Annotated in this window: 45 protein-coding genes and 1 riboswitch (2 of these 46 cut by a window edge); of the genes, 16 read left to right on the plus strand and 29 right to left on the minus strand. The window is 64.0% G+C overall.

Annotation, left to right across the window (positions count from 1 at the left end):
- The 10 genes from AB4Z38_RS09670 to AB4Z38_RS09715 form a co-directional block, all read right to left on the minus strand.
- A protein-coding gene (locus AB4Z38_RS09670) for a DUF5107 domain-containing protein (RefSeq protein ID WP_441429504.1) crosses the window boundary here: on the minus strand, positions 1 to 498 show its 5' portion. The gene continues 1434 nt to the left of window position 1, outside the view; 498 of the gene's 1932 nt are visible here — the first part of the coding sequence; it begins with the start codon at positions 496 to 498; its stop codon lies off the left edge, out of view.
- 150 nt (positions 499 to 648) lie between these two features.
- Positions 649 to 1389, minus strand: a complete 741-nt coding sequence (locus AB4Z38_RS09675) for a copper homeostasis protein CutC (RefSeq protein ID WP_441429505.1) — start codon at positions 1387 to 1389, stop codon at positions 649 to 651.
- Positions 1390 to 1440: 51 nt separating this feature from the next.
- On the minus strand, positions 1441 to 1857 hold the full coding sequence (locus AB4Z38_RS09680) for an acyl-CoA thioesterase (protein ID WP_441429564.1): 417 nt from the start codon (positions 1855 to 1857) through the stop codon (positions 1441 to 1443).
- Positions 1858 to 1946: 89 nt separating this feature from the next.
- On the minus strand, positions 1947 to 4043 hold the full coding sequence (locus tag AB4Z38_RS09685) for an ABC transporter ATP-binding protein (protein ID WP_441429506.1): 2097 nt from the start codon (positions 4041 to 4043) through the stop codon (positions 1947 to 1949).
- Positions 4040 to 5773: an ABC transporter ATP-binding protein gene (locus AB4Z38_RS09690; protein WP_441429507.1), complete on the minus strand. Its 1734-nt coding sequence runs from the start codon at positions 5771 to 5773 to the stop codon at positions 4040 to 4042. The genes AB4Z38_RS09685 and AB4Z38_RS09690 overlap by 4 nt, the downstream gene beginning before the upstream one ends.
- Positions 5774 to 5922: 149 nt before the next feature.
- Entirely contained in the window at positions 5923 to 7977 is a 2055-nt protein-coding gene (locus tag AB4Z38_RS09695; protein WP_441429508.1) for an MDR family MFS transporter, read from the minus strand.
- Positions 7978 to 7988: 11 nt separating this feature from the next.
- Positions 7989 to 8471, minus strand: coding sequence for a MarR family winged helix-turn-helix transcriptional regulator (locus AB4Z38_RS09700; RefSeq protein WP_234753240.1), 483 nt, complete (start codon positions 8469 to 8471; stop codon positions 7989 to 7991).
- Positions 8472 to 8650: 179 nt separating this feature from the next.
- On the minus strand, positions 8651 to 10327 hold the full coding sequence (locus AB4Z38_RS09705) for a thiamine pyrophosphate-binding protein (protein ID WP_441429509.1): 1677 nt from the start codon (positions 10325 to 10327) through the stop codon (positions 8651 to 8653).
- Entirely contained in the window at positions 10324 to 11388 is a 1065-nt protein-coding gene (gene speB / locus AB4Z38_RS09710; protein WP_441429565.1) for an agmatinase, read from the minus strand. Before speB ends, AB4Z38_RS09705 begins: the two co-directional genes overlap by 4 nt.
- Before the next feature lie 185 nt (positions 11389 to 11573).
- The gene (locus tag AB4Z38_RS09715) at positions 11574 to 14234 is read right to left on the minus strand and encodes an exo-alpha-sialidase (RefSeq protein WP_441429510.1); all 2661 of its coding nucleotides are present in this window, start codon (positions 14232 to 14234) and stop codon (positions 11574 to 11576) included.
- Positions 14235 to 14515: 281 nt separating this feature from the next.
- Here AB4Z38_RS09715 and AB4Z38_RS09720 point away from each other — a divergent pair, with 281 nt between their 5' ends.
- Positions 14516 to 16504: an amino acid transporter gene (locus tag AB4Z38_RS09720; protein ID WP_441429511.1), complete on the plus strand. Its 1989-nt coding sequence runs from the start codon at positions 14516 to 14518 to the stop codon at positions 16502 to 16504.
- A gap of 52 nt (positions 16505 to 16556) precedes the next feature.
- Here AB4Z38_RS09720 and AB4Z38_RS09725 read toward each other — a convergent pair whose 3' ends face one another.
- From AB4Z38_RS09725 to AB4Z38_RS09735, 3 genes are all read right to left on the minus strand, one after another.
- Positions 16557 to 16898 carry a P-II family nitrogen regulator gene (locus AB4Z38_RS09725; RefSeq protein WP_441429512.1) on the minus strand — a complete coding sequence of 114 codons (342 nt, stop codon included), beginning with the start codon at positions 16896 to 16898 and terminating at the stop codon, positions 16557 to 16559.
- Positions 16895 to 18310: an ammonium transporter gene (locus AB4Z38_RS09730; RefSeq protein WP_441429513.1), complete on the minus strand. Its 1416-nt coding sequence runs from the start codon at positions 18308 to 18310 to the stop codon at positions 16895 to 16897. The genes AB4Z38_RS09725 and AB4Z38_RS09730 overlap by 4 nt, the downstream gene beginning before the upstream one ends.
- Positions 18311 to 18578: 268 nt before the next feature.
- Complete coding sequence (locus AB4Z38_RS09735) at positions 18579 to 19154, minus strand: helix-turn-helix domain-containing protein (protein ID WP_059388136.1); 576 nt, start codon at positions 19152 to 19154, stop codon at positions 18579 to 18581.
- Between the two features lie 303 nt (positions 19155 to 19457).
- Between AB4Z38_RS09735 and AB4Z38_RS09740 the strand changes: the two genes are divergently transcribed.
- Both AB4Z38_RS09740 and AB4Z38_RS09745 read left to right on the plus strand, forming a co-directional pair.
- Positions 19458 to 20990, plus strand: a complete 1533-nt coding sequence (locus AB4Z38_RS09740; RefSeq protein ID WP_441429514.1) for a sodium:solute symporter — start codon at positions 19458 to 19460, stop codon at positions 20988 to 20990.
- A 77-nt stretch (positions 20991 to 21067) separates the two neighbouring features.
- Positions 21068 to 21187: riboswitch (SAM riboswitch) on the plus strand.
- A 14-nt stretch (positions 21188 to 21201) separates the two neighbouring features.
- Positions 21202 to 21522 (plus strand): hypothetical protein, encoded by a 321-nt coding sequence (locus tag AB4Z38_RS09745; RefSeq protein WP_441429515.1) that lies wholly within the window; start codon positions 21202 to 21204, stop codon positions 21520 to 21522.
- A 38-nt stretch (positions 21523 to 21560) separates the two neighbouring features.
- Here the strand turns inward: AB4Z38_RS09745 and AB4Z38_RS09750 are convergent, their stop codons facing one another.
- On the minus strand, positions 21561 to 21749 hold the full coding sequence (locus AB4Z38_RS09750) for a hypothetical protein (RefSeq protein WP_441429516.1): 189 nt from the start codon (positions 21747 to 21749) through the stop codon (positions 21561 to 21563).
- A 266-nt stretch (positions 21750 to 22015) separates the two neighbouring features.
- On the opposite strand from AB4Z38_RS09750, the gene AB4Z38_RS09755 reads away from it, so the two are divergent.
- On the plus strand, positions 22016 to 23179 hold the full coding sequence (locus AB4Z38_RS09755; protein WP_441429517.1) for a VIT1/CCC1 transporter family protein: 1164 nt from the start codon (positions 22016 to 22018) through the stop codon (positions 23177 to 23179).
- Between the two features lie 46 nt (positions 23180 to 23225).
- The gene (locus AB4Z38_RS09760) at positions 23226 to 24146 is read left to right on the plus strand and encodes a matrixin family metalloprotease (RefSeq protein WP_441429518.1); all 921 of its coding nucleotides are present in this window, start codon (positions 23226 to 23228) and stop codon (positions 24144 to 24146) included.
- 108 nt (positions 24147 to 24254) lie between these two features.
- Here AB4Z38_RS09760 and AB4Z38_RS09765 read toward each other — a convergent pair whose 3' ends face one another.
- Positions 24255 to 25217: a polysaccharide deacetylase family protein gene (locus AB4Z38_RS09765; RefSeq protein ID WP_441429519.1), complete on the minus strand. Its 963-nt coding sequence runs from the start codon at positions 25215 to 25217 to the stop codon at positions 24255 to 24257.
- A gap of 11 nt (positions 25218 to 25228) precedes the next feature.
- Positions 25229 to 26776: a purine-cytosine permease family protein gene (locus AB4Z38_RS09770; RefSeq protein WP_441429520.1), complete on the minus strand. Its 1548-nt coding sequence runs from the start codon at positions 26774 to 26776 to the stop codon at positions 25229 to 25231.
- A gap of 108 nt (positions 26777 to 26884) precedes the next feature.
- Between AB4Z38_RS09770 and AB4Z38_RS09775 the strand changes: the two genes are divergently transcribed.
- Together AB4Z38_RS09775 and AB4Z38_RS09780 are read left to right on the plus strand one after the other, a co-directional pair.
- A complete protein-coding gene (locus AB4Z38_RS09775; RefSeq protein ID WP_441429521.1) occupies positions 26885 to 28366 on the plus strand; it encodes a PucR family transcriptional regulator in 1482 nt (493 codons plus the stop codon).
- A 103-nt stretch (positions 28367 to 28469) separates the two neighbouring features.
- Positions 28470 to 29036 (plus strand): dihydrofolate reductase family protein, encoded by a 567-nt coding sequence (locus tag AB4Z38_RS09780; protein ID WP_441429522.1) that lies wholly within the window; start codon positions 28470 to 28472, stop codon positions 29034 to 29036.
- A gap of 51 nt (positions 29037 to 29087) precedes the next feature.
- Here AB4Z38_RS09780 and purU read toward each other — a convergent pair whose 3' ends face one another.
- The 7 genes from purU to glyA are packed head-to-tail and all read right to left on the minus strand — an operon-like array spanning position 29088 to position 37888.
- Complete coding sequence (purU, locus tag AB4Z38_RS09785; RefSeq protein WP_441429523.1) at positions 29088 to 29987, minus strand: formyltetrahydrofolate deformylase; 900 nt, start codon at positions 29985 to 29987, stop codon at positions 29088 to 29090.
- A gap of 2 nt (positions 29988 to 29989) precedes the next feature.
- On the minus strand, positions 29990 to 31381 hold the full coding sequence (locus tag AB4Z38_RS09790; protein WP_441429524.1) for an L-serine ammonia-lyase: 1392 nt from the start codon (positions 31379 to 31381) through the stop codon (positions 29990 to 29992).
- Complete coding sequence (locus AB4Z38_RS09795) at positions 31381 to 32016, minus strand: sarcosine oxidase subunit gamma (RefSeq protein WP_441429525.1); 636 nt, start codon at positions 32014 to 32016, stop codon at positions 31381 to 31383. Before AB4Z38_RS09795 ends, AB4Z38_RS09790 begins: the two co-directional genes overlap by 1 nt.
- Positions 32009 to 34966, minus strand: coding sequence for an FAD-dependent oxidoreductase (locus AB4Z38_RS09800; RefSeq protein ID WP_441429526.1), 2958 nt, complete (start codon positions 34964 to 34966; stop codon positions 32009 to 32011). The genes AB4Z38_RS09795 and AB4Z38_RS09800 overlap by 8 nt, the downstream gene beginning before the upstream one ends.
- On the minus strand, positions 34963 to 35292 hold the full coding sequence (locus AB4Z38_RS09805; RefSeq protein WP_441429527.1) for a sarcosine oxidase subunit delta: 330 nt from the start codon (positions 35290 to 35292) through the stop codon (positions 34963 to 34965). Before AB4Z38_RS09805 ends, AB4Z38_RS09800 begins: the two co-directional genes overlap by 4 nt.
- A 23-nt stretch (positions 35293 to 35315) precedes the next feature.
- Positions 35316 to 36536 (minus strand): sarcosine oxidase subunit beta family protein, encoded by a 1221-nt coding sequence (locus tag AB4Z38_RS09810; protein WP_078106196.1) that lies wholly within the window; start codon positions 36534 to 36536, stop codon positions 35316 to 35318.
- On the minus strand, positions 36533 to 37888 hold the full coding sequence (gene glyA, locus AB4Z38_RS09815; protein WP_441429528.1) for a serine hydroxymethyltransferase: 1356 nt from the start codon (positions 37886 to 37888) through the stop codon (positions 36533 to 36535). Before glyA ends, AB4Z38_RS09810 begins: the two co-directional genes overlap by 4 nt.
- Before the next feature lie 153 nt (positions 37889 to 38041).
- Here glyA and AB4Z38_RS09820 point away from each other — a divergent pair, with 153 nt between their 5' ends.
- The gene (locus AB4Z38_RS09820; RefSeq protein WP_441429529.1) at positions 38042 to 38713 is read left to right on the plus strand and encodes a GntR family transcriptional regulator; all 672 of its coding nucleotides are present in this window, start codon (positions 38042 to 38044) and stop codon (positions 38711 to 38713) included.
- A gap of 1892 nt (positions 38714 to 40605) precedes the next feature.
- Here AB4Z38_RS09820 and AB4Z38_RS09825 read toward each other — a convergent pair.
- Positions 40606 to 41343: a VOC family protein gene (locus AB4Z38_RS09825; protein WP_441429530.1), complete on the minus strand. Its 738-nt coding sequence runs from the start codon at positions 41341 to 41343 to the stop codon at positions 40606 to 40608.
- 131 nt (positions 41344 to 41474) lie between these two features.
- Between AB4Z38_RS09825 and AB4Z38_RS09830 the strand changes: the two genes are divergently transcribed.
- Positions 41475 to 42299 (plus strand): IclR family transcriptional regulator, encoded by an 825-nt coding sequence (locus tag AB4Z38_RS09830; RefSeq protein ID WP_441429531.1) that lies wholly within the window; start codon positions 41475 to 41477, stop codon positions 42297 to 42299.
- A gap of 6 nt (positions 42300 to 42305) precedes the next feature.
- Here the strand turns inward: AB4Z38_RS09830 and AB4Z38_RS09835 are convergent, their stop codons facing one another.
- The 5 genes from AB4Z38_RS09835 to AB4Z38_RS09855 are packed head-to-tail and all read right to left on the minus strand — an operon-like array spanning position 42306 to position 48027.
- Positions 42306 to 42938 (minus strand): MBL fold metallo-hydrolase, encoded by a 633-nt coding sequence (locus AB4Z38_RS09835; RefSeq protein ID WP_441429532.1) that lies wholly within the window; start codon positions 42936 to 42938, stop codon positions 42306 to 42308.
- Positions 42935 to 44023 (minus strand): S-(hydroxymethyl)mycothiol dehydrogenase, encoded by a 1089-nt coding sequence (locus AB4Z38_RS09840; RefSeq protein ID WP_441429533.1) that lies wholly within the window; start codon positions 44021 to 44023, stop codon positions 42935 to 42937. Before AB4Z38_RS09840 ends, AB4Z38_RS09835 begins: the two co-directional genes overlap by 4 nt.
- 53 nt (positions 44024 to 44076) lie before the next feature.
- On the minus strand, positions 44077 to 45483 hold the full coding sequence (locus tag AB4Z38_RS09845) for a ferredoxin reductase (protein WP_441429534.1): 1407 nt from the start codon (positions 45481 to 45483) through the stop codon (positions 44077 to 44079).
- Entirely contained in the window at positions 45480 to 46784 is a 1305-nt protein-coding gene (locus AB4Z38_RS09850) for an aromatic ring-hydroxylating oxygenase subunit alpha (protein WP_441429535.1), read from the minus strand. The genes AB4Z38_RS09845 and AB4Z38_RS09850 overlap by 4 nt, the downstream gene beginning before the upstream one ends.
- Positions 46785 to 46830: 46 nt before the next feature.
- Positions 46831 to 48027, minus strand: a complete 1197-nt coding sequence (locus tag AB4Z38_RS09855) for an NAD(P)/FAD-dependent oxidoreductase (protein WP_441429536.1) — start codon at positions 48025 to 48027, stop codon at positions 46831 to 46833.
- A gap of 236 nt (positions 48028 to 48263) precedes the next feature.
- On the opposite strand from AB4Z38_RS09855, the gene AB4Z38_RS09860 reads away from it, so the two are divergent.
- The 7 genes in view from AB4Z38_RS09860 to AB4Z38_RS09890 are tightly spaced (at most 55 nt apart) and all read left to right on the plus strand, a layout consistent with a single transcriptional unit that may run on beyond the window.
- Positions 48264 to 48614 (plus strand): bifunctional 3-phenylpropionate/cinnamic acid dioxygenase ferredoxin subunit, encoded by a 351-nt coding sequence (locus tag AB4Z38_RS09860; RefSeq protein WP_441429537.1) that lies wholly within the window; start codon positions 48264 to 48266, stop codon positions 48612 to 48614.
- Between the two features lie 50 nt (positions 48615 to 48664).
- Positions 48665 to 51172, plus strand: a complete 2508-nt coding sequence (locus tag AB4Z38_RS09865; RefSeq protein ID WP_441429538.1) for a GcvT family protein — start codon at positions 48665 to 48667, stop codon at positions 51170 to 51172.
- A 55-nt stretch (positions 51173 to 51227) separates the two neighbouring features.
- Positions 51228 to 53000 (plus strand): choline dehydrogenase, encoded by a 1773-nt coding sequence (gene betA, locus AB4Z38_RS09870; protein ID WP_441429539.1) that lies wholly within the window; start codon positions 51228 to 51230, stop codon positions 52998 to 53000.
- Entirely contained in the window at positions 52997 to 54517 is a 1521-nt protein-coding gene (locus AB4Z38_RS09875) for an aldehyde dehydrogenase family protein (protein WP_441429540.1), read from the plus strand. The genes betA and AB4Z38_RS09875 overlap by 4 nt, the downstream gene beginning before the upstream one ends.
- Positions 54514 to 55548 (plus strand): quaternary amine ABC transporter ATP-binding protein, encoded by a 1035-nt coding sequence (locus AB4Z38_RS09880; RefSeq protein WP_441429541.1) that lies wholly within the window; start codon positions 54514 to 54516, stop codon positions 55546 to 55548. Before AB4Z38_RS09875 ends, AB4Z38_RS09880 begins: the two co-directional genes overlap by 4 nt.
- Positions 55548 to 57581 carry an ABC transporter permease gene (locus tag AB4Z38_RS09885; RefSeq protein WP_441429542.1) on the plus strand — a complete coding sequence of 678 codons (2034 nt, stop codon included), beginning with the start codon at positions 55548 to 55550 and terminating at the stop codon, positions 57579 to 57581. Before AB4Z38_RS09880 ends, AB4Z38_RS09885 begins: the two co-directional genes overlap by 1 nt.
- Positions 57582 to 57622: 41 nt before the next feature.
- A protein-coding gene (locus tag AB4Z38_RS09890; RefSeq protein ID WP_441429543.1) for an ABC transporter substrate-binding protein crosses the window boundary here: on the plus strand, positions 57623 to 57671 show its 5' portion. Its footprint extends 926 nt past the window's final position; 49 of the gene's 975 nt are visible here — the first part of the coding sequence; the start codon lies at positions 57623 to 57625; its stop codon lies off the right edge, out of view.

The raw sequence follows: 57671 nt of genomic DNA on the forward strand, positions 1-57671 counted from the left end.
GAACTCCCACAGCCGCAGCACGTCGTGGCCCTCGGGAGTCTCGACGATGGCAGTGTGCACCGGATCGCAGGTGGTGGGCGAGTGCCCGCGGGTGCCGATGTTCCATTCCAGACCTCCGGCGAACCACGCCTTGCGCAGCGCGATGTTGGCGAACTGCAGGGTCCCGTGGGTGTGGAGGAGTTGCTTTCCCGACGCCTTGTCGAAGAGCTCCCAGAGCCGGCCGCCCAAGGTGGGGAGGACTACGGCACGCAGTTTGCTGTTTTCAAGCACGACGGCGGGCACGTCGTGGGCGGTCCGTTCGCGGGAGTAACCGTCCTGCATCAAGTACGGGAACATGTTCGGCACTTGACCGTAGCGTGCCGCGGCCTGCAGTTCCTCCGGGACGCCGTCGCCGATTCTGTATGGCTGGTCCAGTTCAGCCATGACCACCGGCAGTGGGCTATTGGGGCCCAACTCCGCCATGTTCAGGGTGATAGTGGAGAAGCTCAGGTTTTGCATCTTTATGACTCCTGGAGGCTGTTTTCGATCGCAATGCTTCACCCATCTTTGACCCAAGTCAACGCCGTGTAAAGGGAGCCACCCAACTGGCTCGCACTTAATGTCGTTATGAACGCCCATAACGACGTTAACTGTCAGTTAGTTGGGATGTCACCCCGCGGCGGCGCGTGCGGCCCTCACCACGTCCCGGTTGGTGACCATGTACGCCGTCGGGTCTGAAGGATCCGGCGAATCGAAGGCGGCGGCCCGGTCCTTCCACGTGGAAACCGTGGTCTTGGCTGACAAATGGACCGCGCTCAGTCCTGCCGTGTGCAGGACAGCGATATCGTCCAGGGCGAGTCCGCCGCCCGCCATGACCTCAAGCCGCCCCGCTGCCCGGTGGACCATGCGCTCGAGGGTCGCGATCCCCTCCCCCACCGTGGCGGCGCCCCCGGAGCTGAGCACCCGCGTGAATCCAAGTTCCACGAGCTGCTCGACGGCGGCTGCGGGATCCGGGGTTTGATCGATAGCCCGGTGGAATGTCAGTTGGGCGTCGGGGTGGGTCTCCAAGGCCGTGTCTGCGAGCTTTCGAGTTGCCCGGACGTCGATATCACCGGCGGCCGTGAGGACTCCGATCACCACTCCATGAGCTCCTTGGGAGAGGAGGAACCGGATCTCGCGGTCCATCGTGTCCAAATCGGCGCCGGAGTAAAGGAAATCTCCCGGCCGGCTACGGATCAGCGGGTGGATCTCCAGCCGTCCGTCGGCTGCCTCCTGCGCGGCTTCCATCAGCCCTTGGCTCGGGGTCAGTCCCCCGAGCTCCAAGGCGCTGCAAAGTTCAATCCGGTCCGCGCCTTCTTCGGCGGCAACGGCAGCGCCCTGGGCACCGACGGCGACGATCTCGAGTTTCATGGGAAAACTCTACGGCCACCGGGGGTGCCGAGGGCGTGCTGCCATGCTTCGCTAGGCCCGATAGGGCGCCAGCTGCTGCTTCTGCTCGGGAGTGAGCCTGCGGACACGGCCCGTGGACTCGTCGACGAACGCCAGATGGGTGCTGGCGTTGACGCAGTCCTGGCCGGTCACGGGATCCTTGATGACGTAATGGAGGTCAAAGCTGGCACCCTTCACGGCGCCGACCCAGATCTCAACCACTGCCGGAATGTTCCGATATTCCAAGGTCCGGACGTACCGGACCTTGTGCTCCACCACAAGGGTCATGACCCCGTCTTCAACAGAGTCGAAAACGGAGACCGGCGGTTCCACTCCGGGGAGTCCGGGACCGCGCGGCGGACCGAAGGCCGCGATGCGGGCCTCTTCGAGCATGCGCACGATCTGGACGTTGTTGATGTGCCCGTACGCGTCCATGTCTCCCCAACGCATCGGCACAAGCACCTTGATGCGCTGGCCAGGGGCGGTCTCCGGCGTTTCCGTAGCATTCGCCGCCGCTGCCACTATTCCGGTATCCGCGCTCAGCTGTGCACCGCCGTCGAGTCATCCACAACGGCTTCTTCGGCGTCCTCACCAGCAAACTGCGACATGTACAGGCGGTAGTACGCGCCCTGCAATGCAAGCAGTTGGTTGTGGTTGCCCTGCTCCACAATGCTGCCGTTTTCCATCACCAGGATGGTGTCGGCGTCGCGGATGGTGGACAAACGGTGGGCGATGACAAAGCTGGTGCGATCCGTGCGGAGGGCAGCCATGGCCTTCTGCAACAGCAGCTCGGTACGGGTGTCGACGGAGCTCGTAGCCTCGTCCAGGATCAACAGCGAGGGATCGGAAACGAAGGCCCGCGCAATGGTGATGAGCTGCTTCTCGCCAGCGCTGACGTTGTTGCCTTCCTCGTCGATGATGGTCTGGTAGCCATCCGGCAGGGCACGAACGAAGCGGTCCACGTAGGTCGCCTTGGCCGCCTCCATGATCTGTTCCTCGGTGGCGTCGAGGTTGCCGTACTTGATGTTGTCATAAATGGTCCCGCCGAACAGCCACGCGTCCTGGAGCACCATTCCCACCTTGGAGCGAAGCTCGGAACGGCTCAGCTCCTTGATGTCCACCCCGTCCAGGGTGATACGCCCCGAATTGAGCTCGTAGAACCGCATGACGAGGTTGACCAGGGTGGTCTTGCCCGCACCAGTGGGTCCGACAATCGCCACGGTGTGTCCGGGCTCCGCGCTGAGGGAAAGGTTCTCGATGAGCGGTTTGTCGGCAACGTAGCTGAAGGACACGTTCTCGAACTCGACGTGGCCGTCCGTGCGCGGGGGCAAATGACGGGCCGCGTTCTCCGGCATTTCCTCATCGGCATCCAGGAACTCGAAAACGCGCTCAGCGGAAGCCACACCGGACTGGAGCATGTTGGCCATGCCGGCGATCTGGCCGAGGGGCTGGGTGAATTCACGCGAGTACTGAATGAAGGCCGTGGCGTCGCCAAGGCTCATGGAACCCGAGGCCACACGCAAACCACCGACGACGGCGATCCCCACGTAGCTGAGGTACGAGACGAAGTTCATGGCCGGGAAAATGATGCCGGAAACAAACTGTGCCCCGAACGAGGCCTTGTACAGGGCTTCGTTGCGTTCGTCGAAACGCTCCAGCATGTCCGCGTCGCGCCCGAAGACCTTGACGAGCTCGTGGCCCGAGAACGATTCCTCGATCTGGCCGTTGAGCGAGCCGGTGTTCTTCCACTGGGCGGCGAAGAGCTTCTGGCTGCGCGAGCCGATCACGCCGGCAAGGACCCCGGAGAGTGGCAGGGCAACCAGCGCGATCAGGGCGAGCTGCCAGGAAACGATGAACATCATGATGGTGATGCCGAAGACCGTCAGCACCGAGCTGACCAGCTGAGCGAACGCCTGCTGCAGTCCTTGCTGGACGTTGTCGACGTCGTTGGTCACGCGGGAGAGGATGTCGCCGCGCTGGCGGGTGTCGAAGTAGTTCAGCGGCAAGCGGTTGAGCTTGGCCTGGACGTCGTTGCGGAGCCGGTTGATGACCTTCATGACGATCTTGTTCAGGATGTAGCCCTGGGCCCACAGGAAGATGTTGGCCACGAAGTACATCAAGAGCACGATCGAGATCAGGAACGTGAGCTTGGAGAAGTTGATCCCGTTGGTGAGCTCCATCTTGGAGACCATGTCCGCGAAGTTGTTCTGGCCCGCTTGGCGGAGTCCTTCGGCGAAGGCCGCTTGGCTCACTCCGGGAGGCAATTGCTTGCCCATGACGCCGCCGAAGATGACGTCCATGGCGCTGCCGAGGATCTTCGGGGCGATGACGTTCAGGACGACGGAGACCACCACGAGGCCGATAACGAAGACCACCCCGGCAGCCTCCGGCTTGAGCAGCCCGAGAAGCCGCTTGGCCGACGGTCCGAAAGCCTTGGCTTTCTTGGCCGGCAGGTTGCCGAACATGCCGCCGTCGGCTTCGCCCGGGGTGTATTCGGTTTCTTCGATGTCGTCATCTTCCACGGCTGTTACGGCACCGGCTGCGTCGTCACTCTTCGCTTCCGCAGCATCGCGGGCAGCCTTCGCTGCTTCGGCCTTCGCGGCCCAGCCGCGCTTTTGCTGATTCTGCTCGCTCATGCCACTTCCTCCGCGCTCAGCTGGGATTCAACGATCTCCTGGTACGTGGGTGACGTTTCCAAGAGTTCTTCATGGGTGCCGCGGTCAACGATTCTGCCGTTGTCCAGGACCAGGATCTGGTCCGCATCCGCAATGGTCGACACGCGTTGGGCCACGATGATGACCGTGGCATCCTGCGTCTTTTCCTTCAGCGCCCGGCGAAGGCGGGCGTCCGTGGCCACATCCAAGGCCGAGAAGGAGTCGTCAAAGAGGTAGACCTTGGGCTGCGTCACCAATGCCCGGGCGATGCAGAGGCGCTGCCTCTGGCCGCCGGAAACGTTGGTGCCGCCCTGTGCCACCCGACGGTTGAGGCCGGAGGACTTTTCCATCACGAAGTCCTTGGCCTGCGCTGTTTCCAGGGCATCCCAGAGTTCCTGGTCCGTGGCGTCGGTCTTGCCGAAGCGCAGGTTGTGCTCGATAGTTCCGGAGAACAAGTACGGCTTCTGCGGCACGGTGGCCACCCGACTGGTGATTTCATCGCGGTCCAGGCTGGTGACCGGGACGCCGTCGAGCAATACATCGCCGGACGCGACGTCGTATAGGCGCGGCAACAGCGACACCAAGGTGGTTTTTCCCGCGCCGGTGGAGCCGATAATGGCGAGGGTCTGGCCCGGCTCCGCGGTGAAGGAAATGTTGCTCAACACGGGAGCTTCAGCGCCGGGGTATTTGAAAGTGACGTCGCGGAATTCGACGCGGCCCTTCTTTTCGGCGGGCGCTACTGGCGCCTTCGGGTCGTGGATGGAGGGTTCGACGTCGAGGACCTCCCCGATGCGGTCCGCGCACACGGAGGCCCGCGGGATCATCATGGCCATGAAGGTACCCATCATGACGGCCATGAGGATCTGAAGGAGGTACTGCAGGAAGGCAGTCAGGGAACCCACCTGCATGTTGCCCGCATCAACCCTTTGGCCGCCGAACCACAGCACTGCCGCCGTGGAAAGGTGCAGGATCATTCCAATGGCCGGGAACATCAAGACAAAAAGGTTGCCGATCTTGACCGAAACCAGGGTGAGGTCCTTGTTGGCGTCGCCGAAGCGCTTGGCCTCGTACGGTTCACGAACGAACGCCCGGACCACGCGGATGCCGATGATCTGTTCGCGCAGGACGCCGTTGATGGCGTCGATCTTCTTCTGCATGGAGCGGAAGAGCGGCATGAGCCTGACCACGAGGTAACCAACCACGGCCACGAGGAAAGGCACCGAGACCCACACGAGCCACGAGAGGCTGAGGTCCTCGCGCAAGGCCATGATGATGCCGCCAACACACATGATGGGCGTGGAAACCATGAAGTTCAGGCCCATCAGCATGAGCATCTGGACTTGCTGGACGTCATTGGTGCCGCGGGTGATCAACGTGGGTGCGCCGAAGCTGTTGACGTCCTTGGCCGAGAAGCTGCTGACCTTGCGGAAGACGTCCCTGCGCAAGTCGCGGCCCATGGCCATGGCCACGCGGGATCCGAAATAGACCCCCGCGATGGCCGCGATGACCTGGCCGAGCGCGACCGCGAGCATCAGTGCTCCGGTCTGCCAGATGTAGTTGGTATCCCCCCGGGATACCCCTTCATCGATGATTTTTGCGTTGAGGCTTGGAAGGTAAAGGGTGGCAATGGTAGACGCCAACTGGAAGATGATGACGGCCAGTATCTGCGGCAAATACGGCTTGGAGTAGCGCCGTATCAGGGTGACAAGCATGCCCACGGATCCTTAATGAGAGTGCGCGAATGAGTTAATACATTGATAGCAGCAGGCGCTGACAGTATTAGTCCCTCAACTCTACGAAATCCGTTGCCTCAGCGAAATATCGATAGCCGAATATCATCCTTGCGGCGTAGCTGCGCCGCTTAGCCCGCGTGCCGCCCGGTTTCCCCTGCCCTCGAGGTGTCGCCGGCGAGGAGCAGCAAGGCAGCCCTTTCCTGGCGGCGGCGTTCACGCTTGAGTTCCTTGCGCAGCGCGGCCAACTCCTCAGCGACCCGCGATTGTTCGACGGCGGTGGCTTGCTGTTCGTGGACGCGCACCTGGAGCTCGCGCTGGGCCCTGCTCAGCTGAAGCTGTTGCTCGGCCAGCAGCCGTTGGGTGCGGGCCAGCTGGTCCTGGACCTCGCGCAGGCCAGCGGCAGGGTCCGGCCGTTCCTGGGTCAGGATCCGGGCAAACTCAAGGTCCAGCTCATCGTGCTCTTTCTCGGCCGCCGCACGGGAGCGGCTGGCACCCAAGGGGGTGCCGCCGTCGTCGGCTGCTTGGGCAAGCCCTGCTTCGGGAAGCTCTGCGGATTCGATAACCGGCAGCGCGGAGGTGTCCAGTGTCATGCCGGCCTCGCCCGAAGCGTTCGCCAACAGTTCCTTCTCCGGCGAAGCGTCCACGGTCTTCCGCAGCGGAACTTCCTTGATGAACAGCACCGCGATGAACGCGACCAGGGCAATGACAGCGGAGATCAGGAAGATCTGGGCGGTCGCATCGCCATAGGCGGCACGCATGATGTCGCGGATCGGGGCGGGCAAGTCCGTCAGGTCCATGCTCGCATCGCTCGAGCCGCCGCTGACCGGGATGTGGGCCGCCGCGAGGCCCTGGGTCGCAAGGTCCTTGACGTGCGTTGCCATGATGGCGCCAAGCACCGAAACACCGATCGCACCGCCCACGGAGCGGAAGAATGCGACAGACGCGCTGGCCGTGCCGATGTCCTGGGCGCGGACCGTGTTCTGGACCGCGAGGACCAGGTTCTGCATCAACAGACCAAGGCCCAGGCCGAAGATGGCGGTGTAGCAGCAGGTAATCCACAGCTCAGTGGTGTGGTCGATAGTGCCGGTGAAGGCAAGGCCGCCGGCCAGCAGCACAGTACCCGCCAGGAGGAAGCGCTTCCACTTGCCGAATCGGCTGATGAGCTGGCCGGAAGCCACCGAGCCCAAGAGGTTGCCGGCAATCATGGGCAGCGTGAGAAGGCCTGCCTCCGTGGGCGTGGCGCCGCGGGCTACCTGGAAATACTGGCCCAGGAAGGTCGAGGAGCTGAACATCGCGATACCGACGGCCACGGAGGCCAGGATCGCCAAAGCGGTGGTGCGCTGGGAGATGATCTTCAGCGGGATGATGGGCTGGGCCACTTTGGATTCGACCAGTACCAGCAGGGCCAGCAGAAGCACGCCGCCGCCTACCATGAGGGCGGACTGCCAGGAGATCCAGTCGTAGTAGTCGGGGTTGCCGGCGAAGGAAACCCAGATCAGGAGCAGGCTCACGCCCGAGGTCAGCAGGATGGAGCCGAGCCAGTCGATCTTGGCCGGGCGCTTGATGTGCTGGATCTTGAGGGTGACCTGGAGCAGGATGAGTGCGACGACGGCGAGCGGCACGCAGACAAAGAACGTCCAGCGCCAGCCGAGCAGGCTGTCAACGATGAAGCCGCCGAGGAGCGGGCCGCCTGCGGTACCCGCGGCCATGACGGCTCCCATGTAGCCCGAGTACTTGCCGCGGTCCCGCGGCGGAATCATGGTGCCGATGATGGCCTGGGCCAAGGCCGTGAGGCCGCCCATCGCGATGCCCTGGATGACGCGGGCGGTCAGCAGGAAGGGAATGCTCTGGGAGAAGCCTGCCATGACCGAGCCGGCCACGAAGATCACGATGCTCAGCTGGACCAGGAGCTTCTTGTCGAAGAGGTCGGCGAGCTTGCCCCAAATGGGCGTGGTGGCGGCGTTGGCCAGCAGCGCCGCCGTGATGACCCACGCGAAGTCCGTTTGCGTGCCGTGGAGATCGGACATGATGGTCGGCAGGGCGTTGGCCACAATGGTGCTGCTCAGGATAGCGGTGAAGAATGCCGCGAGGAGGCCGGTCAACGCCTCCATGATCTGGCGGTGCGTCATGGGCGCGGATGACGCCGGCACCGCCGTCGAACGTTCTTGTATTCGGGTTGCCATTGCTGCTGCTCCTAAGCTGTGTGGTTCGAGTGGTGGGAGCCGGCCGCCGTCGCCCGGACTGAGTGGTTCAGTGATGTGGTCAATTTCTCCAGGACCTGCCCCGCCTCCAGGGCGTCTTCCTCGCTCCACTCCGCGAGGTAGGCGCGTAAATTGAGGCTGCGCTGTTCTTCGAAGTCCCGGACCTTTTCAATGCCGGTTTCGGACAGGGCCACCAGCTGGGCCCGACCATCCGCGGGATCCGGTCGCCGGACCACCAATCCGAGTTCCTCCAGTTCGGCGATGTGCCTGCTGAGGACCGGGGGGCTGACGCCGAGGCGGGAGGCGAGCTTCGTAGCCCGGGACTCCCCCTCGCCGATGAAGCGCATAACGCCTTGCAGGGCGAACCCGACGTCGGCATCCTTCGCGATGTTCGCGGTCACGATGCAGCGCAGGACCCGCTGGAGATCGAAGATCTGATGGACGAGTTCGGTTGCTGTGCTGGATGCGACAGCCATGGAAGACACCTCACTTTTGTTTGCCTAAAGCAACTATACGCCAAAATGATTGCTTTGGGAAACTAATGATGTGTGAGGTGCGTTAAACACCAAGCGCGAGCTGGCAGCTAATGCCCTTATCTTTCGAAAAAGGGGTCATTATCTGCCAGCTCGCGCTGGGGTGTGAAGCGTCCGGGGTGTCAGTCGCCCAAGTGCGTGGGGCCGAACATCTTCAGGAGGGTTTCAACCACGACGACGTTGGGGCCGTCCGCGGCGAAGCTTTCCTTGAGTGCATCACCGACGTCGCCCGGGGCCACTCTGCGGGCCGGGACGCCGAAGGCCTCGGCGAGCTTGACAAAGTCCGGGCGGGCGAGCTCGGTGGCCGTGGCCTTGCCGAAGGCACCCACCATGTATTCGCGCAGGATGCCGTAGCCGCCGTCGTCCACGATCAGCCACGTGACGGGGACGTTGTGCTGCTTGGCGGTGGCCAGCTCGGAGATCGAGTACATGGAGGAGCCATCGCCCGAAACTGCCAGCACGCGGCCCGGTTTGCCCACGGTTTCCAGCCCCACGGCACCGCCGATGGCCGCCGGGAAGCCGTAACCGAGGCCGCCGGCACCCTGGGCCGAGTGGAACTGGCCTTCCCGGGCGTCCCAACAGCTCCAGCCCCAGTACGCGGAGATCGTCATGTCCCAGAAGGTCTGCATGTCCGCCGGAACGGCTTCGCGGATGTCGGCCATGAACTTCAGTTCCTTGCCGAGGTCCTGCGCTTCAAGGCGAGCCTTGACCTTGGCCAGGGACTCCTTGACGAGGTCCTCGGGAGTGGTGCCGTGCCAGTCCGGTGCCGCTCCGCCAGCGTCACCCACTGCAGACAGTGCCTCATCCAAGGCGGAATCGAGGGCGGCAAGGGCCTGTCCGGCGTCGGCGCGGATGCCCAGGCCGGGCCGGTTGGACTCGAGGACCCGGGGTTCGGCGTCGATCTGGATGATGCGACCGCGCGGCTCGAAAGTGAAGTAGTTGGACGTCACCTCGCCCAGGGAGGAACCGATGACGATCAGCACGTCGGCATCCTCAAGGACATCGGTCATGTGGCGATCTTCGATCCAGGACTGCAGGGACAGCTCGTGGGTCCAGGGGAACGCCCCGTTGCCACCAGGCGTGCAGATCACCGGGGCGCGGAGCTTCTCGGCGATCGACAAAAGCGATTTCTCGGCCCGGCCGCGGCGCGTGCCGCCGCCTGCGATGATCGCCGGACGCTCCGCCGTCGAGAGCCATTTGACGGCTTCGCGGATCAGCTCCACGCGCGGCGGGTTGTCGGCCACCTCGGCGAGGGCGTCCTCCACCGGCGGGACCATGATGGGGTCCAGGAGCACGTTCTGCGGAATTTCGATCCACACCGGACCCTGGGGTGAGGAAATTGCCTCGGTCCAGGCATCCTGGATGGCCGAGGGAATCCCGGACGCGTGCTGGATGAGGCGCTGGCTCTTCGTGACGTTCGCAGCCGAGGCCTTCTGGTCATCGAGCTGGTGCAGCATGCCCTTCCGGCGCGCCCCCAAACCCTCCAAGGGGATCTGGCTCGCCACGACCACCATTGGCACGCCCGTTGCATACGCTTCCTGCAGGCCGGCCAGGGACGTCAAAGCGCCCGGACCGGTGGACAGGAACAGGACCCCGACCTCGCCCGTGGCACGGGAATACCCGTCCGCGGCGAAAGCCGAGTTGTTCTCCACGCGGGAGGACACGAAGTGCAGATTGCCGCGGCCCATGGCGTCGAACAGGCCCAGGGCATGCTGGCCCGGGATCCCGAAGACCGTCTTCGCGCCAAGCGCCTCAAGGGTCTCGACGACGAGGTCCCCGCCGTTGCGCTGATCCGTCACTTCGTGACCACCGCGGCGAAACCGGCCGGGCGCCGGGATTCCTGGCCAAGGGCCTGCGCAGCGTAGCCGTTCGGGGCGCCATGGCGGTTGCCTTCGACGGCGTTGTCCGCCATGAGGGTGACGAGCTCGTAGGCAACGTGGCTTGCAGCGACGCCCGTGATCTCAGCGTGGTCATACGCCGGGGCGACCTCGACAATGTCTGCGCCCAGGAGGTTCATGCCTCGGAAACCGCGGATGATTTCGAGGAGCTCGCGGCTGGTGATGCCGCCGGCTTCAGGCGTGCCGGTACCCGGAGCGTGGGCCGGATCGAGGACGTCGATGTCCACGGAAATGTACAGCGGGCGGTTGCCGATGCGGTCCCGGATCTTGGCCACGGTTTCCAGGACGCCCTGGTAGTAGACGTCGGCCGAGGTGACGATGCCGAAACCGAAGCGGTGGTCGTCGTCGAGGTCCTTCTTGCCGTAAAGAGGGCCGCGGGTACCGACGTGGCTGATGGCCTCGGTGTCCAGGATGCCTTCTTCGACGGCGCGGCGGAAAGGGGTGCCGTGCGTGTATTCGGCGCCGAAGTAGGTGTCCCAGGTGTCCAAGTGGGCGTCGAAGTGCAGCATGGCAACCGGCTCGCCTGCGCGTTCTGCGGCGGCGCGGAGCAGCGGCAGCGCGATGGTGTGGTCGCCACCAAGCGTCACGAGCTTGCTTCCGTTGGCCGTCAGATCCAGCGCGTTCTGCTGGATGGTCTCGATCGCCTCGTTGATGTTGAACGGGTTCACGGCCATGTCGCCGGCATCGGCAACCTGGATGTTCTCAAAGGGGCTGACGTCCCAGGCCGGGTTGTACGGGCGCAGCAAACGGCTGGCTTCACGCACGTGGTTGGCACCGAAACGGGCGCCGGGGCGGTAGGAAACTCCGGAGTCGAAGGGGACACCGACCACCGTGACATCGGCCTTGGACACCTGGTCCAGGCGGGGCAAGCGGGCATACGTGGCAGCACCGGCATAGCGCGGGATTCGGGCCGAATCAATAGGACCAAGGTTGCCGTTGGCCTCAATACGAAGCTCTTCCAAAATGCGCCACTCCTTCAGTGAGTAGGTGGGATCGGACAGTGAATGTGACACCAATCATACACTCAAAGTTGCCTTATATGCATCACTTGTTTACGCCAACAAAAAGCGTGAGAGTCCGCCAAAACAAGACCGGGCCGGGCTCCCCAGCGCCCGGCCCAGCTTGTCACTTCATGTCCCCTCCCGGGCTAGTTGCTCCCGAAGGGCGTCACCTGGAAGTCTCCAAATGACACTTGATGGCCTTCCGCATCCAACACAACGAGGCTGTCCATTCCGTTTTTCACGTCGCTGGGCAGCAGGAAGGAAAGCGTGTTTTGCTGGGTCGGGAAGAACCAACCCAGACGGTAGCTGCGCTTGTTCAGGTAGACGTAGTACCACTGGCCGTACTCCACGTTGTGGACGGTCACGGTCTGTCCGGTGCGGTATTTATCCGTCCCGAGCCCCAAGTCCAGCGGCGGATTCGTGCCGATCAGCTCCTGGGAAGCCAAGGCGGGATCCCAGCTTGGCTTTGCAGGCTTGACCTTCAGCGCAACCGCCTGCCTGGCCAACTGAAGGGACGCAATCTTTGCGCCGTTGTTCGCGGTGACTGGGATGGTCGTCGCCGGGAGCTGCTTGGCCGCGATGTCCCCGTCGCTCAGCGTGTACGTGGCCGTGAGGTCGACCGACTCGCCCACGGCCAGGGTCGGCTTGGACAATCCAATGGCCGCAGCCGAAAGATCGGTCAACGCCACATTCCCGGTGTTGGTCACCGTGTAGGCGAAGGTCACCGTATCGCCGGGTCCGGCAAACGCATCCCCGTCAACGTCATTGAAGCTCGACACCACCGATCCTTCCACCTGGGGATTGCGGACCAGCAGGTCCACCTCGTCACCCGTAACGGTGTAGTTCTGGGTGGCAGCCCCGCTACCGGTTACCTGCCAGACGGTGCGGGGGACGAAAAATCCCTGCGCCGCTTCGTCCGCCGTCACCGTGTGCTGCGGCGTGCCGCAGAGGTAATTGCCCCACACGCCAAGGGCGCTGAACCGGCAGTTGCCCGAGCCCGGCGGCAGGAACGGCTGGAAGTTGCCGGACTGCGGGACAACGGATTCCGTGATGTTGCCCGTGCTGTACACCCGGAACTTGTAGGGCACCGTGCTGGCAGCGGAGTACGGCTTGGTTGCCAGGTCCCTTCCGGCGTCATTGCGGGCACCGAAAATGTAGGCGCCCACCACGTTGCTGGCAGAACCACCCGCAACCGTCACCGACACGGGTGCGGTAATCGATGACGCACCGACGTTCAACCTTGCGGTCAGGGGTACCACACCTGCTTTGGCGTACGACGGCGCCGTGACGGTCAACTGGACAGTCGCCGAGGCGCCCGGATCCAGGGAGGCGAGCTGCGCCGTCGTCGACGTCCAATCCTGCAAGGCGTCGAGGCCCACGGTCGAAGCGGGAAGCGGCGAACTGTCGTTGTTGGTGACGGTCACGCTGAGCTGCGCGCTGCCTCCGTTCGTGACGGTTGCAGCGCCGGGGACAACGACGGCGGCAACCGGGCTAAGCCAGGCCGTGTCGAATTTCCCGAAGGTGATGGTGTTGTTGTCGCCTTCGTAAAGCACGCCGAAAGTACCGTCCGACAGGGCGCTCAAGGTGGAGTAGGACATGCTTCCGGGCTTGAAAACGCGCGAGGAGCCCCACGTCTTGCCGTCGTCGGCAGAGTAGCGGATGGTGCCGTCCACCCGCGCGCCGCCGGCGGTTGGGGTGGGCGAGTTGGAGAACAGCAGCTTCTTGGCATCCGCCGATCCCGCAGCCGCTTCCGGATACATCCTCGCGATGGAACCGTTGTTCCGCGGATCCGGGAGCTGCGTGTCGGCAACCGGCGTGCTGTATGTGACGCCGCCGTCGGAAGAGTACGCCACTTTGCGGTAGTGCGGATTGGCGCTGGTGCTATCCCGTGAGTTCAACATGACTCGGCCGTCGGAGAGTTCCACCGTCTTGTTCTCATCCATGCCTGTTCCGGTCGGCGTACCCATGCTCCACGTCTTGCCGTGGTCATCGGAGTAGACGCTGTAGGCCTGGATCTGGCGGCTCCCGTCGGGCTGGACAATGGTTCCGGCAAACTGCTGGATGAGCCTGCCCGCCTGCGCTCCATACTTGAGCTGAATGCCCTCGCCGGACGAAGCGAACATGCTGACCACGCCGCCAACATTGGGGACGCCGTTGATGGTGCTGCCATTTGGCTTGACGGTACTGGTGACCAGCGGACCCGCAAACCCGGCGTACGCGGAACCCGCCGGATAGCTGGACGGAACGGGCAGGGTCGGCTGATTGGCCGGATCCGTGGACCATGTGAGTCCGCGGTCGGTGGAGACGGACACTTGCGAACTGATCACATTGGCGTCGGCATCGTCATTGCCGAGCACGCTGCCCGCGAATCCTTGGTTCTTGGAGTAGACGTGGAAGTTGAACACCGTCCCGGTGACTTTGTCGACGACGTAGCTCGGGTCGCTGAACCCGTATTTCTGTACGCCCGCTGAGCCCATTTGTCCCCGAGCGATGAAGGTGGGACTGCCCCACGTCTTTCCGCCGTCGGTGCTTCGTCGCTGGACGATGGAGTTGGCAGAGGGAGAATCGCCCCCATCGGGACGGCCATCGTAGGAAGCCAGGAGGACTCCTTCGCCCAAATCCGCGAGCGCGACGATCCTGTAGTACTTGCCCAGGACCGGGTCGATGGCGTTGTCACCGTTGGACGCGAGGACCTGCTCGGCATAGTTTCCTGGCGGGCTGGAGGGAACGTTGGGACTCGGGAACGGATCCAACGCGGCATAGGCGGGCAAAACGGTTGACGTCACGAGAACTGCGGCGGCTGCCATGGAGACGGCCAGCCTTCCCTGACTCCATCGTGGCCGCCTCCTGACCCTGTCACTGAGTAGCGGGTTATTCATGCGTAGCCCTTTCGTATTTTGGTCACATCCAACATAGGACGTTCTATATACTACGTGATGCCGCTCACATGCCAAATGCCTTGAATGCGTCTTGTCAGAAGTGACCCCCCTCACAAGGGGCGTAAAGATTCCATAAAGACGGCCATCCCCTCCCCGGCCCACCCGTACGCTCCATCTGGAGCAGCTTCCAGGCTGCGCGAAAGGACAATGTGACAACGCTGACCAGGCCGCCGGCCGAACCTTCCGACCGGCGCAAACCCGCGGGCGAAATCAAACAGGGGCAATTCAAACGCTGGTTGCTCGACGGAATGCCTGAGACGTCGGGAAAGCGCCAAGGTCCACACGGCAAACCGGACGGGGACCACACACCCCAGGCCTGGTGGAAAGTCATGTGCCTTACGGGCGTCGACTACTTCTCCACCCTCGGCTATCAGCCCGCCATTGCGGCGCTCGCGGCCGGTATCGTTTCGCCGCTGGCCACGATCGTCCTGGTCGCCGTCACCTTGCTCGGTGCCCTGCCGGTCTACCGCCGGGTCGCCGCCGAAAGCGCGCGCGGCGAAGGCTCCATCGCGATGCTCGAGCGGCTCCTCCCCCGCTGGGGCGGGAAACTCTTCGTGCTCGCCTTGCTGGGATTCGCCGCCACGGACTTCATGATCACCATGACCCTCTCCGCCGCCGACGCGAGCGCCCACGCCATCGAAAACCCCTTTGCCCCGGAATGGCTCCACGGCCAGGAAATCACCATCACCCTGGCGCTTATCGCCGGGCTTGGCGTGGTATTCCTCAGGGGATTCAAGGAGGCCATCAACGTCGCCGTCGTGCTGGTGGGCGTCTATCTGGTGCTGAACGCCGTCGTCGTCGCGGTCGGCCTGGCGCACGTGGTGACCGAAGCACATGTGGTGACCGACTGGTGGGCCGCACTGAACCAGCAGCACGGAAACCCGTTGATCATGGTGGGCATCGCCTTCCTGGTCTTCCCGAAACTTGCCCTGGGCCTCTCAGGATTCGAGACCGGCGTCGCGGTCATGCCACAGATCAAGGGCAGCCCCAGCGACACGGAAGAAAATCCCGCGGGACGCATCCGCGGCACCCACAAACTGCTCACGACGGCGGCACTCATCATGAGTGCCTTCCTGGTGGCCTCGAGCTTCATCACGACATTCCTCATTCCGGCCGCTGAATTCCAGCCGGGAGGGAAAGCAGACGGACGAGCCCTCGCATTCCTTGCGCACCAATTCCTGGGCGACGGCTTCGGCACGGTCTATGACATCAGCACCATCGCCATCCTGTGGTTCGCCGGCGCCTCCGCCATGGCGGGCTTGCTGAACCTCGTGCCGCGCTATTTGCCGCGCTTCGGCATGGCCCCGGCGTGGACTAAAGCCGTCCGCCCACTGGTCCTGGTCTTCACCGCCGTTGGCTTCATCATCACGTTGGTCTTCGAGGCGAACGTGGAAGCCCAAGGCGGCGCATACGCCACCGGCGTCTTGGTCCTCATGACCTCGGCGTCGATCGCCGTGACCCTGTCCGCACGCCGGAAGAAGCAGAAGGGCAAGACCGTCGCTTTCGGTGGGGTGGCGGTCGTCTTCGCCTACACCACTGTGGCCAACGTGGTGGAACGCCCGGACGGCATCAGGATCGCGGCCCTTTTCATCCTGGGCATTGTCCTGGTGAGCTTCGCGTCGCGCGTACGCCGCTCCTTCGAACTGCGGGCTACGCACATCAAAATGGACCAGATGGCACTTGAGTTCACGGCCTCGAACGAGGAAGGCCCCATCCGGATCATCGCGCACGAGCCCAAACGGCTGAGTGCCGACCGGTACCAGTTGAAGCTGCAGCATGCCCAGCAAGCCAACCACTTGCCGGTAGAAAGCGACGCGATCTTCATCGAGATCATCGTGGATGACAGCTCCGATTTCGAGCAGGAACTCCTTGTGGAAGGCAAGGTCCGGCACGGCTTCAAGATCCTGGAGATCCACAGCAACAACGTGCCCAACACGCTCGCCGCGGTGCTCCTCCACATCCGCGACGTCACGGGGCTCATGCCGCATATCTATTTCCGCTGGACCGAGGGCAACCCCATCGCCAACTTGAGCAAGTTCCTCTTCTTCGGCGAGGGCGAGATCGCACCGGTAACGCGCGAAGTCCTCCGTGAAGCCGAACCGGACATCACGCGCAGGCCGTGGGTGCACGTGGGCTGAACATGGCAGTGTTGGTGCCGCTCCCCGCGGAGCGGCACCAACACAGTCTTTTCTAACTAATCGCGGAGGCCCCGCGCTCCCCTGTCCGGACGCGTACCGCCTGGGAAACTTCGATGGTCCAGATCTTGCCGTCCCCGAATTGGCCGGTACTGGCGCCGGAGATGATGGCGTCCACTATTCCGTCCACCAGCTCGTCCGTGGCCAGGACCTCCACCCGGATTTTGGGAAGCAGATCGGAGTTGTACTCCGCACCCCGGTACACCTCGACGTGGCCCCGTTGTTGGCCATACCCGTTCGCCTGGCTCACGGTCATCCCGTTGACTCCAAAACGTTCCAGGGCTTCCCGGACCTCGTCGATCCGCTCCGGCCTTACGATGGCCGTGACCAGTTTCACGTCGACGCCTTGCTGCGCATCCGATCTGTTTTCCCGTTAGAGCTAGCTTCTGGTTCACCGCTGGAACCCGACGGAGTCTTGCCGTTCTGTGGTTCTCCAGGATTGAAGGACCCGCCAACCATGGCCAGCTCGTAGGCGGTTTCCGCGTGCTCAGTGATGTCGATGCCCGCCAGTTCTTCGTGCTCCTTGACGCGCATACCCACTGTCTTGTGGATGGCCAGCCCGATGAGCGTGGTCATGATCGCCGTCCACGCGGTGACCACCAGGGCCGTCAATATTTGGGGCCAGAATTGGCTCAGGCCGCCGCCGTAGAAAAGTCCGCCTTCGGTCTTTGCCGAGGGTACGGCGAAGAATCCGAGGGACAGGGTTCCCCACAGGCCGCCGACAAAGTGGACGGCAACAACGTCCAAGGAGTCGTCCAGGCCGATCTTGAATTTCAGCCCGATGGCCAGTGCGCAGACGGCACCCGCGAGGACACCGATGACGATCGCGCCAATCGGATCCACGAATCCACACGCCGGGGTGACTGCCACCAAGCCCGCGACGGCGCCGGATGCGGCACCAAGGGACGTCGCGTGGCCGTCGCGGAGCCTTTCGACAAGCAGCCAGCCGAGGAGCGCTGCGCTCGTGGCCAGGAGGGTATTTGTCCAGGCAAGTGCGGCGATTCCATCAGCGGCCAGTTCCGAACCGGCGTTGAAGCCGAACCACCCGAACCACAGCAGGCCCGCCCCGAGCATCACGAAGGGGAGGTTGTGCGGCCGGATGTTGGGGTCTTTCATGAATCCGAGCCGTTTGCCGAGCACTACGGCGAGCATCAGCCCGGCCATGCCCGCGTTCATGTGGACGACGGTGCCACCGGCGAAGTCGAGGGCTGAGATCTTGCTGCCGATGATCCCGGTGGATCCGAAGAGGCCGCCACCCCAGACCCAGTGGGCAATGGGCGCGTAGACGATGGTGACCCAAAGGCCGGCAAACAGCAGCCATGGACCAAACCTGACACGTTCGGCTACCGCGCCACTGATCAGTGCGACCGTGATGATGGCGAAAGTGGCTTGGAATCCTATGAAGACCATGTCCGGCAACCCCGGGGCTTTCCCGCCGATGACGCTGGCCAGTCCGCTGAGTCCGAAGTTCGCGAAGGGGTCTCCGATGAAGCCGCCCAGGGTATCCGGGCCGAACGCGAGTCCGTAGCCCCACAGGGCCCAGACCACCGCGACCACGCCCATGGCGCCAAAGCTCATCATCATGATGTTGAGGACGGATTTCATCCTGACAAGGCCGCCGTAGAAGAACGCCAAACCTGGCGTCATAAGAAGGACGAGGGCGGAAGCTGCAAGCATCCAGGCTGTCGCGCCGGGATCAAGGGTCTGTGGGTTCACATCGAGCCCTACGCTGAAGAATACTGGGTTCATTTCGGGAGCCTTCCTGCATAAATGGCGCTCCATGGCGCCCGCACGGCGAGACCATTTTTAAAACGAACAGGTCCTGGTACCGCACGCGATACCGACCTTGACGAGTTGCCTTGACTCGAAGGTACAGCCGCGCTGTTTCAGCATTCGGCACGGATCATTTCAGGCACGTAACACCGCAGGCCCCAGCGTTAAATCCAGAAGTCAGTCATGTTTCAGGCGTGTTACGCCGCGTTTCGACCTTGCACGCCGGGCGTGCAGCGCACCAGCGTCAGCGGCTGGCTGCCGGCACCAGGATCCAGAGCACCTCAACGGGCTCGTCCGTCGGGTTGACCCAGGTGTGGGGTTCGCGTCCCGGGAAGGACAGCGTGTCTCCCTCTTCGAGCTCGTACTCCTCGTTGGTAAGGATCAATTTGATGCGGCCCTTGACGACGTGCAGGACATCGACGTCGCAATCGACGGCGTAAAGCTCGGCTTCTCCCCGGCCGCGGGGCTCGATGGAGGCCTGCAGGATCTGTAGCCGCCGTTCCGATCGGGCGGTCAGGAGCCGCTCAACGATTCCCTGGCCGCCGAGCGAAATCCGCGGCCCATCGTCGCGCCGGGTCAGATGGGTCTCCGGTGCGGCGAAAAGGTCCCCGATGGACACCGAAAGAACTTGGCAAAGCGTCACAAGGGAAGCGACCGACGGCGATGTCAGATCACGCTCCACACGGCTCAGGAACCCTTTGGTCAGGCCGGTGGCGTCGGCAACCTGCTCGATGGTGAGGCGCTGCGATTGGCGGGCGGCACGGATTCTGGAACCGATGGCAACGGGGACGTTGCTCGGTTCAACGGGGAGAGCCTTCATTCACGAACCTTTCAGGCCGTTTATGCGGCCCTGTCATTGCAGCAATAGTAGCCGGATCGCCCGCGTGGCAGCGCCTTTGGCTAGCTGGAGGGCCGCCGATGAGTCCGCTCCGCAAGACAGCGTCTTGACTGTTACTCGCATCACTACGTATCCTCATAGGCAACAAGTGTTGTTTGTGAGGCATACATCACAGACTACTCTCCCCAATCACCAGCGCAGAGACCTTCCGCAACCCCGCACGAAACCCAGCGGACCGGCGTCGGAATCCCCCAGAGCTCTGCGCATCACTTTCAGGAGCCAACCGTGGACTCTTCGTTCATCAATATTGCGATCGTGGTGGTGTATTTGCTCGCCATGCTGGCCTTCGGCTGGTGGGGCAAGTCGCGCACCAAGAACAACAGCGACTTCCTGGTGGCAGGGCGCCGCCTTGGTCCGATGCTCTACACCGGCACCATGGCCGCCGTCGTCCTCGGCGGTGCATCGACGGTTGGCGGCGTCGGCCTCGGCTACAAGTTCGGCATCTCCGGAATGTGGCTGGTAGTCGCGATCGGTTCGGGCGTCCTCCTCCTGAGCCTGCTTTTCGCCGGCACCATCCAGAGACTGAAGATCTACACGGTCTCCCAGATGCTGAGCCTGCGTTACGGCCAGCGCGCCACGCAGACCTCCGGCATCGTCATGCTCGCCTATACCCTCATGCTGTGTGCCACGTCCACCGGCGCCTACGCCACCATCTTCGTTGTCCTCTTCGGCTGGGAGCGCTGGCTCGCCATCGCCGTCGGCGGCGCCATCGTCCTGGTCTACTCCACGATCGGCGGCATGTGGTCCATCACCCTCGCCGACCAGGTGCAGTTCATCATCAAGACAGTGGGCATCTTCTTCCTCATGCTCCCGTTCGTCCTCAACGCCGCCGGCGGCTTCGACGGCATCCGTGCCCGCGTTGACGCCAGCTTCTTCCAGTTGGACGGCATCGGAGCGCAGACCATCATCACGTACTTCGTGGTCTACACCCTGGGCCTGCTGATCGGCCAGGACATTTGGCAGCGCGTCTTTACCGCCAAGACCCCCAAGGTGGCCCGTTGGGGCGGCGCCACTGCCGGCATCTACTGCGTCCTGTACGGCGTCGCCGGGGCTTTGATCGGCCTGGCCGCCCGCGTTGCCCTGCCCAACATCGACGTGAAGGCCCTTGGCAAGGACGTTGTCTACGCCGAGGTTGCCACCCACATCCTGCCGATCGGGATCGGCGGCCTTGTCATGGCCGCAGCAGTCGCGGCCATGATGTCCACCGCTTCCGGAGCCCTCATCGCCGCAGCCACCGTTGCCCGCGCCGACGTGGTCCCGTTCGTGGCCAGCTGGTTCGGCAAGACGATCAACACCGACGACACCGAAAACCCGGAGCACGACGTCAAGGCCAACCGCTACTGGGTCCTAGGACTGGGCATCGTGGCCGTGCTGATCTCCATGGCGGCGCAAGACGTCGTGGTGGCCCTGACCATCGCCTACGACATCCTGGTGGGTGGCCTGCTGGTTGCCATCCTGGGCGGCTTGGTCTGGAAGCGCGGCACCGGTATTGCCGCAGCCTGGTCGATGGCCGTCGGGTCCATACTGACCCTGGCTTTGTTGATCGCTTACGCCACGGGAATCATCCCCAGCGAAGACGGCGTCTACGCCAACGATCCCATCTACTGGGGCCTCGGAGCCTCGCTGCTGGTGTATGTTGTAGTCTCCCTGCTGACGCCGCCCACCTCGCCCGAGGTCCGGGAAGCCTGGGACCGTCGCGTTGCCGGAGCGGTCACCGAGGAACTCCCCTTGGAGGTCCACCCGGTGGCCAGCCACTGAGCTTCACCAAGTTAAGTACGACGGCGGCGCCGCACCTTCTCCTCGAGGGTGCGGCGCCGCATGTACAGTAGGAACAGCTTCAAGAGATGTGGCGCCAAGCTCCGACTTGCCACACGCCAACCCCATGTTCGCGGGTGGTTCGGATGAAGAAGCGGCCCGGCTCGGACCAGAGACAACCGAACGGGCAAGAGCAACTCCCCAGGAGAAGGCCATGCCTTTCGAAAACGGCGCCAATCCCACAGCCGACCGCACCACCCAGTCCGGCACCCTCTTGTTGCCCCGCTCCCGGCGGGTGGACGAGTTCGTCCGGGTGATTCCCGGCGTCGACCTCTCCCAAGGCTCCATCACGTTAGTGGTGGACGGAAACCTGGAACGCTATTGGCATCATGAGCCTCGGCTCATCACCGAAGCGCTCTCCAAAGCCGTCCAGCCCGCCCGCTGGTTCCCCGCGACACGGAAACTCACCCTTACGGTGGCGGCAACCGGGCACCGGGCAGGCGTGCAGAGGCACTTCATCCTGAGCGCGTTTTAACTAGGAGGGTTCGGCAAGCCGGGTTCAGCGGGCCGGGGCTATTCGATCTCTTCAGCCTCACGGTGTTCCTCGGCGTCGAGCGGAACCACCCGTTCGTCATCGTCAAGAACCTCGGGCTGGTCTTCCCAGTCTTCCTCCACCGCCAGGTCCTCGCTGTAGTCATAGGCGGGATCGGCCTCGACCGTGGGACGGTCGGGGTGGCGGGCGTGGGTCTCGGTGCTGTCCATGGTGCAACCTCCGTTCGACGTGCCGCTGAGCCCATCGCACAGGCAAATCAGGCAGCCGGTCCAACGCTACCCCGCCAATTCGTGGACCCTGTCCATCCATCCCAGCACTGCCCCCTGCTGTGGTCAAGGCCTGCCGGGAGCCTCCCGTTTTTGAGGCGCGCCGAAAACGTCCGGTGAGGATTACCGGCCGAAAAACCACGGAAATTGGCGATAAAGTGGAGCTGCAATGAGGCGATGAAGCCCGCCCCAGCAACCCAGGAGTCCCGGTGCAACCGCACACAAAACCCTCGCATTCAGACAATCCCTCGGACTCAAGCAGTCCATCGCAAGACGGAGCAGGCACCAAGACTCCCCCGTCGTCGTCGGACATCAAGCGCTGGCGGCAGTACTTGGCGGACGAGCGGGCCGAGGCCGCCGTGTACCGCCAACTGGCGCAGCGCCGCGACGGCGAGGAACGCGCAATCCTTTTGGCCCTCGCAGAGGCCGAGGGCCGCCATGAGGCACACTGGCTCAAGCTCCTCGGCGAACATGCCGGCATGCCGAAGGCGGCCTCGGTCCGGAGCCAAATGCTCGGCTTCCTGGCCCGGAACTTTGGATCTGTGTTCGTGTTGGCCCTCGCCCAACGGGCTGAAGGCCGCTCGCCTTACGCGAAGGATCCAGCAGCGACCCGCGCCATGGCGGCCGACGAACAGATCCACGAAGAAGTAGTCCGCGGCCTGGCGACGCGCGGCCGCAACAGGTTGTCCGGCACCTTCCGCGCGGCCGTATTCGGCGCCAACGATGGCCTGGTCAGCAACCTTTCCCTCGTGATGGGCATGGCTGCCACCGGCGTTCCCGCCACCGTGGTCCTGTTCAGCGGCATCGCCGGCCTGCTGGCGGGCGCCCTCTCCATGGGTGCCGGCGAGTATGTCTCGGTCCGCTCGCAGCTCGAGCTCCTCAAGGCCACGCGCCCCACCCAGGCCACGCTGACCGCAGCACCAGCCCTGGACATCGAGCACAACGAGCTGGTCCTCGTGTATTTGGCCCGGGGCATGTCCCACGAAGCCGCCGAACACCGGGCCGCGGAGCGCATGGGCCTCTACACCTGCGATTGCGATCCCAGCCTCTCGCTCCACCCCGAAGTGGAAGAAACCGTCAATGAGCACGAGGCCGTGGGCTCCGCCTGGGGAGCCGCGATCTCAAGCTTCTGCTTCTTCGCTTCGGGAGCCATCGTGCCCATCCTGCCGTTCATCTTCGGCATGACCGGCTTCGCGGCGCTTGCTGTGGCGGGTACGCTGGTGGGCATCGCGCTTCTGTCGACTGGCGCCGTCGTCGGCTTGTTGTCCGGAACCTCGCCGCTGACCCGCGGCCTCCGGCAACTCGCCATCGGGCTCGGTGCGGCCGCGGCCACGTATGGGCTGGGACTCGTCTTCGGCGCTGTCATCGGTTAGTAGCGCCGGCGCAACGGAGCGCCGGTGCAGGGACTTGGGGGAAGACTTGCATTCAAACTACGGGTACGACGGCGGCCCGCCGCCCAAGCGCGCCAGTACCGTTCTGGCCCTGTTCCGAAACTTGATGGTGGTGGCGGCCGTCGCTGCCGTAGCCGCGCTTGTCAGTGGATTCCTCCGGGGCGGCCCCGGCATCACCGGATTGCTTCCGAACCTGGCTCCTTCCGCCCATGCCACGGCAAGCAGCCCAGGGCAGGACGCGGCTTCCGGGCAAGGGCCACAAAAGGCGGCCCGTGCGCCGGATACCCCGCCGCCTGGCCTGGAAGAAGCCGGGCACCCGCTCGGCTCCCCCGCCAAGCCTGCCGTGGCCAGCAACTCCTACAAGTTCCTGGCCACCAACGCCGACGGCACGCCGGTGGGCTACTCTCCGTGCCGGCCATTGCATTACGTGGTCAACGCCGCCCTCGCCCCGGCCGGATCCGAAGGGCTCATCGCCGACGCCATCGCCAAGATCGCCGACGCCACAGGCCTCAAATTCGTTGACGACGGCGCCACCACGGAAAACCCCTCCGAGAAGCGCAAGCCATACCAGCCTGCGCTCTACGGAGATCGTTGGGCACCCCTCCTGATTTCCTGGACCACTCCCGAAGCGGCTCCGGCGTTGACCGGATCCGTCATCGGCACCGGCGGCAGCACCATGTACAGCTTCGGCACCGGACCCAAGAGCTACGTTTCGGGAAGCCTGGACCTGGACGCCCCGCAAATCACGGAGCTGCTGGGCGTCTCCGGCGGCGCGCATTACGTCTCGGCCGTGATTCAACACGAACTTGGCCACGTGGTGGGCCTTGACCACGTAGAAGATCCAATCCAGCTCATGTACCCGGAGATCGGCGCCCCGGATGGCTTGGCGGACGGAGACCTGAACGGACTCTTCAAACTCCACACCGCCCTGTGCCGGAGCGATCTCTAGCCCCAGCCCACCTGTAGCTTCGCCCAGCCCAACTGGCTCGCAGTAGATGTCGTTTTGAGCCGTGATAACGACAACAACTGCGAGTCAGTTGGGCGGGGACGGGTTGAGCTACGTGGGCATCGTTTCCAGCAGCCGGGCCGGCTTGAAACTGGCTCCTGCGCCTGGGTAGGACGGGACCTCGATCCGGGCGTGGCTGTGGATCTCGTTGACGGTGGCCTTGGTGTGTTCGGCGATCCGTTCCAAGGTGGTCACCCACATTCCATCCATGGCCTTGACGCGTTCGATCAGCTGCTCCAAGGCGACGGCCTTGGATGGCCGGCCGGAGATGAACGGGTGGTTGGTCAACACGAAGCTACTGCCTTGGGCGTGATGGGCCTCGGCTTCCAAGGTCCACATCTCCAAGACCTTGGCAGGACTCTCGATGACGCCGCTTCCTGTCACTCCGGGGTAGAACGCATATTGTTCCCAATCGTCCAGGGCCCAATCGACCGGGATCTCCACAATGTCCCGTGAATCAATGTCCCGTGAATCACCCGAGGCGACCGCCATGCGGTAGGGGGCATCGCCGTCGAGCAGGCTTGAATCGTAGAGGAAGCCCCGGTCCGCGAGCAGTGCCGGCGAATGCCAGTTCAGCTCCCACCACGGTGCCCTGTAGCCGACCGGCCTGACCCCGGCTACCTTCGCGAGGGCTTCGAGCCCGCGATCCAGGTAGCTGGCCTCGGTGGCGGCATCGATTCCCTGCATTGGTTCGTGCAGGTAGCCGTGGTGGGCGACTTCATGGCCGCCGTCGACGATCCGCCGCACCACGTCCGGGTAGCTTTCCGCCGTGAACCCCGGGATGAAGAAGGTCCCCTGGACCTCTTGGCGCTCGAGGATCTTCAGGAGCCGCGGAACGGCGACCCGGGGGCCGTAGGACTGGTGGCTCATGAGGGACATGCGCCTGGTGCTCGTGGGATCGTGCGCGATGGTGCAGGATTCGGCGTCGATGTCGAACGTGAACGATGCCGTGGCCTTGAAATTATCCGGCCACGTGATCGGGTGTGCCTCGTCAGGAAAAGCGTTGGTGGTCATCGGCGTTCCTCTCAGTCGTTGACCAGATTGGCGACGGCGTCTTCCGCAACGGGCTGCGCCGACCCATCGGCGGAAGGCACTGCGACGGCGGACGGCACTGCGACCGCGGAAGGCAGGGGAAGGTATCGGGCATGAACCCGAGGGCCCAGTGCGCCGTAAACTGCCGCTGCGACAAGTCCGCCGGCCAGCCAGGACAAGTCGATCCCGCCCATCGCCGTGGCGATGGGGCCCTGCATGATCGGCAGGACGCCATACATGAACAGCCACGTGGCAAAGATGCCCAGCAAGAGCGCGGTGATCCCGGCCCAGTTGAATGCCGGGAGCCGACGGGTGCCCACGGGGTCGAAGAGTCGGTCCACTGCCACGGGGTTACGCTTGTCCACCCAGAAGTAGTGCACCAGCATGATGCCGCCCCACGCGGCTACCCACGCCACGAGCCCGCCGAGCCAAGTGCTCAGGGTTGAGGCGAAGTCCGACTGCAGGATGAAGAACACGACGCCGACCAGGGCCAGGATCCCGACGAAGAGGTTCAAGGAACGGCGCTTTGCCTTGATGTCCAATGCCTGGGCAGCGACCGAGAAGGTGTAGATGTTCAGGATGTTCGTCGCGATGGGACCGTGCAGGACCAGGAAGAGCACGGGGATCGCCAGGACGCCGAAGTTGTCGACGATGAGGTGGCCAGGGTCGGCCGTGCCGCTCTTCGTTGCCAGGCTGGCGCCGAGGATGCCGAGCCAGACCACCGGGAGGAACTGGCCGAAAACCGAGGCGAGGTAAACCTTATGTTTGGGGACGGACTTGCTGACGAAGCGCGAATAGTCCGCCGCGTAGGTGAACCAGGTGATCCCCCAGCCGATCCCGATGACCGTCATCACGGTAGTCATGGCTGCGATTCGTGCGCCGCCTTCAAGGACAGCACCGGGAGGGCCCGCGTAGCCCCAATCGATGTTCATACCGAACCAAGCTACGGCGGACATGGCGATCAGCACCACGATGGTGGGCGGGACGGTCCACTTTTCAAAAGCCGCGATGGCCTTGTAGCCGAACCAGGCGATGGTGACCTGGGCGGACATGATCAGTAAGGCCACCAGGATCTTGGGGCCAACGTTGGGCTGCTCCGGGTCGACCATGCCGAGCTTGCCGAGGAGTGCCATCACCAGGTCCAGGATGATCCAGGTGTTGACGGCGCACCAACCGATTCCGAGGAGTGCCTGGATGGCGCTCGGGAGATAGTTGCCGCGGCGGCCGAAGACGGCCCGGGCCAGGACCATGCCGGTGGCACCGGTCCGCTGCCCCAGGAGGACAAACAGGCCAAAGAGTGCCATACCGATCAGGTTTCCCACCACCAGGACGGTGACGGTATCGGCAAAGCCCAGCCCAAGTTGGACGCCGAGGGCCCCGAGGACCCAGTTGATGGGGGCAAGGTTTGCGCCTGCCCAGATCCAGAATTGGCCCGCTACGCTGCGGGTACGCGCTGATTCGGGAATGGACTGCAGGTTCTGTTCGACGTCGGTCTGCGCCGTTGCAGCCCCAGGCGTCGCAGTGGATAAGTTCTCGTGCATTGGGGGATCCTCCGTGTAGGAAAGGGACTACTTCAATGTATGTGCCCCAGATCACAGCAACAAGATACGATCTGTATGATAGATCCCAGAAATTAGTTACGGAGTGTCATGCCCCTGCACCTTGCCGACGCTTTCGAACACGAGAGCCTGAAAGCCGCTGAACCAGTCCTGCGGACCGATGTGCCCGAAGCCATGTCACGGCAGCTCCGCTGGGTCCACTCAAGCGAAGTGCTGGACATCGCTCCGCTGCTGCGGGGCGCAGAGCTTCTTCTAAGCGGCGGGCAGGCCCTCGCCACTGCTTCAGATGAGCGGCGCGTGGACTATGTCCGCCAACTCGCGGCCCGCGGAATCACCGCTTTGGCCATCGAGACTGGTCCCGAGCTGCCCGCAATACCGAAGTCCATGCTCGACGCCGGCCAGGAGGCCGGGTTGCCCATCATCGAGTTGTGCAAAGTGGCACCCTTCGTCGGCATCATGCAAGCCATTAACTCGCTGCTGGTCAGCGAATCGGTCGCGCAATTGCAGTTCGGCGACGAAACGAGCCATGCGATGGCGGCGGAACTCGCGCACGGAGGCGGATTGGATCAGCTTCTCGTCGTGCTGGCCAGCCGGACGGGTGCCGGCGCGAGGCTCGTCTCGCCGTCGGGCATCACTTTGGGAAGCGCGACGGCCGCTGCCCAGCCCGGTCCCAGCAATGTCACCACTGTCGATGTGCCTGTCCGCGGCGTGCTGGCGGCCCGTCTGCAGTTGGAAGTGCCCGACGACGGCGACGCCAGCCTTGCGCGGGTGGCCGGCGAGCGGTGCGTCGATATCCTCGGCTTGGCGTTGCTGCAACGCATGCCACCCGGGCTCAAGGAACTTGCCGGAATCGAGCTCATGCGGGCCATCAGTTCGGGCACCCAGCCATGGAGACTCCAGCAATTGGGGCCCGCCTCAGGGTTTCCCGCCAGCGGTCCGGTAGCCGCCGTCGTAGTACGTTCCTCAGCGACGGGACAGCTCCGGACAGAGCTCGACGGCATCCTGCGTGACGCAGTTCCACAAAGTGCAAGCTATGCGGACAACGCCGAATTGATCGCCTTGGCTGCGCTCCCCCACGCCACGGCAGTCGCCTCTCGCATCGCGCTCATCCAAGCGCTTGAGGCCTTGGAGGTCCCCGACGGATCGGTCCTAGTCGTGGGTCCACTGGCGCAGGGAATCGGCGAGGCGCCATGGTCTCTGGCGGAGGCACGTCTGACGCTCGAACTCGTCTCAGACGCAGGAACCGGTTCAGGCGTGGTTGATGCCGAGGACTTCGCCGTCGAGCGCCTCGCGGCAGGAAGCCTCGACGCGGCCGCCCGGGAGGGATTCGTGCGGCGGCAGCTCGGCGCCGTCGTCGAGCATGACGAGCAGCGGCGCTCGGAGCTCATGCGGACGTTGGCAGTGTGGCTGGATACCGGATGCAATACGGCACAAGCGGCACGGGAACTGCACCTGGAAAGGCAGTCGATGCATCATCGGCTCCAGCGGATTTTCGAGCTGTGCGGCGGGGATCCACGGGGATCGGGCCGGCTGGCAGCGTTTCACCTGGCAGCCCGCTTGGCGCGGCTCTAGTCTCCGCGCCCCCATCACGTCCTGTTCCACCGGATCCCGGGGTGGTTCACTGGAAAGTACGACGGCGGCCGGGTCGCCTATCGCCGCAACGGGAGGTACTCGAATGCGCAAGATCATCCTGATGATGTCGGTCTCTTTGGATGGATTCTTCGAGACAATCGACCGGGACATCAGCTGGGGCCTCGTCGATGACGAACTCCTCGGATTCTTGAACGGGCAGTTCCGAGGGATGGGGGCCTTCATGTTCGGGCGCATTACTTACGATGTGATGGCCGATTTCTGGAACACAGCCGCGCCGGATCCGGACATCTCGGCGCCCATGTTCGAGTTCGCCGGGATCTGGCGCGAGATGCCCAAGTTCGTGTTTTCGCGGACCCGCACACAGGCAGGCTCGAACACCACGGTGATTCACGACGTCGTGCCTGAACACATCGCGGAACTGAAGGCGCAGCCCGGCGGCGACATCGTCCTGAGCGGCGCCAATGTGGCTTCCGCGCTAATGCGGCACGGCTTGATCGACGAATTCCGGATTCGCGTAAATCCCATAGTCCTCGGGCAGGGCCGGCCGCTGTTCGAGGACCCCGGGGTACGGATGGACCTCAGGCTCGAGGGAACGCGGACCTTCGGCAACGGCGTGGTTTTGCTTCACTACTCGCGAAAGAGCGCTTGAACGGCCCACCGTTTGGTGGGCCGTTCAGGCCCAATTTAAGCCGTTCGAGCCCTACTTGAGCACTACTGTCCTGCTGCCTTGCAGGATCACGCGCCCTTCGCAATGCCACCGGACAGCGTTGCTGAGTGCTTTACACTCGGTGTCGCGCCCGGCCGCGACTAGGTCGTCCGGACCGAAGGTGTGGTCCACTTCCACCACTTGCTGGGCAATGATCGGACCCTCGTCCAACTCGCCGTTGACGTAGTGCGCGGTGGCACCCACGGTCTTGACGCCTCGCGCGTAGGCCTGGTGGTACGGCTTGGCACCTTTGAAGCTGGGGAGGAACGAGTGATGGATGTTGATTGCCCGGCCATCGAGCTTGCGGGCAAGATCGTCGCTGAGGACCTGCATATAGCGGGCCAAGACCACCAATTCGACGTCCAGGCGATCGATGAGATCGAGGAGTTGTCCTTCAGCCGCCACCTTGGTGTCCGGCGTGACGGGCACGTGGAAGAACGGAATGCCGTGCCATTCGACGGTTCGCCGGTGGTCCGGGTGGTTGGAGACGACACCGACAATGTCGATGGGCAGTTCCCCTATGCGGGCCCGGAAGAGGAGGTCGTTGAGGCAGTGCTCGAACTTCGAGACCATGATCAGGACCCGCCGCTTTGCACCGTGGCGCTGCAGTTGCCAGCGCATGCCGAACTTTTCGGCAACAGGCGCGAAGGATTCCCGCAACGAGTCGATGGTCGACTGATCCCCATCCGATGCGAAGTGGATCCGCATGAAGAAGTGGCGATCCAGTTGGGAGTCGAATTGCTTGTTGTCGATGATGTCGCAGCCGTGTTCCAGGAGGAAGCCGGAGACGGCGTGCACAATCCCCCGCGTTTCCGGGCAATCGAGCGTCAGGACATGCTCAACGGTGGTCTCGCCACGCGTCGAAGCAACGGTTTCATTCTGTGTGACAGTCATGGCTAGCACTCCACTACGTTGACGGCGAGGCCTCCGCGGGAGGTCTCCTTGTATTTGCTTTTCATGTCCGCTCCTGTCTCTCGCATGGTTTTGATGGCTTTATCAAGGGACACTTTGTGGCTGCCGTCGCCGTGCAATGCAAGGCGGGCGGCGTTGATGGCCTTCACGCTGGCGATGGCGTTGCGTTCGATGCACGGAATCTGTACCAGCCCGCCTACGGGATCGCACGTGAGGCCGAGATTGTGTTCGATACCCACTTCCGCGGCATTCTCCACTTGCTCCGGAGTACCGCCGAGCACTTCGCACAGACCGGCCGCGGCCATCGAACAGGCAGAGCCCACCTCGCCCTGGCAGCCCACTTCGGCACCGGAAATGGAGGCATTGATCTTAAACAGGATCCCGACGGCGGCCGCCGCGAGCAGGAAGCGGACCACGCCGTCGTCGTCGGCTCCCTGCACGAATTTCGTGTAATAGTGCAGCACCGCCGGCACAATGCCGGCCGCACCGTTGGTCGGTGCCGTGACGATGCGGCCGCCCGCGGCGTTTTCCTCGTTCACGGCCAGCGCGAACAGGTTCACCCATTCCATGGCAAGCAGCGGGTCTGCCGAGCTTGAACCCTGCAGACCGGCGTCGGTGGCTGCGAGGGTCTTGAACAACGACGGCGCCCGTCGCCTCACGTTCAAGCCTCCCGGCAGGATTCCTTCCGCAGCGCAGCCGTTGTCCACGCATTCGCGCATGACGGCCCAGATCTGCAGCAGTCGCTCGCGAAGTTCGGCCTCGCTGCGCCACACGAGCTCGTTGGCGAGCATGACACCGGAGATGGACATGTCCTCCCGTGCGCAGATAGCCAGTAGCTCGTCCGCGGTAGTGAAGGGATACGGCAGCACGGTGTCGTCCGCAACGACTTTGTCGCTTCCGGAAGCATCACCGTCCACCACGAAACCGCCGCCGATCGAGTAGTAGCTGCGTTCGCGCAGCACTTCCCCGGTGTGGTCGAGGGCCCGGAAGGTCATGCCGTTGGGATGGGCCGGCAAGGATTTGCGTCGGTGCAGGATCACGTCTTCGTCCCAGTTGAAGTCCACTCGGTGGTGTCCGGCTATCCGCAATTCGGCGTCGAGGGCGGCCGCGGCAACCTGGTCGTCGGCGGTGGACGTGTCCACCGTTTCCGGAGATTGGCCCTGCAGTCCCAGCACCACGGCTTTGTCCGAGCCGTGGCCGCGGCCGGTGGCGCCCAGCGAGCCGAAAAGCTCTGCCTGGACGCGCACCGTTGCCGCGAGTTGCCCGGAGGATTCCAGGCCGTCGGTGAACTGCTTTGCCGCCCGCATCGGGCCGACCGTGTGCGACGACGACGGCCCGATGCCAATGGAAAACAGGTCAAGCACGCTCAGGGCCATCAGGGAACCTCAGGAGAGGCGTATTCCCTCATGCCGTCAAGCAGCCAACGGCCCAGGAAGTCGGCGAACGAAGCCCGTGGGAAGATCCGGAAGCTGTCCTCGCCGGTCTTCAACAGCATCGCCGGGATGTTGCCGATTTCCGTGGCCAGTGCCGTCCCGGTGCGGAAGGCGCGGGGGTGCAAGTCCAGCGAGCAGCCCTTTTCAAGGACGTCCCGGGCACGGACGCCGGACAGCTCGAAGGTGGTGCGGTTGGCGGACAAGTCCACCACTTGGCCGGGGTCGTCGCCCAGGGCCTCCACCAGTGCGCGGACCAGGTCTCCGCCCAGGGAATCGTGGGCCGATTCCGGTGCGACCACCAGGAACTCGTCAGGGCCGAGCCACAAGGTGGTGGCCCTTTCACCACCGCTGACCTCACCGCAGGCGGCCGGCAGGCCACCGGTCACGGACGCGAGGCGGGCTCCGGCGTCGGACGCCCGGTCAACCCGGATCCCCACCATGGTCTGGAACGGGATTTCCTTCAGCGCCACGGTTCCGGACACGGAACCGGACTCGAAGGTCGGTGCCAGGTGCGACGCCGGGCTGCGGCGTGCCGCACGGAGCGTCTCGGGGTTTGCGGGTGTTGCTGTTTCAGCCATCTTTACGGGTCCCTTCAGCGTCGAAAAGTACGGTTTCTCCCACAACGACGTCCAGCAACTGGTCGCCGACGGAGGCCACCAGGGTCTCGCCGATCCGGTTGCGGCCGTTGGTGATCAGTGCGAGGCCGAAGGACCGGCCCAAAGCGGCACTGTGGTAGCTCGAGGTCACGAAGCCCTGCATCGGCACGGGGCCGTAAGCCGGGTTGACCGGGATTCCCTTTTCCACGAGCTGGGTGCCTTCCGGAAGACGGAACGAACCGTCAGCCGGAAGGACGCTGACCAAGTGCTTGCGGTCCGCGCGGACCGCGTCCTCGCGGCTGTAAGAACGCTTGCCGATGAAGTCCTTGGCCTTGGAAACGATCCATTCCATCCCGGCGTCCTGCGGGGTGACCGTGCCGTCCGTGTCCTGCCCGACGATCGGGTAGCCCTTCTCGGCACGCAGCACGTGCATGGTCTCGGTGCCGTACGGAGTGATGTTGAACTCGGCCCCTGCCGCAGCAACGGCTTCCCAGGTGTTGAGCCCGTACCAGGACGGAACATTGATTTCGTAGGCAAGCTCACCGGAGAACGAAATCCGGCAAACCCTTGCCTGGACTCCGGAGGCCAGCGTGGTCTCGCGGAACGTCATGAACGGGAACGCTTCGGCGTCCAGCCCGCCGTCGGCCGCCAACTGCGGGGCAACTTTGGCGATCACGGCGCGGGATTTGGGCCCGACGACGGCAATCGTCGTCCACTGTTCAGTCACCGAGGTGCACACCACGTCCAGTTCCGGCCACTCGGTCTGGTGCCACTCCTCGAGCCAGTCGAGGACTTTGGCGGCGCCGCCGGTGGTGGTGGTCATGAAGTAGCGGCCTTCGTCGAGGCGCAGGGTCACGCCGTCGTCGAAGATCATGCCGTCCGGGGTGCACATGACCCCGTAGCGGGCAGATCCGGGGGCGAGCTTCTTGAACGCGTTGGTGTAGATGCGGTTCAGGAACTCACCGGCATCCTTGCCACGGATCTCGATCTTGCCGAGGGTGGTGGCGTCCATGAAGCCCACCGACTCGCGGACTGCGGCACATTCGCGGAGCACGGCGGCGTCCATGTCCTCGCCCGCTTGCGGGTAGTACCACGGGCGCTTCCACTGGCCGACGTCCTCGAAGAGCGCTCCCTGGGCAACATGCCAGGGGTGGATTGAGGTGACGCGGGCGGGATCGAACAGCTCGCCGCGCTGGCGTCCTGCCAAGGCTGCGAAGGCCACGGGCATGAACGGTGCCCGGTACGTCGTGGTTCCGATGTCACCGATACTCCGGCTGCCTTCGGCGGGTGCTTCGCCAGCCTGCTTGAGGGCTGCGGCGATCACGCCGATGGCATTGACGCCCGAGGTCTTGCCTTGGTCGTTGGCGGTGCTGATGGAGGTGTACCGCTTGATGTGTTCCACCGAGCGCATGCCGGCCCCCGTGGAACGAAGCACATCAGCCACGGACTGGTCGCGCTGGAAGTCGACGAAGTGGTGGTGCCACTCCCCCGCGTTTCCGCTCTGGCCCGGCACCAGCCACAACTGGCGGGTGGGGGCGGAGGCAACGGGCGCCTTCGTCTCGGCGGGCACGGTCCGGGTGGTAAACCCTGCGGCGATCGCGGCAATGGCACCCGCGGATACGCCTTCGCTCAGGCAGTCACCGAGCTCGTAGCTTCCGCGGCCTGCGCCGACAACCTGCTGGTCCCTGACCAGAGAGCTCGGCACGAAACCGGCCAGGTCATCGTCCCAGCGCAGCTTGCCTTGACGCTGGCTGTGGAGGTGGACCACAGGACTCCAGCCACCGGAAACCGCCAGCAGATCGCAAGCGATCCGTTCGACGCCGGAGGTGACTTCGCCGTCGTCGTTGAGGCTGCGGATGGTGACGCCGTCGATCCGGCCGTTCTCCCCCGCGCCGGAGGTATCGGCGACGGCGCTGCCGACGAGGACGCGGATGCCGCTTTCGACCGCGGCTGCCGCTTTGTCGCTGAGCTTCGGGCGGGCGTCGACGACGGCGGCGACCTTGACACCAGCGGCCAGCAGATCCGCGGCCAGCAGGTAGGCGGAATCGTTGGTGGTGCCGATGACTACCCGGCGCCCCGCAGCGACGGCGTAGCGGTTGAGGTAGCTGCGGACCGCCGAGGCCAGCATGATGCCGGGCCGGTCGTTGTTCTCGAAGACGAGCGGACGCTCATGGGCGCCGGGCGCCAGGACCACCTGCTTGGCACGGATGTGCCAAATACGCTGGCGGGAGACGCCGTCCGCGGCCGGGCTGCCGAGGTGATCCGTACGGTTCTGTGCCGCGATCACATAGTTCGCGTCGTAGGAGCCGAACGCCGTAGTGCGGTTGAGGACGGTACATTCGGCGGCGGAAACGAGCTCGGCCTCCACGTCGGCGATCCACTCCAGGGCGGGTTTGCCTTCGATCACTTCGGCGAGTTCCGGTGCGGTGGAACCGGAAAGCAGCGAGCCGCCGAGTTCGGGCTGGTCGTCGATCAGGATGACCCGGGCGCCGGTGCGGACAGCCTCGCGGGCTGCGGCGAGGCCGGAAACGCCGCCTCCAACCACCAGGACGTCGGCGTGGACGTACTTCTTGTCGTACTCGGCACGGTCCTCGTTGGGATCGAGCTTGCCAAGGCCGTTCAGGAACTCGACGCTGAGCCCGTCCACAAGGGACACGGTGGTCGCGGGAAGCATCGACTCTGCGACATGGCCGGGGAAACGCGCTGCTACCTTGACCAGGGCGTTGGATTCTTCCACTCCGGCGGACATGATGCCGCGGGCCCGGTCCTCATAGAGCGAGTTGCCGACGTTGACGCGGCCGTTGGCCAGCAATGCTGACGCAACAGTGTCTCCGGGGTGCCCGGTGTATTCCTGGCCGTCCACGGTGAACCGCCAGGAGATGCTGCGGTCGATGCGGCCGCCGGTGGCGAGGCGGGCGTTCTGCGGGGTCACTTCGTTGCTCCTTCCGGAGTGGTGGCTGCTGAGGTGTTCACATCAGGGCGTTCCATGTCAGGGCGCGGTTCGCCCATCTTGTAGATGGCCTGGATGTCATAGCTGACGGTGTCCCGGAGCATGTTGAACCACTGGCGGCAACCCGTGCTGTGCACCCAGCGTTCGGCGAAGGCGCCTTTCGTGTTGTCGCGGTAGAACAAGTACTCGGCCCACTGGCGGTCCGTCAGCGCGTCCGGGTTTTCGGGATAGGCCACGTGGGCCTGGCCGCCGTAGTGGAATTCTGTTTCGTCTCGTGGCCCGCAATTGGGGCAGCTGATGAGCAGCATGGTTGGTCTCCTAAGGGCTGCGGCTAGTGGGCGACGGCGGCGGCGCCGTGTTCGTCGATCAGGGCACCGGTCTCGAAGCGTTCCAGCGAAAAAGGCTTGTTGAGCTCATGCGGCGTACCCGTGGCGATGGTGTGGGCGAAGGTCAGGCCGGCAGCGGGCGTGCCCTTGAAGCCACCCGTCCCCCAGCCACAGTTGACGAACATGTTCTCGACCGGCGAGAGCCCGACGATCGGCGAGGCATCCATGGTGGTGTCCACGATTCCGCCCCAGGTCCGGAGCACGTGGGCCCGGGCAAAGATCGGGAAGAGTTCGACGGCGGCGGCCATCTGGTGCTCGATCACGTGGAAGGAACCGCGCTGGCCATAGCCGTTGTAGGAGTCCACGCCGGCGCCCATGACCAGTTCGCCCTTGTGGGCCTGGGAAACATAGACGTGTACGTGGTTGGACATGACCACCGTGGGGTGGACGGGCTCATGGAGTTCGGACACCAACGCCTGGAGGGGGTGGGACTGGATCGGGAGGCGGAAGCCGGCCATTTCGGCGAGCACCGAGCTGTGGCCGGCGGCGGCGAGGCCAACCTTTTCGGTATGGATGGTTCCTTGGTTGGTCTTGACGCCCACCACCCGGTTGCCGTCCTTGAGGAAGCCCGTCACTTCGCAGTTCTGGATGATGTCCACGCCGAGTTCGTCGCACTTGCGGGCGAAGGCCCAGGCGACGTGGTCGTGCTTCGCGATGCCTGCGCGGGGCTGGTACGTGGCGCCCATGACCGGGTAGCGGATATTGTCGCTGATGTTCAGGATGGGGCAGAGTTCCTTGACTTGCTGCGGGTCCAGCCATTCGGCGTCGACCCCGTTGAGCTTGTTCGCACCGACGCGGCGGACGCTTTCGCGGACGTCGCCCAAGGTGTGGGCGAGGTTCATGACGCCGCGCTGGCTGAAGAGGAAATCGTATTCGAGCTCCTCGGGCAGGATCTCCCAGAGCTTGAGGGCGTGCTCGTAGATGGCAGCGCTCTCGTCCCAAAGGTAGTTGGAGCGAATGATGGTGGTGTTCCTGGCCATGTTGCCGCCGGCCAGCCAGCCCTTTTCCAGAACGGCGATGTTGGTCATTCCGTGGTTCTTGGCCAGGAAGTACGCGGTGGCCAGGCCGTGGCCGCCACCGCCCACGATCACGGCGTCGTAGGAGGCCTTGGGCTCCGGGTTACGCCACAGGAAATCCGGGTGTTCGGGAAGTTGGTCTGCGCTCACTGGGTTGCTCCAATCATTTCTGCCTCAAGTTCGGTGGCGGCTGCGTCGTTGCCGATGCCGGTCTGGGAAAGATGCGGGTAAAGCGGGAATTGTTCGGCGAGCGCCGTAACCCTCGCACGGAGTTCGACGGCGGCGTGGTCACCCAGGGTTCCGCTGCTTGCTGCGGCGATCAGTGCCGTCGCGATGATGTCCGCGACCTCGGCGAATTCCTTCGCACCGAAGCCGCGGGCGGCGAGTGCCGGGGTGCCGATGCGGAGGCCGGAGGAAACCATCGGCGGCCTGGGGTCGAACGGGACAGCGTTGCGGTTCACGGTGATGCCGATCCGGTGCAACGTGTCCTCGGCCTGCTGGCCGTCCAGTTCCGAGTGGCGCAGGTCAACGAGGACCAAGTGGACGTCGGTGCCTCCGTTGACCACCGAGATTCCTGCCGCGGCCACGTCTTCCTCCAGGAGTCGTTCGGCAAGGAGCTTGGCGCCTTCCAGTACCCGCACCTGGCGTTCCTGGAATTCGGGCTCTGCCGCCATCTTGAACGCCACGGCCTTGGCCGCGATCACGTGCTCCAGCGGGCCGCCTTGCTGGCCGGGGAAGACGGCGCTGTTGATCTTGCGTGCGTATTTCTCTTTCGACAGGATCACCCCGCCGCGCGGACCGCCGAGGGTCTTGTGGGTCGTGGTGGTCACGACGTCGGCATACGGCACGGGGTTGGGGTGCAGTCCTGCTGCGACGAGGCCGGCGAAGTGGGCCATGTCCACCATGAGGTAGGCACCCACGAGGTCCGCGATGCGGCGGAATTCGGCGAAATCCAGGTGGCGCGAGTACGCGGACCAGCCGGCAACGATCAGCTTCGGGCGGTGTTCCAGGGCCAGGGCCTCGACCTCGGCCATGTCCACCCGGAGGTCGGATTCGCTGACATGGTACGGGATGACGTTGTACAGCTTGCCGGAGAAGTTGATGCGCATGCCGTGGGTCAGGTGGCCGCCATGTGCCAGGTCGAGGCCCATGATGGTGTCCCCCGGCTCAAGGAGCGCGAACATGGCCGCGGCGTTGGCCTGGGCGCCGGAGTGCGGCTGGACGTTTGCGGCTTCGGCGCCGAAGAGAGCCTTGACGCGGTCGATGGCCAGTTGCTCAATGACGTCCACATGCTCGCAGCCGCCGTAGTAGCGCTTGCCCGGGTAGCCTTCCGCGTACTTGTTGGTCAGGACCGAGCCCTGTGCCTGCATGACGGCTGCAGGGGCGAAGTTTTCTGAGGCGATCATTTCCAGCGTGGACTGCTGGCGGATGAGTTCCTGGGCGATCGCCTGTTCAACCTCCGGGTCCGCCTGGGCGAGTGGGCGGATCAGCGGTTCAACCATCATGTTCTCCTTTTGAGATACTTATATTTACTGACTAATCAGCAACTGATATATTAGAACTGTTGCAATAGTATGTTGAACATCACACAACCGTCAACAGCCCGGTGGCAACTGATCCGCCAGACTTGGAATTGTGGCAAAGGGAGAGGGCACATGAGCACTGCACTGGAAACACCGGACACAGGCACGCAGGGAACGTCCTTGGCGGAAAACGCCTACCTGCTCCTGCGCGACCGGCTCATCATGCTGGACATCAAACCCGGCGACCCTATCAACGACGGGCAAATAGCCGCGGAGCTCGGCATCGGACGGACACCCGTGCGCGAGGCCATCAAGCGACTCGAAAGCGACCACTTGGTGGTGTCCTATCCCCGCCGCGGAACCTTTGCCACCGGCGTCGACATCACCCAATTGGCGGACGTCTCCGAAATCCGCGAACTGCTTGAGCCCTTGGCGTCACGGCGGGCCGCCCGCATGGCCAGCCCCAAGCTGCGGGACGAACTGCGCGAGGTCGCGGCAACCATCAGCGGCCTGGATGCACACGACGCCGGCCAGCAGGAACTCATGCGCTACGACATCCAGGTGCACCGGCTCATCTACAAGGCCGCGGCCAATCCGCACCTCGAAGACGTACTGATCCGCTACGACAACCTGGCAACACGCATCTGGTGCCACATGCTGGACAAGGTGCCTTCCGTGACGGGCCACGTCGCAGAGCACGCTGAGTTGCTCGATGCGATCGCCGACGGCGATGAGGACCGGGCGGCCGCGCTCGCCCTGCACCACGTGGTGAGTTTCGAAGAAACGATCCGCATGGTGCTCTAGGTCCGGCAGGTACGGGGCTCCTACCCGTTTCTCTTCCGGTGTTTGGGCCACTTCACGTTCAGCAGGAGCAATCCGAGCAAGAGCCCGTCAACTGTCATTACTCCCGCCATGAAGTAAGCCCAACCGATGATCATGGCTCGCTCACCACCGTTCGGCGGCACGAAGTGCGGGGGTGCATCAGAACACGCATAACAATCTCCTGACCCGGATCCCCCCAGTCACTCGATAGTCCACCAAGTGTGGCACGACGGCGCCCAAGAAGGAACGGCCTTCCGCGGTCGACGGCGGGCCGCACCAAAGAAATTAACAACGACGGCGACACGTCCTTTTCGGGGCGTGTCGCCGTCGTGCGCGCCGAAGAGCGTTGAACAGCGGGAGCTACACTTTCGAGACCTCGCCACTGTGGGGGCCAATGGTTCCTGTCTGCAGGCTCAGGAGCGTCAAGAGGATGACCATTCCGAGCAGCACAACGGCCGTGGCCAAGGTGAGGGTGCGGTTCCGACTCGGGGCTTCTCTGGCAGCAAGAAAGAGGGCAGATCCCGACAGGACAGCAGAGATGGCTCAGGTTCGAGACAGGCCCCAATGCCAGACACTGTTGTCTCCGGCAACAAAAACATTCCTGCCGGGACGCGTCTGGTTCAAGCGTCGGACGGCGACCAGCGTCTCACCGCTGGCGAGAACGCCGCTGTCATCGCTATCCAGCGTGAAGACACTACCAAACGCATCGTTTCCTTCGAACTTGACGCCGCAAAACCCCGGCTCAACATCTATGCACCGAGCGTCGAAATTCCGGCCGTGGAACATCTGGCCTCAAAGCATCTGCCGCCGACGCGGTTTGCCGTCAAGGAATCCAGGTACTCCAATGCTGAGCTTCAAACTGAAGTGACGCGGATACTGAGCACACAGCAACAAGTCACTGCGACATCCCGGATCACAACCATCGGCCCCAAGTCCGACGGTTCGGGATTGGATATCCAGATTAACGTTCCAGTCATGACTGGACTCTCATTACCGGAAGCTCCGCAAATCCAATCCCGGATCCCCGTTTCCTTGAGCGTTGGCGGTGAGGTAAGCAACGCGGCAACCCGCTACGCAGATACACCCCCCCTACATTTCAGGAGCCTATATGGAGGGAAGTCGCAAGAATGCATGCTCTACGCCTCACACGCCGGATCCCATCGATTACATGCTTTCGGCCGACCACTGCAGCGCGACGGGAGACAGATGGATCTCCGGAATCGACGGGCAACCTGGAGCAACGCGAGAGTACCTTGGCACCGCTGTCGGTCAGGCCAGAAGCGGCAATGACTTCGAACGCCTCCAGGGGTACCCTCCAAAGGCCTCTTACGTCTATTGGGGAACGCACCTAACCTCAGACGTCGCGGGCATCATGGGCCGGACTGGAAACCCCGTCATCAACAACTCCGCATGCTATTCGGGCTCATTCACCGGAACAATATGTTCGAACACTGTTAGCGCCGTCGATCAAACAGTTTGTTATGCATTCCTCCAGTGTTATTCCGGATTGACGATTACCAATCAGACGGCGGGCCACCCAGCGGCAGGAAACGGCGACAGCGGCGGCCCCGTGTTAAGTGTTATCAACGGTTCCGTCTACGCCAGTGGAATTATCAGTGGTATCCAGAACGCGTCAACGAACTGTCTGGGTATCCCAGGGTCAGCCGCAGACGGCGGAAGAAAGTGCAGCTCGCGGGTAATTTATGCCCCCATCTCGCATTTCTTCGTAAATAATGGGGGCCATGCCCTCTACGTGGCCTCAATCCACTAAGGCGCCCTGCCGTCGGCAACGGTGGTGGAGCGGCCGACGCTGGGCAAAGAGGACCCCCTGCGTCTAAATTGCCCCGATGCTGGTGAGGAGCCGAACCTCTCCGTCAGCCGGGGGTGAGGACGCAGAACTCGTTGCCCTCCGTGTCGGCGAGGCACACCCACGGCACATCGCCCTGGCCGACGTCGGCGTCCGTGGCGCCCAGTGCCCGCAGCCGGGCCACCTCTGCCGCTTGGTCATCGCCGGGGTACGGCCGCAGGTCGAGATGGACACGGCCGGACGCGGCATTCGCGGCAGGTGTGCGGACGAACTCCAAATACGGCCCGACACCCTTGCCCGAACGCAGCCTCGCAAAATCGTCGGTCACCTCGTGCAGGGTCCAGTCCATCGCCCCGCTCCAGAACAGGGCCATGGCCCGCGGATCCGTACAGTTGACCACCACCGCGGCGATTGGCCCGGTGTCCCGGTAGATCGGCCGAGGCTCCAGCACGCAGAACAGGTTGCCCTCCGGGTCGGCCAAGACCGTCCACGGTACATCGCCCTGGCCAATGTCGGCCGGCGTCGCGCCGAGCTTCAACATGCGTGCCACGAGCTCCGCTTGATGGGCCGCAGAGGCGGTGGCGAGGTCGAGGTGGGCGCGGTACCTCACCGTCTCGGGGTCCGGGACCGCGACGACATCGACACAGACGGCTGCAGGGTCCGGCCCGACGAAGCCCACGGGTTCCACATTGCTCACACCGGGTCCTTCGCTGGAAACACCCCAGCCGAGCACTTCCGCCCAAAACCGGCCGAGCGCCGAGTCATCCCGGGCCTTGAAATTCACTTGAACAAGTCGCAGCGCCATATCGCCCGATCCTATATCCAGGAAAGACCGGACAGAAGGCAGCATCCCAGGACACCAGCCCAGGACATGAAGCCGGGGACACGCAGCGAGGAGAAGCCGCGCATTTGACGGCGTTTGAGACGATGAACCACATGGACGCTGACGCAAGCCTTGCCAACGACGCCGATACCGATCCCGCCGGCGCGCACCACTCCGGTGTGCAGTCCGTGGACCGGGCCATCACCGTGCTCGAAATCATCGCCCGCAACGGCGATGCCGGCGTGAGTGAGATCGCGGAGGAAATGGGCGTCCACAAGTCAACGGCGTCGCGACTGCTGAGCGCCCTGGACGCACGTGGCATGGTCCAGCAGAATCACGAGCGCGGAAAATATCAACTCGGGTTCAACATCCTGCGCTTGGCCAGTGCCATTCCGGCCCGTCTCAGCTTGGTAAGGGAGGCCCGGGAAGATCTCGAAGCCCTGGCGGAGAAGTTCGCTGAGACTGCCAACCTGGCCGTGTTGCGGTCAAATTTCGCGGTCAATGTGGACCAGGCCATTGGCCCCAACACGCTTGGCACGCAGGACTGGATCGGTGGGCTCACCCCGCTCCATGCCACGTCCAGCGGAAAGGTCATGCTTGCCGCCCTGCCGCCTGCGACGCGTGACCGCGTTCTCAGGGAAGCCGGCCAGTCGCGGTACACGCCGCAGACCATCACCGACCGCGACGAGCTGGAGCGGCAAATGCCGGTCATCGCAGAGGCCGGGTACGCCGCGACGTATGAAGAATTCGAACGCGGACTCAACGCCGTCGCGGTTCCGATCCGCAACCACAGCGGCACGGTGATCGGAGCCATTAGCCTTTCCGGCCCGGCCTTCCGTTTCGAGCCGGAAAAAATACCCGGCCTGCTTGATGCGCTCAAGCAGGCCGGGTATTCAATCAGCGTCAAGATGGGGTACACCGCAGCCAACGGCGGCTAGGGTCCGTCAAACGTGGCGGTCCCGCGCTGCCTGAGCGAGGTTTTCCTCTTCAGCTTTGATCGTGGTGTCCCCGCCATGACCGGTGCGTACCACGGTTTCCGCCGGAAGTGTCAGAAGGCGTTCCCGGATCGAGGCGAGAATTGTCGGGTGGTCGCTGAACGACCTGCCCGTCGCGCCCGGACCGCCGTTGAAGAGGGTGTCGCCCGTGAACACCGTCCCTTCGCTTGCCAGGTAGAAGCACGTGGAACCCGGCGAGTGGCCCGGCGTGTGGATGGCCTGCAGGGCCGTGCCCGCCACGTCGAAGATGTCGCCGTCTGCAATGTAACGGTCCGGCCGCGCATCCGGATACACCTGCTCCCACAGCACCATGTCCGCGGGGTGCAGGTGGATCGGCGCGTTCACGGCCTTCGCCACGTCGAGCGCTGCTCCGATGTGGTCGTTGTGGGCATGGGTGAGCAGGATGGCACGCACCTTCCGGCCACGGACCTGGTCGATGATCGCTGTTGCGTCGTGCGGCGCATCGATAATCACGCATTCGTCGTCGTTGCCGACAATCCAGACGTTGTTGTCCACATCCCACGTGCCGCCGTCGAGCGAAAAAGTGCCCGAGGTGATGAGGTTTTCGATAGTGACGCTCATGCGATTTCCACCACCGAACGGAGCACTTTGCCCTCGTGCATCTTGGCGAACGCTTCTTCCACCTGGTCGATCGTGATCCGTTCGGACACGAACGCGTCCAGGTCCAGGTTGCCTTGCTTGTAGTGCGCCACGAGCATCGGGAAGTCGCGGGAAGGCAGGCAGTCCCCGTACCAGGAGGACTTCAGCGAACCGCCGCGGCCGAAGACGTCCAGCAGGGGCAGTTCGAGCAACATGTCCGGCGTCGGGACGCCCACCAGCACCACGCGGCCGGCGAGGTCGCGCGCGTAGAAGGCCTGCTTGAAGGTCTCCGGGCGTCCGACGGCGTCGATCACCACATCGGCACCGTTGCTGCCGGTCAGGGCCCGGATGGCCTCGACGGGGTCTTCCTGGCTGGAGTCGACACCGTGCGTGGCTCCCAGGGACATGGCCATCCCGATTTTGTTGGCGTCGATGTCCACGGCGATGATCGTGGTGGCGCCGGCGAGCTTTGCCCCGGCAATGGCGGCGATGCCGACGCCGCCGCAGCCGATCACGGCCACGGACTCGCCCCGCTTGACCTCACCGGTGTTGATCGCGGCACCGATTCCTGCCATCACACCGCAGCCGAGCAGCCCGACGGCGGCGGGATCGACGTCGTCGTCCACTTTGGTGCACTGCCCGGCGGCCACGAGGGTCTTCTCCGCGAAGGCGCCGATCCCCAGGGCCGGAGAAAGTTCCGTGCCGTCTTCCAGGGTCATCTTCTGGGTGGCATTGTGCGTGTTGAAGCAGTACTGCGGCTGGCCCTTGGCACACGCCCGGCATTCCCCGCACACGGCACGCCAGTTCAGAATCACACGGTCCCCTGGCGCCACTTCGGTGACGTCCGGGCCGACGGCGCTGACCACACCTGTGGCCTCGTGGCCGAGCAGGATGGGGAAATCATCGGTGATGCCGCCCTGTTTGTAGTGCAGGTCGGTGTGGCAGACTCCGCAGGTGAGGATGTCCACCAGCGCCTCACCCGGACCGGGGTCCGGGACCAAGATGGTCTCCACCGACACCGGGGCGTTCTTTTCCTTGGCGATGACCGCCCTTACTTTGTAAACCATTGGCTGCGTTTCCTTTTCCTAAATTCCCGGTAGCTCGTTACAGCTAAGAGTGGCTAGGCATCGATCACCAAATCGGTCCGGGCGGTGGAGCAGCAGGGCAGGAATTTGCCTGCTTCGATTTCCCGTGCCCGGATCCCGCCCTGATGGTTCATCTCGACCTCCCCGGAAAGCTTAACGACCTTGCAGGAGCCGCACATGCCTTCCTTGCAGTTCGCGCCGATCCTGACGCCCGCTCGCTGGGCCACGCCGAGGATGTGTTCGGCGGGGTCGATGCGCACATTGATGCCGGTGCGCATGAAGGACAAGGTAAGGTTTCCCGTTCCGACCGTGTCGAAGCTCGAGGCATCAGGGGACCCGGCCTGCGGCCCCACGTGCGGGCTCCCGCCAGGAAAGGGTGCGTCCGGTTCGACGGTTTCCAACGGCAGCCCCGCGGCCTTCAGGGTACCCTCGTCGTCATAGCCGGGCTCGTAGAGCCCGAACGCGGTGGGCTGGCTTTCATAGTAGCCCGCGGCGGAATCGGCGATTTCCTCGGCGATTTCCTCGGCAATGTCCACTGCAAGGGCGACCTCGGCCTGGTATTCGAGGAGTGTCTGGCGATCTCCCGAGAAGAATTCCATGTAGATGGAAGTGTCGTCGACACCGACTTTTTTGAGGAGCTCGGTGGCGGTGTTCAGGTATCCCTCGGGGCCGCATGCATAGACCTGGCGGCCGTTGGCGTCGGGGGCCACCTCGTTGAGCATGGTCGCCGTCAGCCTCCCGCTGAGCCCTTCCCAGTCCTCGGGCTTGCTGCGGTCACCCAGGGAGTAGAAGACTTTGACGCGTGAGTCCACTGAGGCGATGTAGGCCAGTTCCCGGTGGAAGCCGAAGCCTCCGGCATCCGAGCCGTGGTAGAGCACCACAACATCGGCGTGTCCGGGCAGGGAGTGGATGGTCCGCACCATGGACATGATCGGTGTGATGCCTGCACCGGCAGCGAGCAAGAGGTACCGTGCCCGGCGGTCGGCATCGGGCAGGTGGAATGCCCCGACCGGCCCGAGCATCTCAAGGACGGTGCCGGGTTTGACGTTCTCATGCACCCATGGCGAGACCAGTCCCGTGGGGTCGCACTTGACGGTGATGTTGAAGGTCCACGGCTGGGTGGGCGAACTGGACAGCGAGTAGCTGCGGTCCACCGGGTCCTGGTCCCCACCATTCACGGGAAATGCGATGTTCACGTACTGGCCCGCACGGAACGCCAAAGGCGCACCGTCGGAGCGGCGGAACACGAAGGTCATCATGCCGCCGGCCTCGGGAACGGTCTCGACGCATTCGGCCATGAACTCCTGCGGATGCCAGGGACCCAAGGCATGGGCGGCGCGGGCGGGCACCTCGGTGCCGCCCATCACCCTGTTCCACGGCATCTCAAGACCGCGAATGCGCTGTGGTTCCTGGATTGCCGTCTCAGTGAGGAGTTCAATCACGCCAAGTGCTCCTGCACGCGCTGCACGTACCAGTTGATGAACGCCTCGACCTGGTATTCGCTCTTCATGTACGGGCCGGGTTCGTAAGCGGGGCTGCTGGCGCCCTTCTGGCACAGCTCCACGAACGCCTTGTCCTGCAGATTTGTCTGCTTCCAGGTGTGTGTGAGTTTCTCCAGATCGTAATCGACGCCTTCCTCGGCGTCGTCCGCCACCAGCCAGGTGGTACGAACCAGCGACTGGTGTTCGTTGATGGGGAAGACACCGAACGTGATGACGTGGTCTCCGAGGAAATGGAACCAGCTGTTGGGCTGCAGGTGCATCGAGCAGCGGCCAAGGCGGAAGTCCGGCAAGTCGCCGAGCAGCTTCTTGGAGAGCCTGCGACCATCGGGCGAGAACGATTCGCCCTCACCGTCAAGCGATTCCCGTGAGATGCGGATTCCCGCTATGCGCGTGTCAAGCTCCTCGACGACCTCATAGGGAAGGCCATAGCGGCGGCAACGCTCCTCGAGCGAGGACTGTGCTTCCTTGTTGCGGTCCCACACCTCCTCGAGATGGGTCGGGATCAGGCCCTCCGTCAGGCCCCAGGTGGGAAAGAGGGAGCAGGCGAGCTCCGGGTGGCCGTCGCAGTGGTAGCACTCACGGTTGTTCTCCATGACGAGCTTCCAGTTGCCCTCCTCGATGATGTTCTGCTGGTAGGCGATCTTGGTCTTCGACAGATCGTGGGGCGCGAGGTAAGGCTCAAAGATCTTGGAGGTCTCGTCGAAGTCGGTCGGCGGTTCGTCCGCAATGCAGACGAAGATGAGGCCTGCGACTTCGCGGCCATGGGCGCGCTTGAGGCCGAAGCAGCTCTTGTCGAACTTCGTTTCGCCCGGTGCCGAGGCGTGAATCAGGTTGCCTTCGGGGGAGTAGGTCCAGGAGTGGTAGCCGCAGACCAGGTTTCCGGTCGACCCGGTGGCTTCGGTCAGGACGCGGGCACCGCGGTGTCGGCACACGTTGTGCAGGACGTTCACGCCGCCATCGTCGTTGCGCAGCACGATCAGGGAGTAGGGCCCGTAGTCGACGGTGACATAGTCGCCCGGCTCCGGGAGTTCGGCGACGCTGGCGGCAAAGATCCAGTGCTGGCCAAAAATGGCCTCCATGTCGATCTTGAAAATCGTCGGATCGGTGTAGAACGGGGCATCGAGGGAATATCCCACGCGCCGGAACTCGAACAACCCGGCGATTTCCGCCAGCTGCTCGGCAGGCAATGATGAAGCGAGTTTTCCGCGTGAATTGAGGGGCAAGTTCACTGGGGCAGTCATGTGTTTCCTCCCGGGAGGGCTGGGTAATTGTACGAGGTTTGGAAGGTTATGGGGTTGCCAGGACTGGCTGGGAGTTGCAGGCGTTGAGTTGCCGGCGCCAACGGGTGAACAAACGCGGTTGGTTCGCCCCTAGGACGCCCACGGGCTCCTCACCTCGGTAGTACACGGCGAGGAAACTGTGGGTCTCAGGCTCCCCCGCCTCGATCGCAACACGCTCTGCGTCCCTGGCATGGCCGACGAACTGGAGCGTTACTCCGTACTGGTCGGACCAGAAGTACGGCAGGTTGAGCGGCTGGGGTGCGGCTGAGTGATCCAAGAGCCCGGTCACGGCAAGTGCGGCACGTTCCTGGGCACCGCTCCAATGCTCCACGCGATGGTGCTGCCCGCTGCGTTCGTCGAACCATGCCGCACAGTCTCCCACGGCAACCACCCCGGGGACGTTTGTCCGCCCCATCGAATCGCAAGTGACGCCGTCGTCGATCGCCAGGCCCGAACCGGCCAGCCACCCGACATTGGGGACCGCACCGATTCCGAGGAGTACGACGTCGGCGGAACGGTACTGTCCGTCGCTGAGCCGGACACCGGTCACATTTCCTTCGTAGCTGTAATACGAGTCGATTCCCGTGTCACAAATCAGCTCCACTCCATTGATCCCATGGAGCGTGGCCATGACGGCAGCCATCTCCGGACCGAGCGGAGCGCTCAGCGGGATCGGGCTTTTGCAGATGATGGTCACATCCATTCCCAGGCCCTTGGCCGTTGACGCCACCTCCGCGCCGATGAAGCCGGCGCCAACCACCAGCAGGCGGCCGCCCGGAACGAGTTCCGGAGCCAGATCCTGCGCATCCTCGAGAGTCCGCAGCGTAAAGACATTGGATAGGCCCGCAAGTTCGGGCAGTGTGCGGGCTGAGGCTCCGGTGGCAATCACGACGCCGTCAGCCACCACCGTGCGTCCGTCGCCGAGCGTGATGGTCCTGGTAGCGGCGTCAAAGCTCCGAGCAGGCGCGCCCAGCAGCCATTCAGCCTGCAGGGGGTCATCCATTCCCGGCTCTTCCGCCTCCAACATCAAGTGCTTGACGCCCATCTTTCCCGCCAAGAACTCCTTGGACAGGGGCGGACGGTCATAGGGCCGCTGCTGCTCATCTCCAATGATGAGCAGCCGGCCACAAAAGCCTTGCGCCCGGGCAGCGCGGGCGGCGGAGAGTCCCGCCAATGATGCGCCCACGATCGCCAATGTCTCCATGGCTTCCTCCTCGCCGAACCGTTCAAAAATTTATTGCGCATTACGCAACGAACTTCATTATGCGAAACAGCGTGGCGGACTTCACATCGCGTGTCAAGGAATCGGCGAAGTAAATTCAACCCCTTGACAAGTTGGTGTGAGGTCCATCACGCTGTTGCGTATCGTGATCTTCGTTGATCATGAGACAACGGCCCCCAACAGGTTTCGACCCAGCCCGGTGAAAGAAGGTTCGTGAGATGCACAGTGCTTGCCCGCTCAGCTCATTGGCTCCGGGGGACGCCATTCGACTCGAGACGTCCCCGCCCATTGCCGTATTTCACACCGAGGAGGGCGAGCTCTTCGCCCTCGACGACACCTGCACGCATCAAGACGCCTCCCTCGCTGACGGCTGGGTGGAGGACTGCTGGGTGGAGTGCCCCCTCCATGCTTCCAAGTTCAACCTCCGCACGGGAGCCGCCGATGCGCCTCCCGCGAAACTGCCCGTCAGGGTCCACGAAGTGCTTGTGGTGGACGGCCAGATCTTGGTCAAGGAATCCGAGGACGCTCCCAACCTGCCGCCGGGGTTGACCGTCGACGGCCACGTGTAGCGTCCGGCGAGCCGCAAACTTCCATACGACCTACCTCAGGAGCAACACGCATGTCCACAACACCCCGCGTCGTCATCATCGGAGCCGGCATCGTCGGCGCCAATCTCGCGGATGAGCTGTCCACCCGCGGCTGGGCCAACATCACCGTAGTAGAGCAGGGGCCGCTGAAGCTGGCTGGCGGCTCTACTTCGCACGCCCCCGGCCTCGTGTTCCAGACAAACGCGTCCAAGACCATGACCGAATTCGCGTCCTACACCGTGGACAAGCTGCTCTCGCTCAGCGATTCCGGCGTCTCCTGCTTCAACCAGGTGGGCGGCCTCGAAGTGGCAACCACACCGGAGCGCCTGAAGGACCTCAAGCGCAAGCTGGGCTACGCGACGTCGTGGGGTGTCGAAGGCCGGCTCATCGATCCGGACGAGTGCACCAAGCACTACCCGCTGCTCGACCAGGAAAAGGTACTCGGCGGTCTTTACGTCCCCTCCGACGGTCTGGCTTCCGCGGCCCGCGCCGTCGGCCTGCTCATCGCCAAGGCAAGCGCCGCAGGGGTCACGTTCCGCGGTTCCACTCCCGTCACCGGCATTGAACAGGCCGGCGGCAAAGTCACCGGCGTCGAAACGCCTGACGGCGTGATCCCGGCAGACATCGTCGTTTCCTGCGCCGGGTTCTGGGGACCCAAGATCGGCGCCATGGTCGGCATGTCCGTGCCGCTCCTCCCCTTGGCCCATCAGTACGTCAAGACCACCTCCGTACCCGGGCTCGTGGGCCGGAACGATGCCTCGCGGCTGCTCGACCCGGGCAACGGCGCTTGGATGCCCATCCTCCGCCACCAGGACAAAGACCTTTACTACCGAGAGCACGGGGATCGGATAGGCATCGGCTCCTACGCCCACAAGCCCATGCCCGTGGACCTCCGGGAGTTGCCCGAGGTTGCCGCCGCTGACATGTCCGAGCACCGCATGCCGTCCCGCCTGGCGTTCACCGAAGAGGACTTCCTGCCGAGTTGGGAGGACTCCAAGGAACTCCTACCGGCGCTCGCCGGCGCGGGTATTGCAGATGGTTTCAACGGCATTTTCTCCTTCACTCCCGACGGCGGTCCCCTCGTCGGCGAGTCCAAAGAGGTTGACGGCTTCTTCGTTGCCGAGGCCGTGTGGGTGACGCACTCCGCCGGCGTGGCCAAGGCAGTGGCCGAGCTCTTGATCGAGGGTCAGTCCCGGATTCCGCTCCACGAATGCGAAGTCTCCCGCTTTGAAGAGATCCAGACCGCGGAGAGCTACGTCAGCGAAACCTCCCAGCAGAACTTCGTGGAGATCTACGATGTCCTGCACCCGCTGCAACCGCGCGTCTCCCCTCGCGAACTGCGCGTGAGCCCGTTCAATGCGCGGCAGAAGGAGCTCGGGGCGTTTTTCCTCGAAGCCCAGGGTTGGGAGCGCCCGCACTGGTTCGAGGCCAACCGCGGCTTGCTGGAAGTGATCCCGGAAGAATGGCGCGCACCTGAACGCGAATCATGGGCCGCCATGTTCCACTCCCCCATTTCCGCGGCCGAAGCGTGGAAGACCCGCACCGCCGTCGCGCTCTATGACATGACGCCGCTCAAGCGGCTGGAGGTTTCCGGCCCTGGCGCCGTAACCCTCTTGCAGCGCCTCAGCGCCGGGAAGGTCGACAAGAAGCCGGGCGCGGTGACCTATTGCCTGCTCCTCAACGACGACGGCGGCATCCGCAGCGACATCACGGTGGCCCGGCTGGATGAGACCACGTTCCAGGTGGGCGCGAACGGCAACATCGACTTCGATTACTTCACCACCGAAGCCCGCAAGCAGACCGCCGGGGACGTCACCCAGTGGGTCCAGGTCCGGGACATCACCGGTTCCACGTGTTGCGTGGGGCTTTGGGGGCCACTGGCCCGCGAGGTCATCGCCAAGGTGAGCGACGACGATTTCAGCAACGACGGATTGAAATACTTCCGCACCAAGAAGGTCCGGATCGGCGGGATCCCCGTCACCGCGATGCGGCTATCCTACGTAGGCGAGTTGGGCTGGGAGCTGTACACGACGGCGGAAAACGGCCAAAGGCTCTGGGACCTGCTGTTCGAGGCCGGCCAGGAGCAAGGCATCATCGCGGCTGGCCGCGGGGCGTTCAACAGCCTGCGCCTTGAGAAGGGCTACCGGCTATGGGGTACCGACATGACCCCGGAGCACGAGCCCTTCCAAGCGGGCCTTGGCTTCTCCGTGGGCAAGGACAAGGAAGGCTACGTCGGGGCCGAGGCCCTCAAAGCCCGCCGCGAACTGCCCGTCAACCGCCGCTTGCGTTGCCTGACGGTCGACGACGGCACGTCCGTGGTGTTGGGCAAAGAACCTGTCTACTTCCGGGGAGGGCCCTCCGGATACGTCACGAGCGCCGCCTACGGCTACACCGTCCGGAAGCCGATCGCCTACGCTTGGCTGCCCGAAGAAGCGGGCGAGGGTGACGCTGTCGAGATCGAATACTTCGGCAAGCGGATCCCGGCCACCATCTCCACCGATCCCCTCGTGGATCCGACCATGGAAAGGCTGCGGAGCTAACACCGCTCCCGGCACCGGACACAGCAATGGGGAACACTTCAAAGGAGTTCAACTAATGGCCAACGAAAAGTTTGACTACGTCATTGTGGGTGGGGGCAGCGCCGGATCGGTGCTGGCTGACAGGCTCAGCGCAGACCGCACCAAGACCGTCCTGGTCCTGGAGGCCGGCCGCAGCGACTACCCCTGGGACCTGTTCATCCAGATGCCCGCAGCACTCACGTTCCCGAGCGGGAACAGGTTCTACGACTGGCGCTACCAATCCGACCCCGAGCCGCACATGCACGGACGCCGGATCGCCCACACCCGCGGCAAGGTCCTGGGTGGCTCCAGCTCCATCAACGGCATGATCTTCCAGCGCGGCAATCCCTTGGACTACGAACGCTGGGGAGCCGACGCCGGGATGGAAACATGGGACTTCGCCCACTGCCTCCCGTACTTCAACCGCATGGAGACCGCCCTCGCCGCGGATCCCAGCGATGAGCTGCGGGGACACAACGGACCACTGGTCCTTGAACGCGGTCCGGCGCGCAATCCCCTTTTCCAAGCGTTCTTCCGAGCCGCACAACAAGCCGGATTCGCACGAACCAACGATGTCAACGGGTACCGGCAGGAGGGCTTCGGCCCCTTCGACCGCAATGTACACAAGGGCCAGCGGCTCTCTGCGTCCCGTGCCTACTTGCGGCCACACCTCGACCGGCCCAACCTCACCGTGCGGACCCGGGCGCTCGTATCGAAAATCAACTTCGACGGCATTGGAACTTCCGATGTCAGGGCAACGGGCGTCAGTTACCGACGCAACGGCAAGCAGCACAGCGTGGACGCCCAGGAAGTCGTCCTGTGCGGAGGAGCCATCAACACGCCGCAGCTCCTGCAGCTGTCCGGCGTCGGAGACTCCACGCACCTCAAGTCCCTCGGCATCAAACCCGTGGTTGACCTCCCCGGCGTCGGCGAAAACCTCCAGGACCATCTGGAGGTCTACATCCAGCACGCCTGCACCCAGCCGGTGTCCATGCAGCCAAGCCTGAGCCTGTGGCGCTACCCGTGGATCGGCCTGCAGTGGCTGTTCGGGCGCAAGGGGCCGGCGGCCACCAACCACTTCGAAGGCGGCGGTTTTGTGCGCTCCAACGAGGACGTGGCCTACCCGAACCTGATGTTCCACTTCCTGCCAGTGGCCGTCCGCTACGACGGCCAGAAGGCCGACGCCAAGCATGGCTACCAAGTGCACATCGGGCCCATGTATTCCGACGCCCGTGGCAGCCTGAAGATCACCTCCACGGATCCGACCGCCCACCCGTCCATGAAATTCAACTACCTTTCAACTGAGCAGGACCGGCGCGAGTGGGTGGAAGCCATCCGGATTTCCCGGAACATCCTGGAGCAGTCTGCCATGGCGCCGTTCAATGGCGGCGAGCTCTCCCCCGGCCCAGCCGTCCAGACAGACGAGGAAATCCTCGACTGGGTAGCCCGCGACGCCGAAACCGCTCTGCACCCTTCCTGCACAGCCAAGATGGGCCCGGCCACGGATCCCATGGCCGTTGTGGACCCGCTCAGCATGCGGGTGCATGGCACCTCGGGCCTGCGGGTGGCCGATGCTTCGGCAATGCCCTACGTGACCAACGGCAACATCTACGCGCCGGTCATGATGCTGGCCGAGAAGGCCGCGGACTTGATCCAGGGCCGCGAACCCCTCGCTCCGATCGCCGCCGAGTTCTACCGTCACGGCGCGGTTCCGGGTGCAGACGGACCGGTTCCGGACAGCCTGGAAAGCCTGGACAGCCTGGACAGCCGGCCCGAGGTCACTCCGGCAAGGAACCAAGGAGCGGCATGAACAGCCCACAACTTTCCCAGACCCACACGGTGCGCGGCAGTTACGTCGACGGCGGCTGGCGGCAGTCCGCCGGAGGAATCCGCAGCATCAGCTGCCCGGCGGACGGTACGCACGTTGCCGACGTCGCGGAGTGCACGGCGGCAGATGCCGAGGCCGCGGTGGCGAGCGCCCGGAAGGCGTTCGACGACGGCGGCTGGCCGAGCACGCCCGAACTGGAACGCGGCGCGATCCTGCTCCGTGTGGCCGGGCTGCTGCAGCGGGACAAGGCCGGCTACGCAGCAGCCGAGGCCCTCGACACCGGCAAGCGCCTGGTCGAAGCCGAATACGACATCGACGACGTCATAGCCTGCTTCCGCTACTACGGCAGCGTGGCGGGCACGGACGCGGGCCGCGTCATCGATACCGGCCGGCCCGGCGCCATCAGCCGGATCGTCCATGCACCGGTGGGCGTCTGCGGCCTCATCACGCCATGGAACTACCCGCTCCTGCAGGCTTCGTGGAAGGTTGCACCGGCGCTGCTTGCCGGAAACACCTTTGTGCTGAAGCCCAGTGAGCTGACGCCTTCGACGTCCATCTTGCTCATGGACACGCTGCGTGAAGCCGGTGTGCCCGACGGCGTCGCGAACCTCGTGACGGGGACGGGACCGGAGGTGGGGGCCGTGCTCAGTTCGGATCCGCGGGTCGACCTGGTCTCCTTCACGGGCGGGCTGGAAACCGGCAAGCGGATCATGGTCGCCGCGGCGCAGACGGTCAAGCGTGTGGCCCTTGAGCTCGGCGGCAAGAACCCGAACGTCGTGTTCGCCGACGCCGACCGGGAGGCCGCTATCGACAATGCCCTGACGGCCGTCTTCTTGAATTCCGGCCAGGTTTGCTCGGCCGGGGCCCGGCTCATCGTCGAGGAGTCCATTCACGAGGAGTTCGTGGCCGAAGTGGTCCGCCGAGCACGCCTGATCCGTCTGGGCGGCCCCTTCGACCAGGAAGCCCAGACCGGCCCGCTGATCTCCACGGCCCACCGGGACAAGGTCCACGCCTACGTGCAGGCCGGCGTTGCAGAAGGCGCCCGGCTGCTGTGCGGGGGCTCCATTCCGGACAGCCCGGAGCTGGCCGGTGGCAGTTTCTACCCGCCCACGGTGTTGGACGGTTGCACCACCTCGATGCGCGTGGTCCAGGAGGAGTCTTTCGGACCCGTCATGACGGTGGAAACGTTCTCCACCGAAGAAGAGGCCATCCGACTGGCCAACGACACTGTTTACGGACTGGCCGGCGCAGTGTGGACGGCAGACGCCTCGAAGGCCCAGCGGGTCTCCGAAGCCCTGCGCCACGGGACGGTCTGGATCAACGACTACCACCCGTACGTTCCGCAGGCCGAATGGGGCGGCTTCGGACAGTCCGGCAACGGCCGCGAATTGGGGCTCGCAGGCTTGGCCGAATACCGAGAAACAAAACACATCTGGCAAAACATCAGCCCCGGGCCCAGCCATTGGTTCGAGCCGCCACAGGCAGGAGTACAGCAATGAGCAGTCCTGACATATCAGTGCGCAATCTCTGGAAGGTCTTCGGACCCGGAGGTGACAAGATCCCCAAGGATACCGAGCTGTCGAGTTTGAGCTCCGCCGAATTGCTTGAACGCACCGGGTGCAATGCAGCCGTGCGGGATATGAACTTCGATGTCGCCAAAGGCGAGGTGTTCGTCGTCATGGGCCTGTCCGGATCAGGAAAATCCACGCTGATCCGGTGCCTCACCCGGCTAATCGAACCGACGTCGGGAAGTGTCCTCGTGGACGGCAAGGACGTGACGCAGGCAGGAACCGGCGAGCTTCGGGAGCTGCGCCGGCGGAAAATGTCCATGGTCTTCCAGCATTTCGGCCTCCTGCCGCACCGCACCGTGCTGGACAACGTGTCCTACGGGCTGCAGATCCGTGGCGCCGCCAAGAACGAGCGCTACGCCAGGTCGCGCGAAATCATCGAGCTCGTGGGCCTCAAGGGTTACGAACAGCATTTCCCCGATCAACTCTCCGGTGGGATGCAGCAACGCGTCGGGCTGGGCCGCGCCTTGGCAGGCGACCCGGACACCATCCTCTTTGACGAACCGTTCTCGGCCCTGGACCCGCTCATCCGACGCGACATGCAGGCGGAAGTCATCCGGCTGCACAAAGAGATGGGCAAGACGATGGTTTTCGTCACCCACGACCTTTCCGAAGCGCTCAAACTCGGGGACCGCATCCTGATCATGCGGAACGGGGAAACGGTCCAATGCGGCACAGGCGATGATCTCGTCGGATCGCCTGCGGACAAGTACATTGCGGACTTCGTCTCTGAAGTGCCGCGCGCGGATGTCCTGACGCTCAAGTGGATCACCGATCCTGTGGCTTTGGGCACCCCTGGGGATGCTCCCGTCCTGAGCGCAGGCATGATCATCCGCGACGCAATCCCCACCGTCATGAACTCATCGTGTCCTGTCCTGGTGGAAGACTCCGGCAAGATCACCGGCCAGATCGACCGCGACAGCATCTTGTCGGTCATCCGGAGCACGGAAGTTGCGGCGTGATGTCCACTCTCGTTCGCGATCGCGCCCCGGTTCAGACCGGTCTCGTTTCCGTCCGTCCACCGCGCAAACGGCTCAGCCGCCGCACCCTGCTCCTGGGCGGGGCCGGCGTCGTCTGGCTCGTTGGATTCCTGTTCCTCCACGGCACGGCGACCCTCACACTACCGGCGTCGGAGCTCACCGACCTCCACCGCTCCCTCAACCAATTCAATGCCTGGGTGGCCTCAAACCGGGCGGACAATCCCGTTTTCCAGTACGTTTTCACTCCCTTCCGCTCCGCCGTCGATTCAGTCGCAAATCTATTCACCAGCACTTTTGCCGCCAGCTCCACCGGGCTTCGCCTACCGGAAATCGGCTGGCTGGGAACTGTCGGTCTGCTCAGCTGGATCGCCTTTGCGGTCGGCAATGCCCGCGTGGCGCTGCTGACGGCAGCCGCATTCACGTTCTTCGGCCTCCAGGGTCTGTTTACTGAAGCGGCTTACACCTTCGCCCTCGTCCTCACAGCCGTGCTGTTCAGCCTCCTGATCGGCATCCCGCTCGGAGTCTTGGCCGGGATCTCGGGGCGGGTTTCCCAAGTGATCACTCCGGTGCTCGACTTCATGCAAATCCTCCCCACGTTCGTCTATCTGGCTCCTTTGGCCCTCATCTTCCTGATCGGCCCTGCCTCCGCGGTAATCGCCACGGTGATCTACGCGGTGCCCCCGCTCATCCGGCTGACGGCACACGGAATCCGGAACATCCCAGAGAACACCAGGGAGGCCTCCGACTCCTTGGGCACCACAGGGTTTCAGCGGCTTCTGACCCTGCAACTCCCCCTCGCTCGGCGCACCATCGTGATGGGGATCAACCAAAGCACCATGGCTGCTTTGTCCATGGTCACCATCGCAGCGCTGATCGCGGCGCCGGGGCTGGGACAGGTGGTTGTCCGTGCCCTGCAGTCGCTCGACGTCGGGACAGCAGTCAACGCCGGCCTGTCGATCGTCCTTTTGGCCATTGTGCTGGACCGGGTCACCACGGCTGCCAGCCGCCGGGCCGAACCCGGGGCAGCCCGCAAGCGCCGGATATCGCGGAAAAGCAGGTACATCCTGCTCGCTGTGAGCCTCCTTGTTGTCTTTGTCATGGTCCAGCTTTCCCGGACGATGCTCTGGGCCGCAGCCTTTCCGAAGAACCTCAACTTTGGCCCGGACATCGTCAGCGGAGTCGGCGCTGCCAGCGAATGGCTGCAGACAAATCTCTCCCTGTTTACGGTGTCCTTCCGCGAGGCCCTGACAAACGGAATCCTCAACCCGTTCCAATCCCTTCTGGCCGAGACCCCCTTCTACCTCCTCATCGTTGTTGTCCTCGTGGCGGCCTACGCACTCGGTGGTTGGAAGCTGGCACTGGTCACCGCCTCATGCCTGGCAGCGATCATCTACCTGGGCCTGTGGAGCGATGCCATGGTCACCCTCGCCAGCACCCTTGTTGCCACGGCCGTGGTCATGGTGCTGGGCATCATCTTCGGTGTGGCGATGGGCAGGTCCAGCAAGGTGGACCAGGTCATGCGGCCCATGCTGGATGCGGGCCAGACCATGCCTGCTTTTGTCTACTTGGTTCCGTTCCTAGGCCTCTTCGGCGCAACGAGATTCACGGCCATCGTCGCCGGAATTATCTACGCAGCGCCTGTGGCCATCAAGATCACGGCCGACGGCATCGCAGCGATCTCCCCCACCGTCATGGAGGCTGCGGTATCCAGCGGTTCAACTCCCTGGCAGGTCATCACCAAGGTGCAACTCCCCATGGCAAGGAAATCCCTGGCCCTCGCCGCAAACCAAGGCTTGATCTACGTCTTGGCCATGGTGGTAGTCGGAGCCCTGGTCGGCGCAGGCGGTCTGGGCTACGACGTCGTCGCTGGCTTTGTCCAGAGCTCGCTGTTCGGCAAGGGCCTTGCCGCCGGCCTGGCCATCGTCTTCCTCGGCATCCTGCTGGACCGGATGACCCAAGCTGCGGCAGCCGACCCCGTCCGTAAAATCCGCTCAGCAAAATCGAGCGCGCACTAATTCCTCCCCGTTCACACCGCCCCAACAAGGAGACCCCAACCATGAGTAGAACCAGACAGCTTTTGAAACGAACAATTCCCGTACTGGCCG

It is taken from the genome of Arthrobacter sp. 2RAF6 (assembly GCF_052115205.1).
Lineage (GTDB): Bacteria > Actinomycetota > Actinomycetes > Actinomycetales > Micrococcaceae > Arthrobacter.

Coding starts and splice junctions, on each gene's coding strand:
- purU (WP_441429523.1), bottom strand. CDS start 29,987: ATGACTGTCACACAGAATGAAACCGTTGCTTCGACGCGTGGCGAGACC.
- AB4Z38_RS09715 (WP_441429510.1), bottom strand. CDS start 14,234: ATGGCAGCCGCCGCAGTTCTCGTGACGTCAACCGTTTTGCCCGCCTAT.
- AB4Z38_RS09730 (WP_441429513.1), bottom strand. CDS start 18,310: ATGAACCCAGTATTCTTCAGCGTAGGGCTCGATGTGAACCCACAGACC.
- AB4Z38_RS09745 (WP_441429515.1), top strand. CDS start 21,202: ATGCCTTTCGAAAACGGCGCCAATCCCACAGCCGACCGCACCACCCAG.
- AB4Z38_RS09875 (WP_441429540.1), top strand. CDS start 52,997: ATGAACAGCCCACAACTTTCCCAGACCCACACGGTGCGCGGCAGTTAC.
- betA (WP_441429539.1), top strand. CDS start 51,228: ATGGCCAACGAAAAGTTTGACTACGTCATTGTGGGTGGGGGCAGCGCC.
- AB4Z38_RS09750 (WP_441429516.1), bottom strand. CDS start 21,749: ATGGACAGCACCGAGACCCACGCCCGCCACCCCGACCGTCCCACGGTC.
- AB4Z38_RS09860 (WP_441429537.1), top strand. CDS start 48,264: ATGCACAGTGCTTGCCCGCTCAGCTCATTGGCTCCGGGGGACGCCATT.
- AB4Z38_RS09690 (WP_441429507.1), bottom strand. CDS start 5,773: ATGCTTGTCACCCTGATACGGCGCTACTCCAAGCCGTATTTGCCGCAG.
- AB4Z38_RS09825 (WP_441429530.1), bottom strand. CDS start 41,343: ATGGCGCTGCGACTTGTTCAAGTGAATTTCAAGGCCCGGGATGACTCG.
- AB4Z38_RS09735 (WP_059388136.1), bottom strand. CDS start 19,154: ATGAAGGCTCTCCCCGTTGAACCGAGCAACGTCCCCGTTGCCATCGGT.
- AB4Z38_RS09835 (WP_441429532.1), bottom strand. CDS start 42,938: ATGAGCGTCACTATCGAAAACCTCATCACCTCGGGCACTTTTTCGCTC.
- AB4Z38_RS09820 (WP_441429529.1), top strand. CDS start 38,042: ATGAGCACTGCACTGGAAACACCGGACACAGGCACGCAGGGAACGTCC.
- AB4Z38_RS09795 (WP_441429525.1), bottom strand. CDS start 32,016: ATGGCTGAAACAGCAACACCCGCAAACCCCGAGACGCTCCGTGCGGCA.
- AB4Z38_RS09885 (WP_441429542.1), top strand. CDS start 55,548: ATGTCCACTCTCGTTCGCGATCGCGCCCCGGTTCAGACCGGTCTCGTT.
- AB4Z38_RS09830 (WP_441429531.1), top strand. CDS start 41,475: ATGGACGCTGACGCAAGCCTTGCCAACGACGCCGATACCGATCCCGCC.
- AB4Z38_RS09855 (WP_441429536.1), bottom strand. CDS start 48,027: ATGGAGACATTGGCGATCGTGGGCGCATCATTGGCGGGACTCTCCGCC.
- AB4Z38_RS09685 (WP_441429506.1), bottom strand. CDS start 4,043: ATGAGCGAGCAGAATCAGCAAAAGCGCGGCTGGGCCGCGAAGGCCGAA.
- AB4Z38_RS09675 (WP_441429505.1), bottom strand. CDS start 1,389: ATGAAACTCGAGATCGTCGCCGTCGGTGCCCAGGGCGCTGCCGTTGCC.
- AB4Z38_RS09775 (WP_441429521.1), top strand. CDS start 26,885: ATGCCCCTGCACCTTGCCGACGCTTTCGAACACGAGAGCCTGAAAGCC.
- AB4Z38_RS09780 (WP_441429522.1), top strand. CDS start 28,470: ATGCGCAAGATCATCCTGATGATGTCGGTCTCTTTGGATGGATTCTTC.
- AB4Z38_RS09770 (WP_441429520.1), bottom strand. CDS start 26,776: ATGCACGAGAACTTATCCACTGCGACGCCTGGGGCTGCAACGGCGCAG.
- AB4Z38_RS09700 (WP_234753240.1), bottom strand. CDS start 8,471: ATGGCTGTCGCATCCAGCACAGCAACCGAACTCGTCCATCAGATCTTC.
- AB4Z38_RS09790 (WP_441429524.1), bottom strand. CDS start 31,381: ATGGCCCTGAGCGTGCTTGACCTGTTTTCCATTGGCATCGGGCCGTCG.
- AB4Z38_RS09695 (WP_441429508.1), bottom strand. CDS start 7,977: ATGGCAACCCGAATACAAGAACGTTCGACGGCGGTGCCGGCGTCATCC.
- AB4Z38_RS09865 (WP_441429538.1), top strand. CDS start 48,665: ATGTCCACAACACCCCGCGTCGTCATCATCGGAGCCGGCATCGTCGGC.
- AB4Z38_RS09850 (WP_441429535.1), bottom strand. CDS start 46,784: ATGACTGCCCCAGTGAACTTGCCCCTCAATTCACGCGGAAAACTCGCT.
- AB4Z38_RS09805 (WP_441429527.1), bottom strand. CDS start 35,292: ATGCTGCTCATCAGCTGCCCCAATTGCGGGCCACGAGACGAAACAGAA.
- AB4Z38_RS09765 (WP_441429519.1), bottom strand. CDS start 25,217: ATGACCACCAACGCTTTTCCTGACGAGGCACACCCGATCACGTGGCCG.
- glyA (WP_441429528.1), bottom strand. CDS start 37,888: ATGGTTGAACCGCTGATCCGCCCACTCGCCCAGGCGGACCCGGAGGTT.
- AB4Z38_RS09880 (WP_441429541.1), top strand. CDS start 54,514: ATGAGCAGTCCTGACATATCAGTGCGCAATCTCTGGAAGGTCTTCGGA.
- AB4Z38_RS09840 (WP_441429533.1), bottom strand. CDS start 44,023: ATGGTTTACAAAGTAAGGGCGGTCATCGCCAAGGAAAAGAACGCCCCG.
- AB4Z38_RS09680 (WP_441429564.1), bottom strand. CDS start 1,857: ATGCGTTGGGGAGACATGGACGCGTACGGGCACATCAACAACGTCCAG.